Below are 57,671 nucleotides of genomic sequence, written 5' to 3' on the forward strand. Positions count from 1 at the left end.
CGTTTCGACTCTCATATCGGCCCGCCCACCCCGGAGTCCCATGACCTCGCTACGTGACGTGGCCGAGCGCGCCCAGGTCGCCGTGAGCACCGCGTCCGCCGCGCTCAACGGCACCCGCCCCGTGGCCGCGGCCACCAGGCGGCGGGTCGAGCGGGCCGCCGCCGAGCTCGGGTACCGGCCCAATCTGCTGGCCCGCGGCCTGCAGAGCAAGCGCACCCGCATCCTGGCCCTGCTGTTCCCCGCCCCGCGCAGCGGTTTCGGGCTGACCGAGATGCAGTTCGCCACCGGCGCCGCCGAGGCGGCCAGCGAGCTGGGGTATCACCTGCTGCTGTCCCCCGAGAGCGCCGACCCCATCGAGGAACTGCGCCACCTCACCGGCCTGGGGCTGGTGGACGGGGTGCTGCTGATGGAGGTGGGTCTCGACGACGAGCGGACGGCGTTCCTGGCGGAGTCGGGGGTGCCGTTCGCGATGATCGGGCGGACGCGCGAGCCGGACGGGATCGACCACGCCGACATCGACTTCGCCGCCACCGCCAGGGACGCGGTGGCGCACGTGACCGGGCTGGGGCATCGCAAGCTGGCCTTCTTCAACCTCTCCGAGGACACGCACGCCGCCCAGTACGGGCCCGCGATCCGCGCCGGGGCGGAGTTCGAGCGGGCGGCGCGGGAGGCCGGCATCGCGTACGTGGGAGGCCACCGCCCCGGCTCGGCCGAGGACGGCGGCAAGGCGTTCGAGGACCTGATGGACGCCCACCCGGACGTGACCGCGCTGGCCGTGATGGACGACCACGCGGCCGTCGGCGTGATCGCGGCCGTGGCGCGGCACGGGCGGCGCATCCCGGAGGATCTGACGCTGCTGCTGGTGCTGTCGTCGGCGCGGGTGGCCGGGATGTTCCATCCCCGGCTCACGACGCTGGAGCCGCCCAGCGCCGAGCTGGGGCGGCTGGGCGCCCGCATGCTCATCGGCAGGTTGCAGGAGGAGTCGCAGGGCGGGCCGCAGCGGCGGCTGCTGCCCTGCCGTCTGGTGGTCGGGGACAGCTCCGCGCCACCACGTGAAGGGGGCAGATGGTGAGGCCAGGGATGCACACGCTGACCGAGGGCCGCGGGCTGCTGTTCGGCGGGGACTACAACCCGGAGCAGTGGCCGGAGGAGGTATGGCAGCAGGACGCCGAGCTGATGCGGGCCGCCGGGGTCAACCTGGTCACGGTCGGCGTGTTCAGCTGGGCGCGGCTGGAGCCGGAGCCGGGCAGGCACGACTTCGGCTGGCTGGACCGGGTGCTCGACCTGATGGGCGAGCACGGCATCGCGGTGGATCTGGCGATCCCGACGGCCTCGCCGCCGCCGTGGCTGGGCCACCGCTGGCCGGAGACGCTGCCGGTGGACGAGGGCGGCCACCGGCTCTGGTACGGCTCGCGCAACCAGTTCTGCCCTTCTTCGGGCCCGTATCGGGAGCGCTCCCAGTCGATCACGACCGCGCTGGCCGAGCGGTACGCCGCCCACCCGGCGCTGGCGATGTGGCACGTGGGCAACGAGTACGGCGAGGTCTGCCACTGCGACGTGTCCGCCGAGGCGTTCCGCACCTGGTTGCGCGACCGCTACGGCGACCTGGCCACCCTCAACGAGGCCTGGGGCACCACGTTCTGGAGCCAGGGGTACGGCGACTGGGCCGAGGTGGTGCCGCCGCGCCGCGCCCCGTACATCATCAATCCCACCCAGCGCCTCGACTGGTGGCGCTTCTGCTCGGCCGAGCTGCTCGCCCACTTCCGCGAGCAGCGCGACATCCTGCGCGCCCACACCCCTGACCTCCCCGTCACCACGAACTTCATGGGCTTCTTCAAGCGGGTGGACTACTGGTCGTTCGCCGGGGAGCAGGACGTGGTCTCCAACGACTGCTACCCGGAGCCGGGCAACCCGCTCACCCCCGCCAGGACGGCGCTCACCCACGACCTCATGCGCGGCCTGGCCGGAGGGCGGCCGTGGCTGCTGATGGAGCAGTCGACGAGCGCCGTCAACTGGCGCGAGCACAACCTGCCCAAGCCGCCCGGCCAGTTCCGGCTGGAGTCGCTGCAGGCGGTCGCGCGGGGCGCGGACGGGCTGTGCTACTTCCAGTGGCGGGCCTCCCGGTTCGGCGCCGAGCGCTTCCACGCCGCGATGGTGCCGCACGCGGGCGCGGACACCCGGCTGCACGCCGAGGTCCGCGCGCACGGGCAGGAGCTGCGCCGGCTCGCCGAGGTGGCGGGCGAGCCGGTGCCGGCGCGGGTGGCGATGGTGTTCGGCTGGGAGAGCTGGTGGGCGCTGGAGGACCGCGGCAGGCCGAGTGACCGGCTCAACGCCGTGGACCAGCTCCTGAGCTACTACGTGCCGTTCTTCGAGCGCGGGGTGAGCGTGGACGTGGTGCCGCCGGACGCGGACCTGTCGGCGTACGCGCTGGTCGTGGTGCCGAACCTGTTCCTCGTCGGCGACCGGGACGCCGCGGCGCTGACCGCGTACGTGAACGGCGGCGGCGTGCTGGTGGTCGGCCCGTTCTCCGGCGTCGTGGACCCGAACTCGCACGTCAGGACCGGGCGTTTCCCCGTGCCGCTGCGTGAGGTGCTGGGTGCCTCCGGCGAGGAGTGGCTGCCCGCGTCCGGCCCGGTGGCCTGCCGGTGGCACGGCGGGGCGGGTTTCGAGGCGGAGAGCTGGACCGAGCTGCTGCGGTCCGACGGCGCCGAGGTGGTGGCCGAGTTCACCGACGGCGACCTGGCCGGGCGGCCGGCGATCCTGCGGCACCGCTCCGGGCAGGGCGTCGCCTGGTACGTGGGCACGATGCCCGAGCCCGCCGCGCTGGCCGCGCTGGCCGGGCGGGCGCTGGCCGACGCGGGCGTGCGCGGCGTGCTGGCCGATCCGCCGCCGGGCGTCGAGGCGGTGCGCCGGGGCGAGGTGCTGTTCCTGCTCAACCACGGCGGCACCACGGTACGCGTGCCGATCCCCGAACCCGGTGTGGACCTGCTGACCGGCTCCCCCGCCGAAGATCATGTCACGCTGGCGCCCCGCGCCGTCGCCGCCCTGCGCCCGGAGGTCGTCTCGGCATGAAGTTCAAGGACGGCTACTGGCGCATGCGTCCCGGCGTGCGCGGCGACTACGCCACCGCCGCCTACGACGTGACCGCGCGGGACGGCTCGCTGCGGATCCTCGCCCCGACGCGGGAGATCACCCGCCGTGGCAACACCATCGACGGGCCGGTCCTGCGGGTGGACCTGTCGTCGCCGATGCCGGACGTGATCCGCGTCCGCACGGTGCACTTCGCCGGGTCCGTGCCGGACTCCCCCGCCTTCGCCGTACGGGACGACCGGCCCGAGGTGAAGATCGCCGTGGACGCCGAGGAGGCCGCCCTGACCAGCGGCGACCTGACCGTCCGGGTCCGCAGGGACGCGCCCTGGGAGATGACGTTCAGCGCGGGCGGGCGGGAGCTGACCCGCAGCTCCGGCAAGAGCCTGGGCGTCATGCGCGACCCCGCCGACCGGCGCTTCATGATCGAGCAGCTCCGCCTGAGCGCCGGCGAGCTCGTGTACGGCCTCGGCGAGCGCTTCGGCCCCCTCGTCCGCAACGGCCAGTCCGTCGACATCTGGAACGAGGACGGCGGCACCAGCAGCGAGATCGCCTACAAGAACGTGCCCTTCTACCTCACCAACCGGGGTTACGGGGTGTTCGTCAACCATCCTGGCCGGGTGTCGTTCGAGGTCGGCTCGGAGACGGTGTCGCGGGTGCAGTTCAGCACCGAGGGCCACGACCTGGAGTACCTGATCATCCACGGGCCGACGCCGGCCGACATCCTGCGCCGCTACACGGCGCTGACCGGCCGTCCGGCGCTGCCGCCCGCCTGGTCGTTCGGGCTGTGGCTGTCCACCTCGTTCACCACGGACTACGACGAGGCCACGGTGACGTCGTTCGTGGACGGGATGGCCGAGCGGGACCTGCCGCTGAGCGTGTTCCACTTCGACTGCTTCTGGATGCGGCAGTTCCGGTGGTGCGACTTCGAGTGGGACCCGGAGGTGTTCCCCGATCCGGAGGGCATGCTGCGGCGGCTCAAGGAGCGGGGGCTGCGGGTGTGCCTGTGGATCAACCCGTACATCGGGCAGGCGTCCGCGCTGTTCGACGAGGGGGCGGCGGCCGGGCACCTGCTGCGCCGGCCGGACGGCACGGTCTGGCAGGATGATCACTGGCAGGCCGGGCGGGCGCTGGTGGACTTCACCTCCCCCGCCGCCCGCGAGTGGTACGCGGGCAAGCTGCGCGGGCTGCTCGACATGGGGGTGGACGCGTTCAAGACCGACTTCGGCGAGCGCATCCCCACCGACGTGGTCTACGCCGACGGCTCCGACCCGGAGCGGATGCACAACTACTACAGCCTGATCTACAACCAGACCGTCCACGACGTGCTGGCCGAGCGGCGCGGGCCGGGCGAGGCGGTGCTGTTCGCGCGCTCGGCCACGGTCGGCGGGCAGCGGCTGCCGGTGCACTGGGGCGGCGACTGCGAGTCGACGTTCGAGGCCATGGCCGAGTCGCTGCGCGGCGGGCTGTCGCTGGGGCTGGGCGGGTTCGGGTTCTGGAGCCACGACATCGGCGGCTTCGAGGGCCGGCCCGATCCGGCCGTGTTCAAGCGGTGGGTGGCGTTCGGGCTGCTGTCGTCGCACAGCCGGTTGCACGGGAGCGGGTCGTACCGGGTGCCGTGGCTGTTCGACGACGAGTCCGTGGACGTGCTGCGCGCGTTCACGCGGCTCAAGGCGCGGCTGATGCCCTACCTGTACGGCGCCGCCGTGCAGGCCGCGACCGAGGGCCTGCCGATGATGCGGGCCATGCAGCTGGAGTTCCCCGGTGATCGGGCCTGCGACTACCTGGACGCCCAGTACATGCTGGGCCCCGACCTGCTGGTGGCCCCCGTGCTGTCAGCGGATGGGGAAATTTCGTACTACGTCCCTGAGGGGGTGTGGACGCGGCTGCTCGACGGCGAGACCGTCACGGGGCCCGGCTGGCGTACCGAGCGGCACGGCTTCGACAGCCTGCCGCTGCTGGTGCGGCCGGGCACGGTGATCGCGACCGGCGCCCGCGACGACCGGCCCGACTACGACTACGCCGACGGCGTCACCCTCGACGCCTACCGGCTCGAGGACGGCGCCACCCGCACCGTCACCGTCCCAGCGCCCGACGGCGGCCCCGCGGCCGTCTTCGAGGTGTCCCGCCGGGGCGACCGGCTGCGCGCCCGCCGGACCAGCGGCGCACCGGCCCCCTGGAACCTCCGACATGCCGGGGCGCACGCCGCCGCGGCCCCCGAGATCGACCACATCGAGATCACGCTCAGCGTCAAGGAGTGACATGCCTGCCTTCCCCGAGAACTTCCTGTGGGGCACCGCCACCGCCGCCTACCAGGTCGAGGGAGCCTGGAACGAGGACGGCCGCGGCCCATCGATCTGGGACACCTTCTCCCACACGCCCGGACTGGTGGCGGGCGGCGACACCGGTGACGTCGCCTGCGACCACTACCACCGCCTGGAGGAGGACCTCGACATCCTGGCCGAGCTGGGCGTCGGCGCGTACCGCTTCTCCATCTCCTGGCCGCGCGTGCAGCCGGGCGGGCGCGGCGCGCTCAACCGGCCGGGCGCGGACTTCTACAACCGGCTGGTGGACGGGCTGCTGGCCAGGGACATCGCCCCGGTGGCCACGCTGTACCACTGGGACCTGCCGCAGGAGCTGGAGGACGCGGGCGGCTGGCCGGAGCGCGAGACCGCGCTGCGCTTCGCCGACTACGCCCGGCTCATGGGCGAGACGCTCGGCGACCGCGTGCGCACCTGGATCACGCTGAACGAGCCGTGGTGCTCGGCCTACCTGGGCTACGCCTCCGGCGTGCACGCCCCGGCCCGCACCGACCCCGCCGCCGCGCTGGCCGCCGTGCACCACCTGAACCTGGGCCACGGCCTGGCCGTGCAGGCGCTGCGCTCGACCGCCGCCAGGGACGCGCAGATGTCGGTCACGCTCAACCTGCACCACGTGCGCGGCGTGTCCGAGCGTGACGCGGACGCGGTGCGGCGCGCGGACGCGCTGTCCAACCGGGCCTTCCTCGGCCCGATGCTGGAGGCCGCCTACCCGCAGGACCTGATCGCCGACACGGCGTCGGTGACCGACTGGTCGTTCGTGCGCGACGGCGACGAGGCCACCGCCTGCCAGCCGCTGGACGTGCTCGGCGTCAACTACTACAACCCGACCCTGGTGCGCCAGTGGGACGGCGACAGTGCCAAGGAGACCGCCGACGGGCACCAGGACGGGGCCGCCTCGCCCTGGATCGCCTGCGAGGACATCGAGTTCGTCAAGCAGCCGGGACCGTACACGGAGATGGGCTGGAACATCGACGAGACCGGCCTGACCGAGCTGCTGCTGCGCCTGCACCGCGACTACCCCGGCATGCCGACGATGATCACGGAGAACGGCGCAGCGTTCCCCGACCAGGTCTCCGCCGACGGGCTCGTGCACGACGCCGACCGCGTCGACTACCTGCACCGCCACCTGACCGCCGTCAGCGAGGCCATCGCGGGCGGCGCGGACGTGCGCGGCTACTTCGTGTGGTCGCTGATGGACAACTTCGAGTGGGCGCACGGCTACGCCAAGCGGTTCGGCATCGTCCGCGTGGACCGCGAGACGATGCGGCGCACCTGGAAGGACAGCGCCCACTGGTACCGCGAGGTGGTCGCCACCGGCAAGCTGCCGGTGGCCTGACAGGCTGGTCTACGGCTTGCGCGCCACGCCGCCGACGAAGGTGTGGTACGTGATGCCGGGCGCGGCCTGGTGGTCCCCGGTCTCCGGACGCCACTCCGGGAGCGGCACCAGGCCGGGCTCCAGCAGCTCGAGCCCGTCGAAGAAGGCGAGGATCTCCTCGCGGGTGCGCCACCGGCCGGTGCCGAGGTGCTCGTTGAAGAGCTTCTCCGCGGTGAAGGCCTGCTGCGACACCTCGGGGTGGGCCTCCATCGGGTTGTGGAAGTGCGAGATCACCACGTGGCTGCCCGGGGGCAGCGGGCGCAGGAGCCTGGCCGCGACGCCGGCCGGGTCCTCCTCGTCCTTCAGGTGGTGCAGGATGGCGAACAGCAGCAGCCCGACCGGCTCGCCGAAGTCGATGAGGGCGCGGGTGCGCGGGTCGTCGAGGATCTTCTCGGGCTCGCGGAGGTCGGCGTCGAGGATCGTGGTGGTCTCGTCCACGGCCAGCAGGGCCCGGCCGTGGGCGAGCACGATGGGGTCGTGGTCGACGTACACGACGTGCGCGCCGGGGATGACGGCCTGGGCGACCTCGTGCACGTTGCCCTGCGTGGGCAGGCCGGAGCCGACGTCCAGGAACTGCCGGATGCCCGCCTCGGCGGCCAGGTACCGCACCGTGCGGCGCAGGAACTCCCGGTTGGCCTGGGCGGCCTCGGGGGCGTCCGGGGCGATCCGCAACGCCGCCTGCGCCACGTGGCGGTCGATCTCGTAGTTGTCCTTGCCGCCGAGCATGTAGTCGTAGACGCGGGCGACGCTCGGCTTGGTGGTGTCTATCCCGCTGGGCGCGCTCTCCTGCTCGCTTCCTGGCACTCCGGGCTCCTCTGGGATCAGGGGTCAGCGCGATGATCCTAAGGCGGGGCGTCCGGTCCGGGCGGGATATTCATGAGGAATTATCGTGATCCGCCCAGTTCCTCCCGCAGCAGGCGCGCTGCGCCCGCCATGGCCCGCATCTTGCCCTCCGCCGACGGCCTGGGCAGGTACTTCATCCCGCAGTCCGTGGCGATGACGATCCGCTCGGGCGGCACCCGCTCGAACGCCCTGCGTACCCGCCCCGCCACCACCTCGGCGGTCTCCACCTCCGGCGTGGACAGGTCGATCACGCCGAGCACGACCGTCTTGTCCTTCAGGTCGGACAGCACCCCGAGGTCCAGCCCCGACTGCGCGGTCTCGATCGACACCTGCCGCACCGGGCACCCGGCCAGCTCCGGCAGGAACGAGTACGCCTCCGGCCGCTCGTGGATGATCGCCGCGTACCCGAAGCAGAGGTGCACCGCCGTCATGCCGGTGATCCCGTCGAGGGCGGCGTTCAGCGCGGCCAGCCCGTACGCGCGCGCCGCGTCCGGCCTGGCCTGCATGTACGGCTCGTCGAGCTGCACGATGTCCGCCCCGGCGGCGAACAGGTCGCGGACCTCGGCGTTGACGGCCGCCGCGTAGTCCATGGCAGCGGCCTCGGCGTCGGGGTAGTGCTCGTTCTGCGCCTGCTGGCTCATCGTGAACGGCCCCGGCACCGTCACCTTCACCACGCGGCGGGTGTGCGCGCGCAGGAACAGCAGGTCGTCCACCTCGACCGGGCGGGTCCGGCGGATGGGCCCGACGATGCGCGGCACCGGGTTGGGGTGGCCGCTGCGGTCCAGCGCGGTGCCCGGGTTGTCCAGGTCGATGCCCTCCAGGGCGGTCGCGAAGTGGTTGGAGTAACTCTCGCGGCGGATCTCGCCGTCGGTGACGATGTCCAGCCCGGCCCGCTCCTGCGCCCTGATCGCCAGCTCCGTGGCGTCGTCCTGGGCCTGGCCGAGCAGCTCCGGCGGGATCCGCCACAGCTCCCGGGCCCGTACGCGCGGCGGGAACCGCCCGGCCAGCCTGGCGCGGTCGATCAGCCAGTCCGGCTGGGCGTAGCTCCCGACCAGCGACGTCGGCAGCAGCGGCAAGGAGATCACGGGGTCCTCCCTCACGTCGGTCGTGACCTCCACTGTGGGCGCATCCCGCGGGCGTTACCAGCGATCGAGCATTACCGGCGATCCGGCGTTACCAGTGATCGGGCGTTACCAGTGATCGACGTGCAGCACCTCGTCCAGCGGCTGGCGCCTGGCCGGGCGGAAGGTCTCACCGGTGAAGTACGCGGTGGGCAGCAGCACGCCCTGCCGGACGTTCGCCGGCAACCCGAGCAGCTCGGCCACCTCGCTCTCGTAGGCCAGGTGCAGCGTCGTCCACGCCGTGCCCAGCCCCCTGGCGCGGGCGGCCAGCATGAAGCTCCACGCGGCCGGCAGCAGCGAGCCCCACAGCCCGGCCTGGTTGCCCTCGGGCAGCCCGCCGGGCACGGTCGTGCAGCCGATCACGTGCACCGGCACCTCGCCCAGGTGCTCGGCCAGGTACGCGGCGCTGTCGGAGACCCGCTCCTGGGCCGCCGCGCGCACCGGGTCGTCCTTGAACAGCGACCTGGCCGAGGAGCCGGAGCCGTAGTACGCGTTCCACGAGCGCGCGTAGTACTCGCCGATCGCCTTGCGCTTGCCGGGATCGGTGACCACGACCCAGTGCCAGAGCTGCGCGTTGCCGCCGGTGGGCGCCTGGAGGGCGATCTCCAGGCACTCCCGGACCAGCTCCATCGGGACAGGACGGGTGAGGTCGAGTCGCTTGCGTACGCTGCGGGTGGTGGTGAGCAGCTCGTCCGATGAGATCGTCATGCGGCCATCATTCCCTCAGGCGGCACCCAGCCACAGGTCCGGGCCGAACACCTCGTAGTGGATGTCGCGCGGGGCGACCCCGGCCTCGATGAGCTGGGCGCGGGCCGAGCGCATGAACGGCAGGGACCCGCACATGTAGACGACCGCGCCCGGGGGGATCTCGATCCCGTCCAGGTTCAGCCACCCGGCACGGGCGCCGCCGGCGGCGCCGTTCTCGTACCAGAAGACGCGCTCGCCGGCGGGCAGCTCGCCGGTCAGGCGCTCCATGTCCGCGCGCAGCGCGTGGTGGTCGGCGGAGCGGTCGGCGTGCAGGACCAGCACCGGGCGCGGGTCGCCGGCGTCGGCGAGGTGCTGCAGCATCGCGGCGATCGGGGTGCAGCCGATGCCGGCCGAGACCAGCACGAGCGGCTCGTCGCCGTCCTTCAGCGCGATGTCGCCGAACGGGGCCGACAGGGTCAGCTCGTCGCCCTCCTTGACGGTGGCGTGCAGCAGGCTGGAAACCTCGCCCTCGGGCACCCCGTCGCGGCGCTCCCGCTTGACCGTGATGCGGCGCCGGCCGTCCGCGTCGTGCCCGGACAGCGAGTACTGGCGGAGCTGGCGTACGCCGTCGGGCATGGTCACCCTGACGCTGACGTACTGGCCGGGCCTGGCGGCGGGCACCGGCTGGTCGCCGACAGGGCTCAGCACCAGCGACATCACCTCCGCCGTCTCCTCGCGCCGCTCGTCCACCCGCCAGGCCCGCCAGGTCCTGCCGTCGCGCGCGCCCGCCTCGGCGTAGATGCGGGCCTCCATGGCGATCAGCGCGCCGGCCATCAGCCAGTACACCTCGTCCCAGGCCGCCGCGACCTCGGGCGTGACGGCCTCGCCGAGCACGTCGGCGATGGCGGCGAACAGGTACTTGTGCACGATGACGTACTGGTCGTCGGTCACGCCCACGGCGGCGTGCTTGTGCGCGATGCGCGCCAGCAGCGCGTCGGGGCGCTCGCCGGGGTTGTCCAGCAGCGCGACCGCGAAGGCCGCGACGGCGCCCGCCAGCGCCTTGCGCTGCTCGCCGCTGCGCTGGTTGCCGCGGTTGAACAGCCCGTCGAGCAGCTCGGGGTGGTCGGCGAACATGGTGTCGTAGAACCGCGCGGTGATCGTCTCCAGCTCGGCCCCGACGGCGGGGAGGGTGGCGCGGACGAGCTCGGCGGCCTTGGCGGACAGCATGAAAGAACCTCCAGACAGGGGAAAGGTGTCTGGGATCCATCCGGTGGGGACGGCGTCGCGGACGTGCTCCGCGCGCGGCGGGCGGTGTGGATCTCCCCAGACACTTTAAATAAGCATCTGAGATTCATATTATGTTCCCCGGCTGCCGGTCCTCGGATCGGGGTGTCAGCGACAGCAGGACGGGCCCGGTCGGCGCGTCCACCAGCGAGGCGACCGTGACCCCGTCGAGCGAGGCGAAGAACGCCTCCTGCGCCTGGCGCAGCGCCGAGCGCAGCCGGCAGGCCGCCCGCAGCGGGCACGGCGGGTCGTCCTCGCAGCCCACGACGTCGCCGGCGCCCTCGAGCGCGCGCACGAGGGCGCCGACGGTCGTGGCCCTGCCCGCCTCGGTGAGCTGCATCCCGCCGCCCCGCCCGCGCCTGGCCTCCACCACCCCCAGCTCGCTCAGCCGGGCGACGGCCTTGGCCGCGTGGGTGTAGGGGACGGCCAGCATGCCGGCCGCGGCGCGGGTGGTGAGCAGGTCGTCCGGCTGCGCCACGGCCAGGCGCATGACGATGCGCAGCGCGATGTCGGTGAAGGCGGTCAGCCGCATACCTTTACGGTAGGGGCTGGCCGCGGGTCATCAGGTCAGAGGCGGCCGAGCACGGACATCGCGGGCAGCGCCCGGTCGTTGTAGTCGAACAGGGCCTGGTTCTCCCAGCCGTTGCCCGAGGCCGGGTCGGCCGGGTCCCAGCCGTTGCCCCGCACGCCGGTCCAGGTGGCCTCCCAGGTGAACAGGCCGAGGCCCAGGCCGTTCGGCACGGCGCGGACGATGTCGGCCACCCGGGTCAGCATCGCCGACTGCCCCTGCGGGGTCGCCCGGTAGCCCGGGTACGGCTCGGCGGAGGTGATGATGTTCTCCCAGCCGTCGTCGTCGGCCGTGGTGAACGGGTACGCGGTCTCCACCACGACCACGGGCTTGCCGTACCGGGTGGCCACGTCGTTGAGGTTGGCCTGGAAGGCCTCCGGCGTGCCGTGCCAGTAGGAGTAGTACGACAGGCCGATCACGTCGTAGCGGATGCCGTGGGCGCCCGCGTTGTCGAACCACCACCGGTACAGGCCGTTGTCGCCGCCGTTGGCCAGATGCAGCACGACCCTGGTCGAGCCGGAGACCGCCTTGACGGCGTCGTGGCCGGCGTTCAGCAGCGCCGCCGTGCTCGCCCAGTTCGCGTTGGAGCCGTCCGGCCAGAGCAGGCCGCCGTTGATCTCGTTGCCGACCTGCACCATGTCGGCCGTCGTGCCCTGGTCGCGCAGCGCGTCCAGCACGTCGTAGGTGTGGTCGTACACGGCCTGCCGCAACTGCTCGAACGGCAGCGCCTCCCACGCGGCGGGCTTGTACTGCTTGCCCGGGTCGGCCCAGGTGTCGGAGTAGTGGAAGTCGACGAGCAGGCCCATGCCGAGCGCCTTGACCCGCTTGGCCACGGCGAGCACCCGCGCCTTGGTGTTGTAGCCGTCGGCCGGGTTCACCCAGACCTTGAGCCTGATGTAGTTGAGCCCGGCCTGCGACAGGATGGCCAGCGCGTCGCCCCTGCGCCCGCGGGCGTCGCGGTAGACGCCGCCGAACGCCTCCGACTTGGCCAGGCTGGACACGTCCGCGCCCCTGATCTGCAGGCGGCCCGGCCCGGCCTGGGCGTGCGCCGGGGCGGCCAGGGCCGTGAGTAACAGCAGCGCGGTGAGGAGGATGCGTTTCATCGGCTCTCCTAGGGTTGGGGGGTTTCCGCGACTGGTCCTGCGGCTGGTTCCGCGACTGGTTCCGCGGCTGGTTCCGCGACTGGTTCCGCGATGACCGTGACCGCGCCGGCCGGGACGGTGACCGGTCCGTCGTGCCGCACGCCGTCGAACACGCTCACGCCGCTCACCCCCTCGACCGTCACCGGCCGGTCGCCGTGGTTGATCAGGAAGACGTGGCCGCCCCTGCGCACCAGCTCCAGGCTGTCGGGCAGGCCGTGCGGGCGGGACACGCCCGCATGGTCGAGCACCTGCGCGAGCAGCTCGCGCAGGCCGGTGACGGGGGCGGTGGCCAGGTACCAGGCGGTGCCGGCGCCTAGGTCGTGGCGGGTGACGGCGGGGTGGCCGGCGTCCGGCCCCCCGGCGAAGCCCCGGACCGTCACGGCGCCCGCCGGGCGGACCCGCTCCGACCAGACGCGCGCGACCTCACCGCCGGTCAGCGTCACCGTCTCGTGCTCGCGCAGGGGGTGGAACTCCTCGATCGACAGGCCGAGCAGTTCGCGCAGCGCGCCGGGGTGGGCTCCCGGATGGATGGTGTCGTGCTCGTCCACGATGCCGGAGAAGTACGACACGAGCAGGTGACCGCCCGCCTCGACGTAGCGGTGCAGGTTCTTGGCGGACGCCTCGGTCAGCAGGTACGAACTGGGCGCCACCACCACCCGATATCCCGAAATATCAGAAGAAGGGTGGACGAAGTCCACCGTGACGTGCTCCCGCCACAACGCCTCGTAGAAGGCGTCCACCCGCTCCCTGAACGTCAGGTCCACCGACGGCCGCCAGTCCAGCTCCAGCGCCCAGTACGACTCCCAGTCCCACACGACCGCCACCTCGGCCCGCACCCGGCCGCCCCGGACGCCGGCGAGCTTGCGCAGGTCGGCGCCGAGCCGCACCACCTCGCGCCACTGCTCGGAGTCCGTCCCGGCGTGCGGCACCATCCCGGAGTGGAACTTCTCGGCCCCGAACCGCGAGGCCCTGAACTGGAAGAACAGCACGCTGTCGGAGCCGCGGGCGACGTGCGCGAGGCTGTTGCGGCGCATCTCGCCAGGGCGCTTGGCGAGGTTGCGCGGCTGCCAGTTGACCGCGCCCGCCGAGTGCTCCATGAGCATCCACGGCTCGCCGCCCGCCACCGACCGCGCCAGGTCGGCGGACATGGCCAGGTCGATGTGGTTGTCGGGCCGCTCGGCCTGGAGGTAGTGGTCGTTGGCGATCACGTCCAGCTCGCGGGCCCACTGCCACAGGTCGGTGGACTTGCAGTTGACGGTGCCGGCGAAGTTCGTGGTCACCGGGATGCCGGGGGTCAGCTCGCGCAGGATGTCGCGCTGCAGCGCGTAGTGCTCGCGGTGCTGGCCGTCGCTGAAGCGGGCGTAGTCGAGGCGCTGGGCCGGGTTGACGGCCGTGTGGTTGGCGCGGGGGGCGTCGATCTCGGACCAGTCGGTGTAGGTCTGGCCCCAGAACGTGGTGCCCCAGGCGTCGTTCAGCGCGGAGATCTCGCGATAGGTCCGGCGCAGCCACGCGCGCCAGGCGGCCACGCTGTGCTCGCAGTAGCACTCGCCGAGCGGCGCGCCGTACTCGTTGTGGACATGCCACATGACCACGGCCGGATGGCCGCGGTAGTGCTCGCCCAGCGCCCGCACCAGCCGCGCGGTCGCCTCGCGGAAGGCCGGGGCGCTGGAGCAGGCGCTCTGCCTGCCGCCGAACCCGATCCGCACGCCCTCCCTGGTCACCGGCAGCACGTCGGGATGCCGGGCCACGAACCAGGCCGGCGGGGCGGCGGTCGGCGTGGCCAGGTCGACCGCGACGCCGCCCGCGTGCAGCCGGTCGATGATCTCGTCCAGCCAGCCGAACTCGAAACGCCCCTGCGCGGGCTCCAGCAGCGCCCACGAGAACAGGCCCAGGCTGACCAGGTTCACCCCGGCCTCGCGCATGAGGGCCACGTCCTCTTCGAGGACCTCGCGCGGCCACTGCTCCGGGTTGTAGTCGCCGCCATAGGCGATCCCGGCCGGACGCTCCGGATACATCCATCCCCCTTGAAAGCTTCTGTGAACGTGCACAGTAGGACGCTCGACGGCGAGAAGGGAACACCTTTCACCAAATTTCATGCTCTTGCAGGACATTAACGAGAACGTAACGACCCCTTGACGGTCGTTTCGGCGCTGTTCCACTCTGTGCACGTTCACAGAACCCCCCTGGAGGTACGCAATGCGCGCCAACCGCCTTGGAGCAGCCCTGGCCGTCGCACTCACGGCCACCCTCGCGAGCTGCGGCTCCAGCGAGCCCACCGAGAGCCCCGAGGCGGCGCAGAGCCAACCCGCCTCCGCCCAGGGCCCGGTCAAGCTCACGTACTGGACGTGGGCCCCCAACATGGACAAGATCGTCGAAGTCTGGAACAAGGCCCACCCCGACATCCAGGTGACGGTCAGCAAGCAGGCCGGCGGCGACGACGCGGCGGCCAAGTTCCTCACCGCGGCCAAGGCCGGCAACCCGCCGGACCTGGTGCAGGCCGAGTACCAGCACCTTCCCTCGTTCATCGCCGCCGACGCCGTCGCCGACCTCAAGGCCGAGACGGCCTCGATCAAGGGCGAGTTCTCCGAGGGCCTGTGGGGCCTGGTCACGCTGGGCACCGAGGCCGTCTACGGCGTCCCGCAGGACAGCGGCCCGATGATGCTCTTCTACCGCCAGGACCTGTTCGACAAGTACGGTATCGCCGTGCCCAAGACCTGGCAGGAGTACGGAGAGGCGGCCCGCACGGTCAGGAAGAAGGACCCGAAGGCCTACCTCGGCACGTTCTCCAGCAAGGACCCGGGAGCGTTCACAGGGCTGGCCCAGCAGGCGGGCGCGCAGTGGTGGTCGATCAGCGGCGAGTCGTGGAAGGTGAACATCGCCGACGAGCCCACCAGGAAGGTCGCCGACTTCTGGGGCGCGCTGGTCAAGGAGGGCGCCATCGACGACATGCCGTACTTCACCCCCGAGTGGAACAAGGCGCTCAACGACGGCAAGCTGCTGACCTGGCCGTCGGCGGTGTGGGCGCCGGGCGTGCTGTCGAGCAACGCGCCGAAGGCCAAGGGCAAGTGGGCCGTCGCGCCGCTGCCGCAGTGGAACGCCGGGGAGAGCTTCAGCGGCTTCTGGGGCGGCTCGTCCACCGCCGTGTCGGCCAAGACCGCCAACAAGGCCGCCGCCGCGCAGTTCGCCACCTGGCTCAACACCGACCCGGCGGCCATCGAGCTGCTGGTCGAGGAGGCGGCCATCTACCCGGCCGCCACCAAGGCGCAGTCGGCGCTCGGCGAGGCGCCCGAGTACTTCGCCAACCAGCCCGACTTCTGGCAGCAGGCCGCCGCCGTCTCCGCCGGCGCCCGCGGCTTCACCTTCGGCCCGAACGTCGGCGTGACCTACAACGCCTTCAAGGACGGCTTCGACAAGGCGTTGCAGGACGGCACCCCGTTCACCGGCGCCGTGCAGGGCATGCAGGACGCCACGGTCGCCGACATGCGCAAGTCCGGCTTCACGATCGCCTCATGAAGCGGTCGGAGAGGGGGCCCTGGCCCTACCTGTTCCTGACCCCCGCGATCGTGCTGTTCACGCTGTTCCTCGCGGTGCCCATCGGCTACACCGTCTACCTGGCGATGCGCCGTACCAAGGTGTCGGGGCTGGGGCTGGGCAGGGGCGCGCGGCGGGAGGTGTTCGTCGGGTTCGACAACTTCGCCGCCGCCCTGGCCGACGCCGAGCTGTGGAACGGGTGGCTGCGCGTCCTCGGGTACGGCGTGCTGGTGCTGGTCGTCATGCTGGGGCTGGCGCTGCTGTTCGCGCTGCTGCTGGACTCGGCCCGGGTGCGGCTGGCGCGGTTCTCGCGGATCGCGATCTTCCTGCCGTACGCGGTGCCGGGCGTGGCGGCCACCCTGCTGTGGGGCTTCCTCTACCTGCCCTCGCTCAGCCCGATCAGGGACGTCCTGGACGTCGACTTCCTGGGCGCCACCACCGTCACGTACTCGATGGCGAACGTGGCGGTGTGGGGCGGGGTCGGCTTCAACATGCTCGTGCTCTACACCACGCTGCGGGCCATCCCCCGCGACCTGTACGAGGCCGCGCGGCTCGACGGCGCCTCCGAGTTCCAGATCGCCGTCCGGGTCAAGATCCCGATCCTGACCCCGGCGATCGTCCTCACGACCGTGTTCTCCATCATCGCGACGATCCAGGTGTTCACCGAGCCGACCACGCTGCGCCCGCTGACCAACACGATCAGCTCCACGTGGAGCCCGCTGATGAAGGTCTACCGCGACGCGTTCGTCACCGGTGACCTGTACTCGGCCGCCGCCACCTCGATCGTCATCGCGGCGATCTCGCTCGTCCTGTCGTTCGGTTTCCTGCGCGTGGTCCGCAGCCACGCCTTCAGGGAGGGCTGATGGCCGCGACCACCTCGCACCGCCGCACCCGGGCGGGTTTCGGCCGCCCGATCGGCGCCGTGCCGACCGCGCTGCTGCTGATCGGCGCGATCTACTGCCTGTTCCCGGTCTTCTGGGTGCTGATCGCGGCCACCAAGTCGCCGGGCGAGCTGTTCAGCACCGCCACCCTCTCCTTCGGCACGGGCTTCTTCGACAACGTGGCCGAGCTGTTCGCCTACCGCGACGGCGTGTTCTGGCTGTGGGCCGGCAACACGCTCCTCTACGCCGGCGGCGGGGCGCTGCTGTCCACCGCCGTCTCCGCGGTCTCCGGGTACGCGCTGGCGAAGTACCGCTTCCCCGGCCGCGACGCCATCTTCAACCTGCTCATCGGCGGCATCCTGGTGCCGGCCGTGGTGCTGGCCATCCCGCAGTACCTGCTGTTCTCCAAGATCGGCCTGGCCGACACCCACTGGGCCGTGCTGCTGCCGCAGATCCTGCACCCGTACAGCATCTACCTGGCCCGCATCTACGCCGCCGCGGCGATCCCCGACTCGCTGCTGGAGGCGGGCCGCATCGACGGGGCCGGCGAGTGGCGGCTGATGTCGCGGGTGGCGATGCCGCTGATGGTGCCGGGCATGGTGACGATCTTCCTGTTCCAGTTCGTGGCGATCTGGAACAACTTCCTGCTGCCGTTCATCATGCTGGGCGACGACGGCAAGTTCCCGCTCACGGTCGGCCTCTACACGCTGCTGATGGCGGGCGCGAACCAGCCCTCCCTCTACAACCTGATCCTGACCGGCGCCTTCCTGTCGATCGTGCCCTTGATCGCGCTCTTCCTCACCATGCAGCGATACTGGAAGACCGATCTGTCCTCGGGAGCCGTGAAGTGAAACGCCCTACGATCCACGACGTCGCCGCCGCCGCGGGGGTCTCCCGCGGCACGGTCTCCCGCCTGCTCAACGGCGACAAGTACGTGAGCCCGGCGGCGCGCGTGGCCATCGAGAGGGCCATCTCGGAAACCGGCTACGTGGTCAACCGCGCCGCCCGCAGCCTGGTCACGCAGCGTACGGGGTCGGTCGTCATGGTGCTGTCGGAGCCGCACGAGAAGCTGTTCGAGGACCCCAACTACAGCACGCTCATCCGGGTGGCCATCAGGATGCTGGCCGAGCGGGACCTGTCGCTGGTGATGATGCTGGCGGGCGACGAGGGCGACAGGGAGCGGGTGGTGCGCTACGTCCGCGGCGGCCACGCCGACGGGGTGCTGCTGGTCTCGACGCACGCGGGCGACCCCCTGCTCGACGCGCTGGGCGGCGGCCCGCCCGCCGTCTCCTGCGGCCCGGTCATCGGGCGCGAGACCGTCATCCCGTACGCCGCCGCCGACGACCGGCTCGGCGCCCGCCAGATGACCGAGTACTTCGTGAGCCTCGGCCGCAGGCGCATCGCGATGATCACCGGTCCCATGGACACGCCGGGCGGCATCCAGCGCCTGGAGGGCTTCGCCGACGTGCTCGGCCGCAAGGCCACCAAGCGGCTGATCGCGCACGGCGACTGGACGCAGGCCAGCGGCGAGCGGGCGATGACGGAGCTGCTGGAGCGCGCGCCCGACATCGACGCCGTCTTCGTCGCCTCCGACCTCATGGCGGCCGGCGCCCTGGCGGCGCTGCGCGCGGCGGGGCGGCGGGTGCCCGACGACGTGGCGGTGGGCGGGTTCGACGACTCGTCGGTGGCCGTCTCGACGCATCCGCCGCTGACGACCATCCGCCAGCCGCTGGCCGAGATGGCGCAGCAGACGCTGCGCCTGCTGCTGGCGCTCATCGACGGGGCGGAGCACGTGGAACCGGTGATACTCCCCACGGAGCTGGTGATCCGCGAGTCGGCCTGACCCCGTCGGCGGGCGCAATCGCACGCCTTTCCCGACATATCAGCAATTCGGCAGTACGATCCCCTGAGTTGACGCACCCGAAGGAGCCCACAGTGGCCGACGGCGAGCGGGAGCAGGCACCCCAGGGGATCGACACCACCAAGCCCAACGTCTCCCGCGTCTACGACTTCATGCTCGGCGGCAAGGACAACTACGAGGCCGACCGGTGGATGGCGCACCTGGCGCTGGAGGTCGCCCCGGACGCCCCGGAGGCCGCGCGCGCCAACCGGGAGTTCCTCGGCCGGGTGGTCCGGTTCCTGGCCGCGGAGGCGGGCGTCCGGCAGTTCCTGGACATCGGCTCCGGCCTGCCCACCCAGGGCAACGTGCACGAGATCGCGCAGTCGGCCGCCCCCGGCACCCGCGTCGTCTACGTCGACAACGACCCCATCGTCCTGGTGCACGGCCGGGCCCTGCTCGCCGTGGACGAGGGCAGCACGACGGTGGTGGAGGCCGACCTGCGCGACCCCGACGCGATCATCGGCGATCCCGAGGTGCGGCGGCTGATCGACTTCGACCGGCCGGTGGGGCTGCTGATGTTCGCCATCCTGCACCATCTGACCGACGAGGAGGACCCGGCCGGGATCGCCGCGCGCCTGGTGGACCACCTGGCGCCGGGCAGCTACCTGGCCGTCTCCCACTTCCACAACCCGGGGATGGCGTACCCGGAGGTGTCCAGGCAGGCGTTCGCGGCCGAAAAGATCTTCAACGAGACGCTGGGCACGGGGCGCTGGCGTACGCGCGAGGAGATCCTGGCCTGCTTCGACGGCCTGGACCTGCTGGAGCCCGGCCTCGTCCCGCTGCCCGAATGGCGCCCCGGCTCCGGCGACCGGGCCGAGCCCGGCATCACGTACCACACGTTCGTCGGAGCCGTCGCCCGCAAGCCCTGACCGGCGGCGGCCGACATTCAAACAGGGGTTTAGCGCCGTCCGTTTACGGCCTATTTCTCAGCTGAATGGTGATAACCGCGGCGGGTGTCTGACGGGGCATGGCACGATGGGCCCGATTCTTGATCGGATATTCCGGTGCGTGTTGCCTGCCATGGAGGCTCGCTCGTGAATGGGTCATATCACGTCGATCGAAAAGCACCGCGGCGCTTCCGGCAGCGGCCCGGCGTGGCCGTGCTGGTGGCGGGCGTCCTGGCCGGAGGGCTCGTGATCGTCAACCCCGCCGCGGCGCTGCCGGGGACGGGCACGACGCAGGAGAGCTTCTGGTCCGCCTCCAGCCCGCTGTCCCCGCGGCTGTCGAACGGGCGGCGCCCCGTGGAGCTGGGCATGCGCTTCACCACCTCCCGGGCGGGCTCCGTGACGGCGCTGCGCTTCTACAAGCACCCCAGGAGCTCGGACGGCCACACCGCCAGCCTCTGGGACGACCGGGGCAACCGCCTGGCCAAGGCGGCGTCCACGGTGGAGAGCGGCCAGGGCTGGCAGGAGGTGCGCCTGCCCAAGGGGGTGGCGCTCGCGCCCGGCAGGACCTACACGGTGTCGTATTTCAGCGCGGACGGCCGCTATGCCGTCGTACCGCGTTACTTCACGCGGAATTCACCGCGCACCGATTCCCTGCGCGCGCAGGCGCGCAATGGCGTGTACCGCTACGATTCCAGCGCATTTCCGCGGAGAACGAGCGCCGGGCACAACTATCTGGTGGACGTGGCCTTCCAACCGGCCACCACTTCCCCCTCGCCGTCACCATCACCGACGGTCACCCCGACTCCGACCGTCACCCCGACTCGGTCGGTCACCCCCACTCCGACCGTCACCCCCACTCGGTCGGTCACCCCCACTCCGACCGTCACCCCCACTCGGTCGGTCACCCCCACTCCGACCGTCACCCCCACTCCGACCGTGACACCCACCGGCACGCCCACGCCCTCGACACCGGGCAGGCCCGACTGCGACCTGCCGAGACACCCCCGCCCGTCCTGCACCGGCGTGCCACCCGGCACCAGGCTCACCACCGTCAAGGGCAACGTCACCGCCGCAAGGAACGGCCAGGTCATCGACGGGCAGCACATCACCGGCGACCTCGTCATCACCGCGAACGACGTGGTCATCAGGAACAGCCGGATCGACGGCCTGATCACCAACTGGGAGACGGGCGGCTCGTTCACCATCACCGACTCCACGGTCGGCCCGCCCAGCGGCTGCGTCATCAACCAGGGCGTCGGCGAGAAGAACTTCAAGGCCGAGCGCATCAGCGTGCGCGGGTTCGACGACGGCTTCCGCATGTCGGGCAGGAACATCGTCGTCCGCGACTCCTACGTGAAGCTGTGCGGCCCGCCGACCAGCCACTCCGACGGCATCCAGGCGTACTGCCCCGGCAAGATCGTCTGCAGCGGGCTGGTGTTCGACCACAACACGATCGACCAGCGGCAGGCTCCCCAGCATTCCGACCCCATCAACCTGGTGGACAAGAACCTCAGCGCGGTGACCGTCACCGACAACCTCGTGGCCGGCGGCAACTACAGCCTCCTGCTGAAATGGCACTCGGGGCCGAAGTGGAAGGTCTCCGGGAACAAGATCGTCCAGGGGGCGTGGGACTTCGGCGCCGTCAGCTCCGAGGACACCTGCGAGAACATCGACTGGGGCCCTGGCAACGCCATCGTCACCATCGACCACGACTACCGGATCACCAAGACGGTGCAGACGCTGACGCGCTGCATCGAGTGACGGCCCGTTAGCCGTTCAGGGCGCCCGCGTAGACCCAGCGGCCGTCGAGGCGCACGAACCTGCTGTGCTCCTCCATCTCGCCCGGCTTCCCGCGCTCCAGGTAGTGGGCGCGGAAGCGGACGGTGCCCTCGGTGTGCACGACGCTGCCGCCGGTGCTCCCCAGCACCTCCAGCCGCACCCACCTGACCCGCTTGTCCAGGTCGAGCCGGGGCGGGCGGGCGGAGGGATGCCAGGTGCGCAGCAGGTACGCCTCGTCCCCCACGCCGAACGCGCTGAACCGGGAGCGCATGAGCTGCTCGGCGGTGGCCGGCGCGGCCTCGCCCCGGTGGAAGCGGCCGCAGCAGTCGTGGTAGGGGGCGGGCAGGCCGCACAGGCACGTACGAGGAGGCATGCGCCCCATTCTGCCGCGCCCGCGACGGTGCCGCCGCCCAGAGACCGCCGCCCGGCAGGCCGCGTTCAGCAGGCCGACTCCAGCCGGGCGGCGAGGTCGGTCAGCGTGGTCCCGAGCGGGGCGTTCAGGGTGAGGGTGGCGTCGGCGTCGCCACCGGTCGGGCCCTGGTTGACGATGGCGATGGGGATGCCGAGCGCCGCCGCCTTCGTCACGAACCGCAGCCCCGACCTGATCGCCAGCGACGACCCGAGCACGAGCAGCGCCCGGGCCCCGCCCACGACGGCGAAGCACTCGTCCACGCGCGGCCTGGGCACGTTCTCGCCGAAGAACACCACGTCGGGTTTGAGCACGCCGCCGCAGCCGGCGCAGCCGACCACGCGGAACCCGGCCACCTGCTCGTCGGTGAGCACGGCGTCGCCGTCGGGGTTGATCCGGCCGCTGGCCTCCCAGCCCGGGTTGGCCTCGCGCAGGCGGCGCTCCAGCTCCGCGCGCGGGGTGCGCTCCCTGCACGACAGGCAGACGACGCGGTCGAGCCCGCCGTGCAGCTCGATCACCCGCCGGGCGCCGGCCGCCTGGTGCAGGCCGTCCACGTTCTGGGTGACGATGCCGGCCAGCAGCCCGCGCCGCTCCAGCTCGGCCACGGCCCGGTGGCCGGCGTTGGGCCTGGCGGTGCCGATCTGCCGCCAGCCGACGTGGCTGCGCGCCCAGTAACGTTGCCGGGCCTCGGCGCTGCCGACGAACCGCTGGTACGTCATCGGCTCGGCGCGCCTGGCCCGGCCGGTCGGCCCCCGGTAGTCGGGGATGCCCGACTCGGTCGACAGGCCGGCCCCGCTGAGCACGGCCACTCGCCCCGGAGCGACCAGCTCGACCAGCTCCGCCACGCTCGTGGTGCTTGGTGTCACCCCTCCATGGTGCCTCAACCGCCGGTCTGCTCCTCCGCCTCCGCGATCAGCTCCGCGTGCCACAGCCGCCGCATCTCGGGGCAGCTCTCCAGCAGCTCCTCCAGCCGCCCGCGACCGGCGACGCGGCCCCGGTCGAGGACGATCACCTGGTCGGCGCGTTCGAGCGCGGCCTGCCGGTGGGAGACGACCAGCACGGTCCCGGGGCCGCGCCCGGCGATCCGCTCCCACAGGAGCTGCTCGGTCTCGACGTCCAGCGCGGACGACAGGTCGTCCACCACCAGCAGGTCGGGCTCGCGGACGAGGGCGCGGGCGGCGGTGGCGCGCTGCACCTGCCCGCCGGACAGCCGCACCCCGCGCGGCCCGACGACCGTGCCGAGCCCGTCCGGCATCCCGGCCAGGTCCTGCTCGAACGCCGCCAGCTCCAGCGCCCGCCGCGCGTCGTCGTCGCCGGCGGGCAGGCCGAGCAGCAGGTTCTCCCGCAGCGTCGCCGAGAACAGGCGCGGCACCTGGCCCGCGTACGCCGTGCGGCCGGGGACGAGGAACGTGCCCGGGTCCGCCACCGGGGCGCCGTTCCACGAGATCGTGCCCCCGTCCAGCGGCAGGAGGCCGAGCAGGGCGCGTACCAGCGTGGTCTTGCCCGCCCCCACGGCCCCCGTGATCACCGTGAACGTGCCGCGTTCGAGGCGCAGGTCGACGCCGTGCAGCGCGCCGCGCACGGTGAGCCCGCGCGCTTCGAGCACCCGCAGCGGATCGGCGTGCCGGGGCGGCGGCGCGGCGGGCGGCGGGTCGCGGTGCAGCCAGACGTCGGCGCCCCGCGACAGGGTGCCGGCGTCCTCGTGCGGCGCCATGAGCCCGGTGAGCCGCTCGGTGGCGACCGCCGCCTGGGGCAGCCGGTAGAGGATCGTGCCGATCGAGCGGGGCAGCGCGGTGAGCCAGCCGATGTAGCTGGTGAAGAGCGCCAGGTCCCCGACGGTGAAGTCGCCGCCGCGCATGGCGGGCGCGGCCAGGAGCAGCACGAGCCCGGTGCTGAGCTCGATCGTCGTGGTGGTCGCGGCGCTCAGCAGGTCGGTCGCCATGCGGTCCCTGACGGCCGCGTCGCGCCGCCGCCGGTTGTGCTCGCGCAGCCGTTCCAGGGCCGCCGCCTCGGCCCCCGCCGTCTTGAGCGCGAGCGCGCCGCCGAACACCTCGCCCACGTACGCCGTCACAGCCGCGCCGAGCCGCCTGGCCCTCCGGTGCAGCCGCGCCACCGCCCGCCGCATCGTCCTGCTCAGCACCCCGATCGCGATCATCGGCAGGGCCAGCACCAGCGTGATCACGGGATCGACGGACGCCATGATCGGCAGGGCCGCGGCGGCGAACAGCGTCGTGCCGGCCAGGCTGACGCTCTCGTCGGTGAAGTCCACCGCGTCGGCCACGTCGTCCCGCAGCCGGGCGACGGCCTCGCCCGAGGAGTGCGGCAGCCGCGCGGCGGCCGGCCCGCGCGCGGTCAGCACGGAGCGCAGCACGTTGGCGCGCAGCAGGGTCGCCGCCGCGCTCCACCAGTACACGCCGTACGTCCACGCGACGACGATCACCACCCCGCGGACGAGCTCGACCCCCACGAACGCCGCGCACCACCACAGCGTGGCCCGCAGGGCGGCCGGCTGGTGCCCGCTGATCTGGTCGAAGACCTGCTGCAGGATGAGCCCGCCGGCCAGCGGGATGACGTGGACGGGCAGCCACAGCAGCGCCCCGACCAGATACCGGCGCAGGTCGAACGTGGCCAGCCGGGTGGCCACCAGCATCACCGGCCTCACCGGCCCACCCCCGCCAGGTCGAGCAGCCGGCCGAACCTGCTGCCCGGGTCCGCGGCGAGCTCGGCGCGGCGACCGTACTCGACGATCTTGCCGCGGTGGAGCACCGCGATCTTGTCCACCCGGGACAGGGACGACAGGCGGTGCGCGATGATCACGCCGGTCCTGCCTTCGAGCAGCCGGCCGACGCTGTCCTCGATGCGACGCTCGGTGGCCGGGTCGAGGCGGCTGGACGCCTCGTCGAGGACGACGAGCCCGGGATCGGCCAGGAACGCCCGCGCGAACGCCAGGAGCTGCGCCTGCCCCGCCGACACGCCGCGCAGCTCGGTGTCGAGCCCGTCGGGCAGCCCGGCCGCCCACTCGCCGAGCCCGACCCCGTGCAGCACCTCCATCAGCCGCTCGTCACCCGGCGACGGCCTGAACAGCGTCAGGTTGTCCCGCACGCTCGCCGCGAAGAGCTGCACGTCCTGGGTGACCACGCCGATCCTGGCGCGCAGCGAGCGCGGGTCGGCCTCGCGCAGGTCCACGCCGCCCACGCGCACGGTGCCCTCGACGGGGTCGTGCAGCCGCAGCACGAGCCTGGCCAGGGTGGTCTTGCCGCTGCCGGTGCGCCCGACCAGGCCCAGCGTCTCGCCGGGCGCCAGCGTGAGGTCGATGCCGGACAGCACCTGCTCGTCGTCGTCCGGGTAGGAGAACGCGACCCCTTCGACGCTCAGTCCGAGCGGCCCGCCGCCCGGCAGCGGGCGCGTGCCCGGGGTGAGCGCGGGCCGCTCGGCGAGCAGCGCCGCGATGCGGGCCAGGCCGGCCAGGGCCGCCTGGTACTGCCTGATCTGGTCGATCAGCCGCTCGAACGGCGTCCGCACCATGAGCGTGTACTGGAAGAGCAGCACGGCCGCGCCCACCGTGAGCGCGCCCGTCTCGATGGTCCATGCGGCCAGCCCCAGCATGATGGCCGTGCCGGCGGCGAAGGCCACGGAGGTGCCGGCGAGCAGCACGGTGCCGATGCGGGCGTCGCGGTGCTCGGCGCGGAAGAGGGCGGCCGCGACCTGGTGGAAGCGTCGCACGGTGTGCTCGCCAGCGCCGTTGGCCCTGAGGTCCTCGACGCCGGCCAGGCGCTCCTCGAGGGTGCCGAACAGCGTGGCGCTCGCGGCGCGGGAACGGGCCGCCGACGGCACGGCCAGCCGCTGGGCGCGGGCCATGCCGTACCCGATGAGCAGGCAGTACGCCAGCAGCGCGGCCCCGATGCGCCAGTCGACGGCGAACACGACGACGACCACGCCGGCCAGGAGCAGCACGCTGGCCACGACGTCCAGCAGGAACGCCACGACGAAGTCGGCGACCGCCACGACGTCGCCGTCCACCCGCTCGATCAGCTCGCCGGGCGTGTGGCGGCCGTGGAAGGCCAGGTCGAGGCCGAGCGCGTGGCCGGTGAGGCGCTCGCGCAGGCGGTTGGTGCCGTCCCAGGCGAGCCTGCTGGCCAGCCACGCGGTCACCATCCTGGCGGCCTGGCCCGCCACGGCGAGCGCGAGGTAGCCGAGGGCGACCAGCGTCAGGTGCCGGATGCTCGCGCCGCCGATGGCGTCGTCGACGAACCGCCGGGTCACCTGCGGCGCGGCCAGCGGGAGCGCGGTCGCGGCGGCGATCGCGGCGGCCAGGGCCGCGGTGGCGCCCGGTCCTGGGCGGAGCAGCCGGAGGACGGCGGAACTAGGTGATGATGAGGTCTCCGGATCGAACGATCTCAAGAAGCGTCATGCCCTTTGCGTCGGAGGATTCACTGAGCTGAGGGATCATGAACGCTGCAGCCATCGTGGGCCTCCTCGCGGTGGTAGGGCGGTCTTCCGTCGGGGAGTACACCAGGCCCGGGTGCGGCCCGGCAACCGAATTACCGGGGCGCGGGTCGTACGACGCAGCCCAGCCGCAGCTCCGCGCACTGCTCGCGGCCGTCCACCCGCCACCAGAGCTGCCCGGGGGCGGGCAGCATCTCGGTGATCAGCACCTCGGCCGGGTCGTGCCTGGCCAGCTCCTCGACCGCGAACGGATCGCAGAAGTCGACGTAGCAGGGGCGGGGGTCGGCGGGGTGGTGGACGAAGACGTGGCGGGGCAGGGATCGTTCGCGGCGCAGGCGGTGGAGGGCGAGCCAGCGGTCGAAGGCGTCGGCGCCGCGTTCCTGCGGGAGGTGGACGCGCCAGCGGGCCCGCTGGTAGATCACGTCGTCGATCAGGATGCGGGGGGTGTGGGCGCCGAGGTCGATCTCGGGCGGCCGGCTGCGTCCCGGCCGCGCGCGGGCGACCACCGGCCCGGCCTCGGGCGCGGGCGCGGAATCGGGCGCAGGGGCGGGCTCGGGAAGGCCGTCGCGGAGCGTGTGAGGTGCGGAGTGCAGCCTGGCGTGGAGGCCTTCGTACAGGGGACGGCAGTCGTCCCGGACGCCGCACAGCAGCCACGTCGCCTCGTCCAGGTGCGGGCCGACGGCCATCAGCTCCGGGCCGGGGAGGCGGGGGGCGGGGCCGTCCGGCGCGAGGTCCCACAGGCGGGCGGTGGCGCGGGCCACGTCCTGGGCGGTCAGCCGGACGACGTCCTGCCCGGCGCGGCCGAGCGCCTCAGCCGCCAGCCTGGCGAGGGCGGCCGTGAGCGCGCTCGTGCGGGCGGGGTCACCGGCGAGCAGCGTGGCCAGGTGCCACAGCGGCAGCACCGCCGTGAGCGCTTCCCGCAGTCCGGCCAGTGCCTCGCCGCCGATCGTGAGGCGCTCGCTGTACGGGCTGGACCGCTCCTCGCGGAAGACCTCGTGACGCTGCGGTCCCCGCGCCCCGCCACTCCCCGGCCGCCCGCCCCACCCGTGCGGATGGGGCCGCCCCGCCACCCCGGCCCGACGGCCGGGCGCCAACGCCTCACCGATGCCAAGCGGCCCATCCACGTCGGTACCAGGCCGCTCACCCGAGCCGACCCGATCACCAGAACGGGGCCGACCACCCGAGCCGGCCCGATCACCCCAGCCGGGCCCATCACCCCAGCCGGGCCCATCACCAGAGCCGGGCCCATCACCAGAACGGGGTCGATCGGCCGAGTCAGGCCGATCGACGGGGCCGAGTGCTGCGAGGCGGGCGGCTTCGTGGTGCTGGGCGCGCTGGGGCCAGGGCGTGCTCGCGTACCGGGCGCGGAGCTCCTCCGCCCGGCTCGCGTCCCCGAGGTGCCGGGTCAGCCAGTCGCCCACCTCGACGATCACCCGCTCGGGGCCCGGCTCACCCACGCGCAGCGCCGCGCCGCCGCTGCCGGGCGCGAACCGCGCGTACAGGACAGGCCCGCCACCCCCACCACCCACCGTTAAGCGCCGCAGTTGCCGGTGAGCGGTCGCGCTGAGCAGTCGGGAACGCCTCGCCGTGCCGTCTCCCGGCCTCCGGGCCAGCGGATGCCGCACGATCGCCTGGTAGAAGGCGGGGTCGGCGAGGAAGGCGGCCTGCCGTACGGACTCGTCGTCGTACGCCTCGGCGACCTTGCGCCGGGTCACGAGCCGGGCGGCGGCGTAGGCGCTCCTGGCCGCCGCCCTGGCCGCGCCCGCCACGACCACGGCGGACTGCCAGCGCCGCGCCCACTCCCTCAGCCCGAGCGACTCCACCAGCCCCAGCTCCTCCCCGGTCAGCGGCATCCCGGCGCGTACGCTCTTGATGCAGCGCCTGGCCTGGGCCCGCCGCTCGGGGTTGAGCCGCAGAACGCTGCCGCGCATGGGAGTGGCGAGCCGCTCGAAGCACTGCCGCTCGGCGGCCAGCCGGCGTTCGGCGGCGAGCAGCCGTTCGCTGAGTCGCCGCAGGCCGGGATGGCCGAGCCCGTCGAGCAACGACACCGGCAACCCGGTGGTCCGCAGCAGGAACCACGGACGCAACTCCACCACCAGCTCCCCACGCCCAGCAGGAACCGCCCAGGACATCACCGGCGCCCCACTGCCGGGTGGCCCGCCCGGCCCAGCATCACCCCCACCGCCGCTCCCAGCGGCACGGCCCACCACCGACTCGCCACCACCGCCGCTCCCAGCGGCACGGCCCACCACCGACTCGCCACCACCGACGCTGCCGGGTGGCCGGCCCAACCCCGTCCCGTGACTCCGGTCCAAAGCCTGCTCAGCGGCCCGCGGGCGGCCCTCCGCGTCGGCCCGCGGGTGCCCTCCGGGCCGCCGCGGGCCGCTCACCCGCGCCCCCTCGGCGCCCCGGGCCCGCACGGATCCCCCATGGTCGCCGGCGTCTCCGCGGCGACGGTGCAGGCGGCGAGCCGTCCGGGCGGGAGGCCGTGCAGCCGGTCGCGCCAGGTCCTGATCGTCCTCGCCACCTCCCACTCGCGCATGGTCTCGGGCGCGTCGAACTCGATCCAGCGGGTCAGGTCGTGCCCCGCGCGTGGCGGGAAGCGCACGCTGTGCCCGGCCCAGACCGTACGGATGCCCATCCGGTACGGCCGCAGCCCGCCGAGCCGCACCCCGCCGGGCCCGTCGGCCAGCAGCTCCAGCGACTCCCCCACGACGCCCGCGTCGATCCCCGGCGCCCCCACCGCCAGCTCGCACGTCACCGGCGCCGCCACCGGGATCGCGGCCAGCAGGCGGCGCAGGTTGACGGTCATGCCGTTGAGCCCGGTCACGGCGGCCAGGAAGTCGATGCGCGTCACGATGATCGTCAGCCCACGGCAGCGGGCCAGCGCGCCGAGGGGGAACGCCGCCACCCGCACCGCGTCCAGCCGCCCTGCCCACGGCCCGCTCACGGGCGGCACGTCCACCCCGGTCACCCAGCGCACCGGGGCCTGCGACCCGTCCACCCGGTGCGCGCGGGCGCCCGCACCATCCGTCCAGCGCAGGCTGGCGTCCGCCTCGCCCGCCCACCGTGCCGGGGCGTCCGGGTCGCCCGCCCAGCGCGCAGGGGCGTCCGGCTCGCCCGCCCACCGCGCAGGGACGTCCGCCTCGCTCGTCCACCCAGGGACGTCCGGCTCGCCCGCCCCGTGCGCGGGGGTGCGGGAGCCGCCCGCGTACCAGCTCTGCCGGATCACCCGCTCGGGCGACCAGTTCAGCCATTCGGCCCCGGCCAGCTCCGGGACCCGCCGCAGCGCCCCGACCTGCTCGGCCACGAGCCGCCCGCACAGCGTCACCCGCTCCGCCCCCAGCGCCCGCACCAGCGCGAACGCGGCGGGAAGCTGCCGCTCGCCGTCCACCACGACGTGCACGCGCCGCTCCTTGGCCGCCTCCACGGCCTGCTCGACCTCGGGCCGGAACAGCTCGCACCTGGCGGCGGCGGCGAGCACGTCGCGGCTGCTCTGCGTGCTGCCCTCGGCGAGTTCGAGGCCGTCGATGCTGAGCCGGAGCGCGGGGTCGCCCGCCAGGCGCAGCGCCGTGCCGACGGCTCGCAGGTGCGCGTCGTCGTACGCCGCCCGCTCGATGACGGCCGCCGCCCGCCCGGTCAGCGCGGTGTGCGGCCCGTCGCGGCGGCGCCCGGCGGCGGCGCGCAGGCGGTCGGGGTCGGCGAGGCGCTCGACGATGCCGGCTCCCAGGTCGAGCACCTCGGCCCCGGGCGGCGCGACGATCTCGGTGGTGAAGTCGGTGAAGGGGGGAATGACGAGAAGTTCCATCAACCGCTCTCTCCGGGCCAGGGGTAGGGGTGCGACTGCTGAACGGGCCCCATGGGCTCCTGAACGGGCCCGTGCGGCTGGTGGATCGGCCCGTGAAGCTGCTGAACGGGCCCCTGCGGCTGCTGGGCCAGGCCGTGAAACTGCTGAACGGGCCCATGGGCCGGCTGGACCGGGTCGTGAAGCTGCTGGAGTGGACCGTAGAACTGCTGGACGACGCGGTTCGGTTGCCGGGCAACCCGGTTCGCCTGCTGCCCGGTACCGCTACGGGACACCACACCCGGTCGCGAACCGGCCCCACCGGACCGCGCGCCCCCCGCCTGCGCGCCTCCGGACCGCACGGCCTCCGCCTGCGCGGCTCCGGACCGTGCGATGTGGCCACCCGGCGCCGAAGAGCCCGCCGGCCGCAGGTAGACGCAGCGCAGCTCGGCCGCGAACCGCCGTTCCCCCTCCCGCAGCCAGCAGGCCTCCGGCCCCGGCAGCACCTCCGTCACCGTGACCCGATCGGCGGAGGCGGCCAGCCGGGCCAGCGCTTCGAGCAGCGCGGGCGAGCGCGTGTCCACGTACAGGGAGCGGCGCTCCCGGGGCGTCGAGGCGAAGAACGCGACCGGCAGTTCGTGGACCTCCCGCAGGCGCGCCATCGCCACCAGCAGCTCGCGGTCGCCCCCGGCCTGCCCGAGCGCCTCGAACGAGGCCCGCGCCAGCCGCCACCTCCGCCGCGAGATGACCACGTTGTCCCAGGTCAGCCGGGGCACCCGGACCAGGTCGCCGAGCCGCGGCGGCCGGATCCTGGGCAGCGCGAACGCCGTGTGCAGCGCCGTGTCGTGCTCGCCGTTGTGCAGCAGCAGCGGCTCCTCCATCCCCTTGGCGTGCAGGACGGCACGCTGCCCGTCGCTGTGCACGTACAGCTCGTCGAGCCCGATCCGCCGCCGCCGCGGGTCGGCCGCCACGCCGCCGAGCTCCAGCACGGGCCCGGGCAGCTCCAGCGGCGGCACGCCGTCGGTGCGGCGGGAGATGACGTTCAGCACGGTGAACCCGGACAGCACCCGCCTGATCTCGGTGTCCCGCTCGGCCAGGCAGGCGGCGGCTTCCTCGTGGAACTGCAGCGCCCACGGGGTGAGCAGCACCGTGTCGTGCAGCCGGCTGAGGACCAGCGGGGTCACGCCCGTCTCGTACGCCTCCAGCTCGGGCGCGGCCACCATGACGTCGGCCGAGCAGAGGACCGGGGTGGCGGGCGGGGCGGGCTCGCCGAGCAGGCCGGCGAGGTTCAGCTCGGGGACGTCGGCGGGGGCCTCGCGGACGAGGGCGGCGATGCGCGCGGCCAGCCGGTCGCCGTGCTCGATCTCCAGGTCGCCGGTCGAGCGCAGGACCTCGGCCAGCTCGTACGTGCCGGGCCCGAGCCGCCCGGCCAGCAGCCGGTTGGTGCGCTGCCTGGTCAGCTCGGCCTCCTCGGCGAGCAGGTCGAGCACCCTGGGCACGCGGCCCCGCAGGTCGGCGGCGAGCGTGTCGCCGACCGTGACGTGCAGCGTGCCGGCGGCGGCCTCGTGCACGATCGCCCGGTCGTCGCGGCCCCCGCCTCCGGCCAGCGCCTCGATCCGCCGCTGCACGGCCAGTTTCACGTCGGGCGAGGCGCCGGGGTACTGCGCGAGCAGCTCGCTGATCTCGCCGACGCGCCGGCCGAGCGGCAGGTCGGCGTCCTGGGGCGGCCGCGAGCCGATGATCGCCCGCGAGCGCTGGGCCGGCACGCCGGTACGGGCCGCGAACGCCCGCCCGGGCACCTCCGGCGCCAGCAGCCTGCGTGCCCGCGCGCCACAGCCCTCCTCATCTCCGGCGCCGCCCCGCCCGGTATGCCCCTCCACCTCGGCGCACCCGCACCCGCAGCTCCCCGAGGCGGCGGCCCGCCCGTGCCCGGCAGGGCTCGGTCCGGCGGCGTCCCCCGCTGTCACCCGCACCCCCCTGGCGGCCAGCCGCTCACGCAGCCAGCCGAGGGTGTCGCAGACGGTGGCGGGCGGGCACAGGTCGTGGGTGAGCAGCCCGCGCCGCACGGCCACGGCCAGCGCCGCCGCGGCCCGTTCGATGCCCGCCCCGGTAGCGGCGGCGATCTCGGCCAGCGTGCGCGCTCCGTCGCAGTGCCCCACGAAGGCGGCGCCGTCGAGCACCTCGCCCGTCCACGTCTTGCGCCGCGGCACCAGCCCGGCGACGAGCGCGGGCTCGGCGAGCACGCGCTGCTGCAGCGCCTCGCCCACCCGCGCGGCCGGGAACGCCGCCCGCCGCGCGCACCCGCAGGCCCCCGCCCACGTGTAGCCTCCGCGTTGCCCGGCGGCGACGGCCCCGTAGTTGACGGGCCCGTAGCAGCCCGCCGTCTCGCACGACGCCGACAGCCGCTGCACCTGTTCGGCGAGCTCGCGGCGGGTCTTGCCGCCCTTGGCCCCGTGCCGCAGGTCGCGGTAGAGGGCGGGCGAGGAGCACACGAGCGCGTCGAGGAACCGTTCGTCGGCCACGATCCCGGCCACGGCGGCCCTGCCGAGCGCGGCGTCTCCCGAGACCAGGCCGGCCAGCGTGAGCCTGGCCTCCTCCAGCCGCCCGGTCACGTCGTTCCACGACGTCAGCCAGCCTGCCGGGCCGGGCGTGCCGTCCGGCAGGGGCCGCAGATCGCGCAGGCGGCTGCGCAGGCCACGCCGCAGCCGCCCGCTTCCCGCCCGCCCGTTGGGCGCTCCGGACGGGCGGGCGTCGGTCTCGCGGCCGGGCGCCTCGGCGAGCAGGTCGAGTGCCCGCCGCTCCAGCCGCACGACCGCCGCGGCGGCCTCCGCCGCCCTGGGGTGGACGAGGGACAGGACGAGCTCCCAGGGGAACCCGGCGCTCCGGACGACCACGGCCGGCAGCAGGGTCCAGTCGTGCTCGATGTCCATATGAGCCTCTCCCTTTCCCAGGCATGAATTCGCCGTTCGCGTCTTGACTCAGATATTTACAAGATCATTTTCTTGTGTCAATGAGTTTGCGGATTAGAAGAAAATGAGAACCCGGCACCTCGCCGGCAAACCCCAAGGATAATTGTCGACCAACGCCGGCAAACCCCACCATACAGGGCAGCACTGTTTACTTTCCGTAGCCGTGCGGCCTATCCTCGCAGTACAGAGCGTCAATGCCGCACTTCTGACGCCCAGTTGAAATGACAACGAACTCGAATTTCGACATGCCTGCCCGGGCGCCGGTTTATCCGCCATTCAAAACACGGTGACAACCCGCCGGATAATCGCGCCGGCACGCCCGGGAGGCGTTCTCATTTGCACGCCAGGGCAAGGGGCGGTCAAGCGCGCGTGCCAGCGCGCCGGAGAGGAGAAACAGACTGATAGAAGGTGACATGGGGGTGAAGGGGACCAGTGACGGACGACGGGAGACAGGTGCACCGCGACGGGCCGCGGCTGAGCACACCGGCGATGTTGCTGGCGGGCATCCTGGTCACGGTCGTGGTGGTCGCGCTGGACATGGCCACGAGCACGGCGGTGCGGCTGTACCCGCTGCTGATCTTCCTGCCGGCGATCGTCTCGGCCCTCGGCGAGGTGTGGCAGACGGTGCTGGCCTCGGCGTGGGTGGTCGTGGTGGAGATCGGCGTCGGGCTCTACATCGGCGCGGAGACCGATGACATCCTGCTGGCGACCGGGTTCATGGTGGTGTTCGGGACGCTGAGCGCGATCGGCTGCCGCTACCGGGTGCGGCGCGAGGAGGAGGTGTCCCGGCTGCGCTCGGCCGCGGCGGCGCTGCAGCGGCTGATCGTGCGCCCGCTGCCCCTGCGCACGGCCGACGTGGTCGTCAACGGCCTCTACCAGCCGGTGGAGGAGGACGCGATGGTGGGCGGCGACATGTACGAGGTGGCCGCCTCCCGCCACGGCACCCGCGTGCTGATCGCGGACGTCCAGGGCAAGGGCCTGCCCGCGATCGGCACGGCGCTGGCGGTGCTGGGCTCGTTCAGGGAGGCCGCCTACCGCGAGCCCACGCTCACCGGCGTCGTGGCCGCCCTGGAGAACTCCGTGGTCAGGCAGAACGCCTTCGCCGCGCACACCGGCGAGCCCGAACGGCTGGTCACCGCCCTCGTGCTCGACATCGGCAGGCAGCCCGTGGTCGAGGCCGTCAACTGCGGCCACATCGCCCCGTTCGTCATCCACGACGGTGACGCGACCCAGGCGGACCTGGGCGAGCCCGCCGTGCCGCTCGGCCTGGCGGCGCTGTCGTCGGCGCCCAGGAAGAGCGCGCGCTTCACGTTCCCGGCCGGCGCGACGATGCTGCTGTGCACCGACGGGGTCACCGAGGCCCGCGATCCCCGCGGCGCCTTCTACCCGCTGGAGGCGCGGCTGCGCGCCTACGCCCGCGCCCCGTCCGGCGGGCTGGCCGCCAGGCTGGAAGCCGACCTGCGCGGCTTCACCCGCGCCGCCCCGCGCGACGACATCGCGATCCTCGCACTCCGCAGAACCGAACCGTCACCATGAACCACTGACGACACCCGCGCGTACCTACACACATCGGACACGTGGTCCATGGAGGTGTCGTGGAGCTCAGTCTCTTGCGGGCACAGGCGCACAGCCCGTCGTACTTCTCACTCCTGCGCAGCTCGTCGGGAGAGCGCGCCCCGGTGGACTTCTGCATCCCCTGCAACCCCTACTTCCCCACACCGGAGATCTTCGAGCACCTCGGGAGAAATCTGGAGACGATACTCAAGTTCTATCCGAGCGACGCGGGCACGATCACCGAGGAGCTCTGCTCCACGCTCGGGCTCCACCCCAAGACGGTCGCGATGGGCAACGGCTCCACGGAGCTGATCACCTGGATCGACCACCTGCTGGTGCGCGAGAGCCTCGCGGTGCCGATCCCGACCTTCGGCCGCTGGACCGACCAGCCGCTGGAGACGGGCAAGCGGGTGGACATGTACCCGCTGCTGGAGAGCCGCAACTTCGCGCTCGACGTGAACGACTACGTCTCGTTCGTCCGTACGCGCGGCTCGCGGGTGGCGGTGATCTGCAACCCCAACAACCCCGACGGGGGTTACCTGCCCAAGCACGAGGTGCTGCGCCTGCTCGACCAGCTCATCGACCTCGATCTGGTGATCGTGGACGAGTCGTTCGGCGACTTCGTGGACGCCGAGCCGTACCCGGGGATCGCGGCGGAGGCGGCGGTGCGGCCGAACGTGATCGTGCTGCGCAGCCTCGGCAAGAACTTCGGCCTGCACGGCATCCGCTTCGGCTACATGGTGGCCAACCCGGCGCTGGCCGGGCGGATCAGGGACGCGCTGCCCAAGTGGAACCTCAACTCGTTCGCCGAGGTCGTGGTGTTCATGATGCGGCAGTTCATGCCCGAGTACCAGGACAGCCTCAAGCGGCTGGGCAACGACAGGAGGGCGATGTTCCAGCAGCTCAGCACGATGCCGGGGCTGTCGGTGTTCGCCTCGCAGGGCAACTTCCTGCTGGTGAAGCTGCCGCCGGGCCAGGACGGGGTGCCGCTGCGCGACCACCTGCTCACCGAGCACGGCGTGTACGTGCGCGAGTGCGGCAACAAGCTCGGCACGACGAGCCAGTTCCTGCGGCTCGTCGTACGCCCTCAGGAGGACGTACGACGGCTGCTGATCGGCATGACGCAGTTCCTGTACTCGGGCAGCCTGCACGAGATCCCGGTGATCGGCCTGCACCACAGGGCCGTCAACTCGATCTCGGCATGAGGCCGGCGCGTTACCGCTCGCCGCCGCCCTGCCCGCGCGGGTGGTAGCGCTTGGGCAGCTTGAGCCCGCGCGCGTCCATGACCTGGCGCAGCCGGTCGGGGTAGTCGGTGATGAGGCCGTCGACGCCGTCGTCGATGAGCTTGTTCATGGTCGCCTCGTCGTCCACCGTCCACGGGATCACCTTGATCCCGAGGGCGTGGGCCTGGTCCACCATGTCCTTGGTGACGTACGGCTGGTAGTTCGCGTCGGTGATCTTGCCGTTCTGCGGGAACCCGTGGACCGGCGAGAACGCCTGCGCGCCGAACGACTTCACCGCCTTGAGCGGGTCGCCGCCGAAGTCGTCGATGTCGAGGCCGCCCAGCCAGGGCGACGCGCCGGGCTGCCCGGTCTGCAGGAAGTCGCGGTTGGTCAGGGCGACGAGCGGCAGGCGCGGCTCCAGCTCGCGCATCCGCATGAGCGCGCCCCAGTCGAAGCTCTGGACGGTCACCTGCCGCAGCAGCCCGGCCCGGCGGATCTCGCCCAGCGTCACCCGCACGAACTGCTCCCTGGGCGCCGTCTCGCTGGGCGCCCCGGCCTCCACCTTGGTCTCGACGTTCAGCTTGACACCGCGCGCCCGGTAGCGGCGCACCAGGTCGAACACCTCCCGCAGCGTGGCCATCGGCGCCCCGGGCACGGCCCGCTGCCCGGGGAACTCCGCGAGCGTCCACGACCCGCAGTCCATGGTCCTGACCTGCTGGAGGGTGAGCGTGTTGAGGTACTTGCCCACGTAGGGGAACTCGGGGTCGCCCGCGACGGCGGGCGCGGTGTCGCGGCACTTCCTGTCGCTGATCCTGCGGTCGTGCGTCACGACGGCCTGGCCGTCCTCGGTGATCTGCACGTCCAGCTCCAGCGTGCTCACGCCGAGCTCCAGCGCGTTCGCGAACGCGGGCAGCGAGCTCTCCACCACGAGCCCGAGCCCGCCCCGGTGCGCCTGCAGGTCGAAGTCCCGGTGCCGCCCGGCGTCGGCGGCGGCCGTCCCGGGCAGGGCCGCGAGCGCCAGGGCCGCCGAGGCAGCGAGCGCGTGCCATCTCTTCATGTGTTCGTCCGTCCCCGTAGAGGTGCTGGTCTCGCGACAAGATCGGGCATGCCGGGGACGGGCGGGCGTACGCGGGGTGAGCAGCGGGCGAAGCCTGCGCGATCAGCTGAGTGAGGGCCGGCGGCGCCGCGCGTCCCCGGCCCGTCAGGACGGGAAGCCGTCCGCCGTGGCGTCGTCGCAGGCCGGGAGGCCGTCCGCGGTCCACGGCGGCGAGGGCCCGGGTCAGGACGGGAGGTCGTCCGCCGTGACGGCGTCGAGGGCCCGCTGGCCGGCCCGCCGCAGCACCGGCGCCGGCGCGCCGCCCGCCGCCAGCGTCTCGGCCAGCGCGGCCGCGATCAGGCCGTACTGCAGCAGCGTGACGCCCTTGCGGGCGAGCACGAGGCCCGCGGCGGCCTTCAGCCCGAGCCCCGCGACCCGGGCGTCCGCGCCGGGCCGCTCGTCGTGGTCGTCGCCCAGCCGCACCAGGGCGTCCTCGTCCCCGTCGGGGAACGGCCGGCCGAGGAACGCCTCGACGGCCGCCAGCGCGGCGGGCAGCTCCAGGCTCACGACATCACACCGCCTCCGGCACGTCGCCCCCGACCGCGTCGGCCGACCTGACCTCGTCCATCATCGCCGCCATGTCCCGCGCGTACGCCCGCATCCGCAGCACGCCGAGCTGCCGCAGCTCCTCCACCCTGGCCATGATCTGCTCGGTGCCCGCACCGGCCTCGGCGCGCCGCCGCAGCAGCCCGTGCCGCAGGTCGTCCAGGGCGGTGTTGACCCCGTCCACCACCCGCTCCCCCAGCGCCCGCGGGCCACCGTACAGGGCGCGCGGCGCCACGCTCAGCGCGACCAGCCGGGGCCCCGGCGCGCACACGGCGCTCACCGGGCCCTCCGACGTGCCGCGCACGTCCCCGTCGGGCACGCCGCCGATCGTCTCGAGCATCGCGATCAGCCGGTCGAACAGCTCGCCGAAGTCCATCAGCGGCACCCCGGCCTCGGCCCGCAGCGCCGCCGCGCTCACCTCGATCGATGCGGTCACCCGCGCCATCCGCGCGTCCAGGTCGGCCCGCACGGCGCGCAGCTCCCGCGCCAGGGCCAGCGGCTCGACGAACGGGACGGCGGCGTCGACCGGCGACTCCCTGGCGAAGGCGGCGTCCACCGCCTCGGCCACCAAGGCGGCCACGGTCTCCGGGTGCTCGCGCATCAGCCAGGAGTCGATCCCGACCGAGACGAGCCTTCCCCCCGCAAGGACGGCGCGCACGCCGGGCTCCCGATGATTCCTGCGCAACTCGACGTACTCCGACGGATCTTCACTGGTGGCCTCTGCCACGCTAATCCCCTGCAGCACGCCCTGAGCGGGGCGTCGCTCCGAGTTCACGACATGTTCGCCCGCCCGCAGACGTGCTCCGCCCGCTCCTGGGCCGGGGTAAGCTGTCCCGGCTAATCTCTTTACACCATAAATAGTCAGCCGACGATGGAAGGGTTCCGTGCTCTCCAGTCACCAGGCAAGCACCGTCCAGACCCGTGACCACACCGCCGCGGACAGCCACGACAACATCCAGGTCCGCGGCGCCAGGGAGAACAATCTCAAGGGCGTCTCCCTCGACATCCCCAAGCGGCGCCTCACGGTCTTCACCGGGGTGTCCGGCTCCGGCAAGTCCTCGCTCGTGTTCGACACGATCGCCGCGGAGTCGCGGCGGCTGATCGACGAGACGTACACGGCGTTCATCCAGGCGTTCATGCCGAGCCTGTCCCGTCCCGACGTGGACGCGCTGCACAACCTGAGCGCGGCGATCATCGTGGACCAGGAGCGGATGGGAGCCAACGCCCGATCCACCGTGGGCACCGCCACCGACGCGCACACCATGTTGCGGATCATCTTCAGCCGTATCGCCGAGCCGCACGTCGGCTCCGCCTCCGCCTTCAGCTTCAACATGGCCGAGGGCATGTGCCCGGAGTGCGAGGGGCTGGGCAAGGCGACCGACATCGATCTGGACGAGGTGGTCGACAGGGAGCTGTCGCTGAACGAGGGCGCGATCAAGGCCCCCGGGTACGCGGTGGACAGCTGGCCCTGGCAGATCGTGGCCGGCTCCGGCCTGTTCGACCCCGACGCCAAGCTGAAGGACTTCACCGAGCAGCAGTGGGCGGACCTGCTCCACAAGCCCGCCACGAAGCTCAAGTACGGCAACAACAACTTCACCTACGAGGGCCTGCTCGTCCGGGTCAGGCGCAGCTTCCTGGGCAAGGACCGGGAGTCGATGCAGCCGGCCGCGCGGGCGTTCGCCGACCGGGCGATCAAGCTGGCCCCCTGCCCCGCCTGCGACGGCACCCGGCTGAACGAGGCCGCCCGCTCGGCGCGGATCCACGGCAGGAACATCGCCGACTGCTCGGCCATGCAGGTCAACGACCTGGCCGACTTCATCCGCGGCATCGACGACCCGCGGATCGGGCCGGTGCTGGAGGGGCTGCGCTCGACGCTCGACTCGCTGGTCGAGATCGGCCTGGGCTATCTGAGCCTGAACCGGGAGTCGTCCACGCTGTCGGGCGGCGAGGCGCAGCGGGTGAAGATGGTGCGCCACCTCAACTCCAGCCTCACCGACGTCACCTACGTCTTCGACGAGCCCACCGCCGGGCTGCACCCGCACGACATCCAGCGCATGAACCGCCTGCTGCTGGCCCTGTGCGACAAGGGCAACACGGTGCTCGTGGTCGAGCACAAGCCGGAGACCATCGCCATCGCCGACCACGTCGTGGACCTCGGCCCCGGCGCGGGCACGGCGGGCGGCCAGATCTGCTACTCCGGCCACCTGTCCGGGCTGCGCGCCTCCGGCACGCTGACCGGCCGCTACCTCGACCACCGCGTACGGCTGCGCGAGAGCTTCCGCAAGCCTGCCGGGCAGCTCCCGATCAGGAACGCCACCCTGCACAACCTGCGTGACGTGAGCGTGGACATCCCGCTCGGCGTGCTGACCGTGGTCACCGGCGTGGCGGGCTCCGGCAAGAGCTCCCTGATCCACGGGCACGTGTCGGGCAGGGACGGCGTGGTGGTGGCCGACCAGTCGCCGATCCGCGGCTCGCGCCGGAGCAACCCGGCCACGTACACGGGGGTGCTCGACCCGATCCGCACCGCCTTCGCCAAGGCCAACGGGGTCAAGGCGGGGCTGTTCAGCGCCAACTCCGAGGGCGCCTGCCCGGCCTGCAAGGGCATCGGCCTCATCTACACCGATCTGGCGATGATGGCCGAGGTGGCGTCGGTGTGCGAGACCTGCGAGGGCAAGCGGTTCACGCCGGAGGTGCTGACGTACCGGCTGCGCGGCAAGAACATCAGCGAGGTGCTGGAGATGCCGATCTCCGAGGCCCGCGACTTCTTCCCCACCGGCCAGGCGGGCACCATCCTCGACCGCCTCGTCGCCGTCGGGCTCGGCTACCTCGGCCTCGGCCAGCCCCTCACCACCCTGTCGGGCGGCGAGCGCCAGCGGCTCAAGCTCGCCATCAACATGGCCAAGAACGGCACCACGTACGTGCTGGACGAGCCCACGACGGGCCTCCACCTCGCGGACGTGGACCAGCTCCTGGCCCTCCTCGACCGCCTCGTGGACGACGGCAACACGGTCGTCGTCATCGAGCACCACCAGGCCGTCATGGCCCACGCCGACTGGATCATCGACCTCGGCCCGGGCGCCGGCCACGACGGCGGCCAGGTCGTCTTCTCCGGCACCCCGGCCGACCTGGTGGCGAACGGCACCTCCCTGACGGCCATCCACCTGCGCGACTACGTCAACCGCCCCTGACCCTGGCCTCCGGTCCCCGCCCTCACGCCACACTCCGGCGAGCCTTTCCCGGAGGTGAGGGCGGCCCGGCCACCCCCACAACCGCCGACGGCGGACAACCCCGGAAGGCGACGGACCGTCAGACCGCCAGACGGGCCAGGACGCGGGCGAAGTCCGGCGGCGGCGCCACCACGAGCCTGGTCTGCCCGTCCCTGGTCACGATGTCGGCCCTGATCAACGTCAGCCGCCCCGCATGCCACCAGTGAACCTGCGAGCTGAGCCCATCCGTACGGGCGGCATGCACCCGCAGCCGCTCGATGGCCCGCACCACCCCGATCCCGTCCACCGGATGCACCAGCAGCGTGTACGGATCCGGCAGCACCACGAGCACCCCGTCGCCCGGCACCGCCAGGTAGTCGCCCAGCCACCGCAGGTGCGTGGCGGCCGACGGGCTGGAGGCGGTCAGCCGGGTGACGGGCGTGCCCGACAGCTCGATGTACTCCACCCGCAGCCGCTCCTGCCCCCGCACGTTGGCCACGGCCAGGTCGAGGGCCTGGCCGGTGGGCACGGGCCAGCATCCGGACTCCTCCGGGCGTACCGGACGTGTCCCGACGGTCAGCAGTTCGACGAGGTCGGCGTTGAGGTGGCGGCCGACGACGCGGGTCAGGTCGGGGATCTCGTCCACGGCCTCCACGCGGGTGCGCATCAGCGGCCGTACCTGGTCGAGGTCGCACACGTCCAGCCGCTCGCCCGCGGTGGCCACGGCGTGCGCGAGGTGCTCGGAGACCAGCATGGGCCAGTCCTCCCTGGCCCTGCGCCCGGCCTCGCGCCGCAGGCCCGTGAGCCGGACGACGAGCGCCCCCGAGTCTCCGCTGAGCGTCACGGCGGAGCCGTCCTGGGCGAACGCGAAGGAGTATCCGAGGGACTCCGCGACGAGCGCGAGCAGCGAGTCGAGATCGACGTCCTCGACCGGCCGGCGAGAGGGCTCACGCCTGAACAAGTTCACGCGTCGTGTCCCTTTCTGTCGGATTCGTCCCTCCTACCTTGCCTGCTCCTCATTCCGCATCATGCCAGTTAGGGAGCACGATTCGGTATCGATACCACCAAGCGCGCCAAGCCAGACACTGTGCTGCGGAGACCCGTGCCCGACCGGCAATCCGGCCACGATCGGCACCCCGAGCGGCCCCAGCCGGTCCTCCAGGACGGGGTACGGATCGCCGCACTGCACCCACGACCCCAGCGCGATCCCGCGCACCCCGTCGAACACGCCGGCCTGCAGGAGCTGGGTGAGCATGCGGTCGATCCGGTACGGCTCCTCGCCCACGTCCTCCAGGAACGCGATCGCCCCGGCGAAGGACGGCTGCCACCGCGTGCCGCACATCGAGGCGATCAGCGACAGGTTCCCGCCGCGCAGCACGCCCTCGGCCCGCCCCGGCGCCAGGACCCGGTCGCCCGCCACCGTGGTGGTGGCCGTGCCGAAGAGCGCCTCGCGCAGGCTCTCCCACGTACGCGGCTCGGGCCCGCTCTCGTCGCCCGCGATGACGTCGCAGGCGGCCATCGGCCCGTGCAGGGTGGGCACCCCCAGCTCGGCGGCGAAGGCGTTGTGCAGCGCCGTGATGTCGCTCGACCCGAGCAGCACCTTGGGCCCGGACTGCTGAACAGCCTCGCGCATCAAATCCCAGTCGAGCAGACCGAGCAGCCGCCCGGCGCCGTACCCGCCCCGGCAGCAGAACACCCCGGAGACGGCCGGGTCGCACCAGGCCGACTGCAGGTCGGCGGCCCTGGCGGCGTCCTCGCCCGCCAGGTAGTCGAGGCCCTGGCGGGCGAGCACGTGCTCGCCCACGACCACCTTGAGCCCGAGTGACTCCAGCCGCCGGACGCCGCGTTTGAGCAGCACGGCGCTGGGCGGTCCTGAGGGGGCAACAATGGCGACGGTGTCACCTGGCCGCATCGATCAGCTCCTTGACGAGCGCGGGTAGTGCCTGGCCGATCGGCTCGTTGATGACTTGATCGGCGAACGGATCATACGGCGTGGGTTGCGCGTTCACGATCACGAGCCGGGCGCCGGCGTCCAGCGCCTCGCCGCACAGCCCGGCCGCGGGATGCACGGTCAGCGAGGTGCCGATCGCCACGAACAGGTCGCACGAGCGGGCCGCGTCGAGCGCCGCGTCGACCACCTCGGGCTTGAGGTGCTGCCCGAACGAGATCGTGTTCGACTTCTGGATGCCGCCGCAGCGGAGGCAGGGCGGGTCCGCCTCGCCCGCGGCCACCCTGGCGAGCACTTCCTCCATGGGCGTGATCAGGTCGCAGGACAGGCACTCGGCACGGCGCATGGTGCCGTGCAGCTCGATGACCTTCCCGGGCGACGAGCCGGCGCGCTGGTGCAGCTCGTCGATGTTCTGCGTGATCAGGGCGCGCAGCAGGCCGGCGTGCTCCAGCTCGACCAGCGCGTGGTGGGCCGGATTCGGCTGGGCCTGCCAGGCCGGGGACTCCAGCCTCGCCTGCCACGTGGCGCGCCTGACGTCGGGGTCCGCCAGGTAACGGTCGATCGTGGCGTTGGCCTCGGCCTGCGGATTCTTCGTCCAGACCCCCTGCGGCCCCCGGAAGTCGGGGATCCCCGAGTCGGTGGAGATGCCCGCACCGGTGAGCACCGACACTGACGTTGGCTCGTTCACCTGGCAAACGGTGTCACACTTGCTTTCCGTATGCGACTTCCGCCCCACATCCTCGTGGTCAACGGCATCAAGGTCCGCCGGCCGGTCTTCCTGCTCGGAGCTCCGCATTCCGGCGTGGACCTGCTGGCCCGCGCCCTGAAACGCTCGCCGGGCTTCCACGTGACGATGGGCCGCGCGAGCGTGGCGCACGTGGTGTACGCCTTCGCCCGCAAGCCGTCCATCGCCCGCACGTCCGGCGCCGTGCGCGTCATGCGTGACGCCCTCGCCGAGTCGTGGCAGGTGCTGCCCCGTTCCTGCGGCGAGTGCGCCGAGCCGTGCCGCGAGGCCGGCGGCGTCACGGGCCTCGGCCCCTGCGTGTCGGCGGACGACGTCACCCGCTTCGGCGACGGCAGCCCCGACCTGCTCTACAGCGCGCCCGTGCTGCTGCAGGCCTTCCCCGACGCCCGGTTCGTCCAGCTCATCCGCGACGGCCGCGACGTCGTGGCCGGCATGCTGGGCGACCCGGCCTGCCTGGCCTGGTTCAAGCCGGCGATGCTGACCGAGCAGACCGAGTTCCCCAACGCGTTCCTGGGCGTCAACAAGGACGAGCACCTGGAGCGCTGGAAGACCATGCCGGCGGCGGGCAAGAGCGCGCTGCGCTGGCGCAGCGCGGTGCGGATGAGCGCCGAGCTGCGCCGCACGCTGCCCGGGCCGCAACTGCTCACCCTGCGCTACGAGGACCTGATCGACAGGCCGCCGCAGTCGGTGGCCACGCTGTCGGAGTTCCTGGAGACGCGGGTGTCCAAGGTCGTCCTGTACGACACCGCGGTGCCCAAGGTCGGCGCCTGGCGCACCCGGCTGCGCCGCGACGACCTGGAGCTGGTGGAGAAGGTCGCCAGGCAGGAGCTCAAGCGGCTGGGCTACCAGCAGAGCTGAGCCACGCGGCTTCAGGCGGCCGGGCTGCCCGCGGAGCTGAACTGGGTGCGGTAGAGCTCGGCGTACAACCCGCCGCGCGCCAGCAGTTCCTCGTGCCCGCCGCGCTCGGCAACCCGGCCGTCGTGGATGACGAGGATCTCGTCGGCCTCCCTGATCGTCGAGAGCCGGTGCGCGATGACCAGCGACGTCCGGCCCTCCAGCGCGGTCTTCAGCGCCACCTGCACGGCGGCCTCCGACTCGGAGTCGAGGTGGGCGGTGGCCTCGTCGAGCACGACCACGCGCGGCGCCTTCAGCAGCAGCCTGGCCAGCGCCAGCCGCTGCTTCTCCCCGCCGGACAGGCGGTAGCCGCGGTCGCCCACCACGGTGTCCAGCCCGTCGGGCAGGCTCTCGACCAGCTCGCCGATCTGCGCGGCGCGCAGCGCCTCCCAGATCTGCTCGTCGCTCGCCTCCGGCCTGGCGTAGCGGAGGTTGGCGCCGATCGTGTCGTGGAACAGGTGGGCGTCCTGCATGACCACGCCCACGGTGTCGCGCAGCGAGTCGAGCGTGGCGTCGCGCACGTCGATCCCGTTGATCCGCACCGTGCCCTCGTTGACGTCGTACAACCGCGACACCAGCGAGGTGATCGTGGTCTTGCCCGCCCCGCTGTGGCCGACGAGCGCGATGAGCTGCCCCGGCGCGGCCGTGAACGACACGCCCTTCAGCACCGGGTAGGACGGGCCGGTGTCCTGCCTGGCCACCGACTCCAGCGAGGCCAGCGAGACCTCCTCGGCGGCCGGGTAGCGGAAGCGCACGTCGTCGAACTCGATCGTCACGGGGCCCTCGGGCACCGGCACGGCGTCCGGCTTCTGCGCCACCATGGGCTTGAGGTCGAGGATCTCGAAGACCCGGTCGAAGCTGACGAGCGCGGTCATCACGTCCACGTGCACGTTCGACAGGGACGTCAGGGGGCCGTACAGGCGCATGAGCAGGGCGGCCAGGGCCACCAGAGTGCCGAGCTCGAAGGCGCCGGAGACGGACAGCACGCCGCCGATGCCGTAGACGAGGGCGGTGGCCAGCGCCGCGATCAGGCCGAGCGCGACCCGGAACACGGTGCCGTACATGCCGACGGTCACGCCCACGTCCCGCACCCTGGCCGCGCGCCTGCCGAACACCTCGGCGTCGTCCTCGGGCCTGCCGTACAGCTTGGCGACCATGGCGCCGGCCACGTTGAAGCGCTCGGTGGTGACGGAGCTCATCTCGGCGTCGAGCTCCATCTGCTCGCGGGTCAGGGCCGACATGCGGCGGCCGACGTACTTGGCGGGCACGATGAAGATCGGCAGCAGCACCAGCGCGACCAGCGTCACCTGCCACGAGAGCACCAGCATCGCGCCCAGCACCAGGACCAGGCTGACCACGTTGGACACGACGGAGGACAGGGTGCTGGTCAGGGCGCGCTGGGCGCCGATCACGTCGGTGTTGAGCCTGCTGACCAGCGCGCCGGTCTGCGCGCGCATGAAGAACGCGACCGGCATGCGCTGCACGTGGTCGAACACCTCGGTGCGCAGGTCGTAGATCAGGCCCTCGCCGATGCGCGCGGAGAACCACCGCTGCGCCAGCGTCAGCCCCGCGTCCACCACCGCGAGCGCGGCGATCGCCACCGCCAGCCCGATCACCACGCCGGTCTGCTTGAGCAGGATGCCGTCGTCGATGATCGCCTTCATCAGCAGCGGGTTGGCGACCACGATCACCGCGCCCGCCACGACGAGCAGCAGGAACGCCGTGATCTGCCGCGTGTACGGCCGGGCGTAGCGCGCGATGCGCCGGACCGTGCCGGGACGCAGCCGCTGCTTGGTGACCGAGCCGTCGCGCCGCAGGGACATCATCATGCCGGGGCCGAAGCCCCCACCCATCATCGCCATCCGGGGGATCCCTCCTCCTCCGCCGGAGACAGCGCCGTCGGAGCGCCTGGGGATTCCCGTCTCAGCTCACCGCGAAACTCCGCACCCGCGTGCCGTCACCCCGCCGCGCGCGGCGGCCGGACGCCCCATGCCCCTTCAGCGTCCCTCGAAGGGCCCTCTGGGCGCCACGGAGGCCCCTCTGCGCATTTCGCTCCCGATCACCTCCAAGCGGACGCCACGGCCCCCTCACGGCCCGGCGGCGGGCGACAGGCGCTCACCGCCGACGCACGTCAACCGCGGATTGCTTGACCGTTCAATCAGCCGAACAACGCCTTGATCCGCGCCGCCTGCTCGATCCCCTCGGCCACACTCTGCTCCTCCAGGGTGCGTGCCTGCGCCCCCTGGAGGAGTCGCTTGGTCGCCACGGCCGCGTCCCGGTTGGTGGACAGCAACTGCGCGGCCTTCTCACGTACCGCTTGATCCAGGTCGCCCCCGGCGACCACTCTCTCGGCGAGGCCGATGCGCATGGCCTCGTCGGCGTGCACGGTCCTGGCGGTCAGGCAGATGTCGATCGCCTTGGCCAGGCCCACCAGCTCGACCAGGGGCTTGGTCCCCGTCAGGTCGGGCACCAGGCCCAGTGCGGGCTCTTTCATGCAGAACGAGACGTCGTCGGCCACGATCCGCAGGTCACAGGCGAGCGCGAGCTGGAACCCCGCCCCGATCGCGTGCCCCTGCACTGCGGCGATGGAGACGATCTCCGGGCGGCGCAGCCACAGGAACCCCGCTTGGGCCTGCCTGATGCGCTGCTCGAAACCGGCGCCGTCGCTTCTGGCCGCCGAGCTGAAGGAGCCCTGTCCGGGCACCCCCTCAGGTGTGAACATTCGCAGGTCGATGCCTGCCGAGAAGGACGGTCCCTCACCTTTCACGACGACGACGCGCACCTGCTCGGGCAGGCTCTCGCCGATGCGAGCCAGTGCCGACCATGTCGCGAACGTCTGTGCGTTGCGCTTTTCCGGCCGGGCCAGCGTGATCGTCGCTATCTCACCGTCCACCTCGAAGCGGACTCCGCCCTCTGCCGTGGCAGGGCCGTCGTCCGTATACCCCCCGCGCTGTTGCGCCTGCGCTTCCGCCATCGCCCGCTCCTTGTCGTCGGACTGCTGCTGACCGTCGCGCCCGAGCCTACAGAATATCGTTCTGGCTCGGGCGCGACGGCGGCTGACTAGGGACGGGCGGCTGCGGTCGCACGTTCCGAGGCGGCCGTCAGCGCTTGGACTTGCCTCGGGTCGCCCCGCCGCGCCCGCGCAGAGTCACACCGGACTCGCTGAGGATGCGGTGGATGAACCCGTAAGACCGACCGGTCGAAGCGGCCAGGGCGCGAATGCTTTCGCCCGCGGCGTAGCGCTTCTTGAGATCGCCGGCCAGTTTTTCCCGGTCGGCCCCGGTGACCCGGGTGCCCTTCTTCAGTGTCTCGGCCACGAGTACCTCCTGTAGTGCCGGACTTCCGCAGCGTTACTCCGCCATGATCAGTCATTTCAGCGGGATCGGCTACCTACTCCACGGGAAAAGATCCGTACCCACTCAAATTAAGATCAGGCAAGTGCCACAAGATCGGAAAATTCGTCGCTCCACGCGTCTTCAGTTCCGTCAGGTAGCAAGATCACCCTATCCGGTGACAGGGCGTCAACGGCACCCTCGTCATGTGTGACTAGGACGATTGCTCCTGAATACGACCTCAGAGCGTTGAGAACCTGCTCGCGGCTGACCGGATCGAGGTTGTTCGTGGGCTCGTCGAGAAGGAGGACATTGGCACTGGAGAGCACCAAGATCGCAAGTGCGAGCCTGGTCTTCTCGCCACCGGACAGAACGCCGGCGGGCTTGTCGACGTCGTCACCGGTGAACAGGAACGAGCCGAGCACCTTGCGCAACTCGGTGTCGGTGAATTGGCCCCCGGCCGAGCGCATGTTCTCCAGAAGCGTACGATCGGCGTCGAGCGTCTCGTGCTCCTGGGCGTAGTAACCGACCTTGAGGCCGTGGCCCGGCTTCAGCTCTCCGGTGTCGGGCTCCTCCATGCCGCCGAGTATGCGCAGCAGCGTCGTCTTGCCCGCGCCGTTCAGGCCGAGGATGACGACCCGGTGACCTCGGTCGATGGCCACGTTGACGTCGGTGAAGACCTCCAGCGACCCGTACGACTTCGACAGCCCCTCGGCCATGAGCGGCGTGCGCCCGCACGGCTGCGGCTCGGGGAAGCGCAGCCGCGCCACCTTGTCGCTCTGCCGCTCCTCCTCGGTACCGGCCAGCAGGCGGTGCGCCCGGCGCATCATGTCCTGGGCGGCCTTGGCCTTGGTGGCCTTGGCGCGCATCTTGTCGGCCTGCGCCAGCAGCGCGCCGGCCTGTTTCTCGGCGTTGGCCCGCTCGCGCTTCCTGCGCTTCTCGTCGGTCTCCCGCTGGGCCAGGTACGCCTTCCAGCCGACGTTGTAGTGATCGATCACCGACCGGTTGGCGTCCAGGTGCAGGACCTTGTTGACCGTCGCTTCAAGAAGGCCGACGTCGTGGCTGATGATCACCAAGCCACCTTGATGACTGCGCAAAAAATCACGAAGCCACCCGATTGAGTCCGCATCTAGGTGGTTTGTGGGCTCGTCGAGAAGGAGAGTTTCCGCCCCGCTGAAAAGAATTCGCGCCAATTCCACGCGCCTGCGCTGGCCGCCGGAAAGCGTTTGCAACGGCTGCCCCAGCACCCGGTCGGGCAGGCCCAGGCTGGAGGCGATGGAGGCGGCCTCCGACTCGGCGGCGTACCCGCCCAGGACGTGCATCTGATCCTCGAGCCGCCCGTACCGCCTGACGGCCTTCTCCCTGGTGCGGTCGTCGGCGGAGGACATGCCGAGCTCCGCCTCGCGCAGCTTGCGGATGACCTCGTCGAGCCCGCGCGCCGACAGGATGCGGTCGCGGGCGAGGACCTGCAGGTCGCCGGTGCGCGGATCCTGGGGCAGGTAGCCGACGCTGCCGGTGGTGGTGACGGTGCCGGCGGCGGGTATGCCCTCACCCGCCAGCACCTTGGTCAGCGTCGTCTTGCCCGCGCCGTTGCGGCCGACGAGCCCGATTTTGTCGCCGGGATTGACCCGGAACGAGGCTTTCTCGATGAGCAGGCGCGCGCCCGCGCGCAGCTCGATATCATTAGCGATGATCATGGTGACCGGACAACTCCCGAGCTAGGAAACGAGGATTGGGCGTGCGCCGCCGGTCAATCGGGAGTATGCATACCGATCAGTGTAGGGCTCCCAGCGGGAGCCCCACCTCTTGTTGACGGCCGTCGTCAGGGCTTCGCCAGGTGCTCGCCGATCAGCACCAGGTTGTGGATGGCCGCCAGGCCGTACTGCGCGGCGCTGTTGGTGCTGACGAACGGCGCCTCGTGCACCGGGTGCGGCACCTCGGGCCCGTCCACCAGGGTCAGCTCCCACTTCTCCTGGTGCTGCAACGGATTGCGGTTGAGCTGGTCGCCCTCCCCCAGTCGGAACTTGCGCCACGCCCAGGCGGCCAGTTCGGCGTCCCCGGTGCGGGCCGCCGCGTACGCCGTGAGCCGGCTGTGCGCCTGGATCAGCGAGATCCCGCTCAGCCGCTGTCCCACCTCGGCCTCCTGCTGCTCCGGCGGCGCCAGGTAGAGCCGGCAGTACTCCAGCCACGCCTCCTCGAACCCGGGCACGCCCAGGTCGAGCGCGATCAGCTCCGCGCACATCTCCGGCAGCCCGAACAGCGACGACAGGTGCGAGATGGAGATCTGGTCACGGGAGGTGTCGAAGCGCCCGGTCTCCAGGTCCAGCCGGCCCTCGCCCGTCAGGAAGCGGCGCGGCATCGCGCCGATGTCGGCCATCGTGCCGAGCAGCCGGTCCCTGGCGCGCTCGTCGCCGTGCCGCTCCCACCTGGTCAGCCAGGCCGCCGCCAGCGAGCCCCAGTCGGTGCCGAGCCCGACCGACAGCGCGGACGGGTCGGGGGTGTAGACGTCCTCGCGGACCTTGCGCAGCGGGTCGATCGCCAGGAACGTCTCCTCGGGCACGCTGAGCTCGTCCATGAGGTCGCCGGTGCGCTCGTCGGCCGTCAGGTAGTAGTAGAAGCGCCGGTAGGCGGCGTTGGAGATGCGCAACTGCTTGCAGCTGCAGCCCCAGTGCTGCACGTTGTGGCGGCTGCCCAGGCCCTTCCACCTGCCGAGGTGGTAGACGTCCACCTCGCCGGTGTGGCGGGTCATCGACTCGGCGAAGCGGAAGACGTCGGCGCGGCCGGTGCGCAGGAACTGCAGCCACAGCCACAGGTCGGGCGACAGCTCCGAGTTGTCCCAGGCGTAGCCGCCGATGTCGTAGCGCCAGGTGTGCCGGTCCTCGTCGTAGGTGTGCATGACGTCGCCGTAGTCCCAGAACCCGTACCAGCGGCGCTGCTCGCGCTCGCGCACGTACAGGTCGAAGAGGAAGTCGAGGCGGTCCTCGATCTCGGCGTGCGCGGGGGTGGCGCGGTCGGGCAGGCCCCAGACGCCGAACACGCCCGCCTCGCGCACCCGCTCGGGGCTCGCGACCAGCAGCCCGGGCTCGTTCATGGCGGCGGCGTGCGCGGCCAGCTCGTGCGCGGCGGGCGTGGCGTCGTGGACGCGCAGGCTCAGCTCGTGCGTACGGGCGATGCCGCGCGGATCGCCGAAGCCGGGCTCGTAGTCCTCGTAGGTGATCTCCAGGCCTTCGAGCTGCTCCTCGAAGGTGTCCTGGCCCATGCCGTCGTGGTAGAAGCGCAGGTCCATGGCCGGGGCGGACGGCGACCACAGCCAGATGGTGGCGGTGGCGACGTCGGTGGCCGCGTTCCTGACGTCGAGGCGGGTGGGGTGCAGGCGCCAGAAGTCGCGCAGCCCGAAGCCGAGCCCGCCGCTGACGCCGCCGACGTAACCGTAGCCGTTCGAGCGGGCGCCGGCCGGGATCGTCACCCAGGCGTGGCCGTCCTTGGTGCGCTTGCGCAGCGTGTAGCCGTCGGCGGAGCTCTGGTCGAGGGTGTAGTCGTTCCAGGCGGGGATGAGGTGCAGGCGGCTCGCCACCTCGGGGGCGAGCTCGCCGGCCGGGCGGCCCTCGACCTGGGCGCGGCGGGCGGCCTCGCCGGGGTCGAGGCGCAGGCCGGTCAGCCCGCGCACGGCCTCGGTGAGGAAGCCGTCGCCGCCGGCCAGCCGCACGTGCCGGTCGTGCAGCTCGTCCCGCATGACCACGTCGGCGCGCAGGCCGAGCCCGGCCAGGAAGTCGCGCTCGGGGTCGCCGTCCCAGATGAAGGTGTGCAGGACGCGCACGTGCTCGGCGCCCGCGTGGAAGTACAGGCGCACGGTGAACGGCAGCCGGCCGCCGTGCCTGCCCTCCAGCCGGACGACCGCGCGCAGGGGTCCTTCCTGCTCGACCGTGACGCTCTCGACGACGCCCTCGGCCTGCTCGCGGGCCACGTGGCCGCCCTCGTCGGGGGTGGGCCCGTCCTGGTGGAGGCTGATCAGGCGCACGTCCCTGGCGATCTCGCGGCTCCCGCGCGAGATCGACCGCGCCACCGCGCCGCCGCCGATGCGCCAGGTGACGACGCCCGTGCTCACCACCAGGTCGCGGCCCTCGCGGGTGACGGTGACGGCGGTGCCGGGGGCGGCGGGCTGGCTCCCCGGTTCGAGCCGGTATCCCCTGGCGGCCGGTTGCGCGCCGATGGCGTGGGCGGTCCACTTGACGGAACCGTCCGGCCAGGTGGCGGTCACCCAGCTCTGCACCGGCACCTCGTGGCCGTCGCCGTCGGCCAGCGCGAACGGCGTGCCGCGCTCGACCGTGCCGCGTGGCCACGGGACTCCCCAGGTCACCCCCTGCTCTCCCGGTCGGTCCAGCCAGCGCAGCTCTGTCATGCGATCTCCTTCAGTCGCTCGGCGACGATGGCGGCCACCTCGTCGGCGCCGCGGAAGCAGAAGTGGGTGTCGTCGGCCACGCCGTCCGGGTAGAGGGGGTGCGTGCCGGGCGGGAAGTGGGTGAACAGGGCCTTCGAGCCCTCGGGGCCGAGGCGCTCGTACAGCTCGGTGGTGGCTCGCGTGAGGTCGATCAGCGGCACGTCCTCGGCGGCGGCCAGGTCGCGCACGCGGTCGGGGTAGTCGCCGTGCGTGGGCACCAGCCGCCCGCCGTCGAACCTGCGCCGCTGCACCGGCGTGCACAGCACCGCGAGCGCGCCCGCCCCGCGCGCCTCCTCGACGAAGGCGCGCAGGTTGTCGCGGTACGGCAGGCCGGGCTCCTTCTGGTCGTTGTGCCCGAACTGGATCACCACGACGTCGCCCGGCGAGGTCTCGCGCAGCAGCGCCGCCCACAGGCCCTCGGCGCGGTGGCTGGCCGTGGTGGCGCCGCCCTTGGCGAGGTTGCGCACCGGGCCGCCGACGTACGATCCGAGCTGCGCCCCCCATCCGGACATCGGCGCTTCGAAGGCCGGGCAGGAGGCGACCGTCGAGTCCCCCGCCAGCAGCACGGTGCGGCCGGTCACTCCTTGACGCCCCCGATCAGCACGCCCTTGGCGAAGTGCTTCTGCAGGAACGGGTAGAAGAACAGGATCGGCAGCGTCGCGATCACGATGATCGCGAACTTCACACCCTGCTCCGGCGGCACCCAGGTGCGGTCCATCTGCGACAGGGCGGCCGCGGGATCGGTGGCCACGAGCTGGCGGACGAGGATCTGCAGCGTCCACTTGTCCGGATCGGTGATGTACAACAGCGGCGACATGTAGTCGTTCCAGATCGCCACCGCGTAGAACAGCGCGAACGTCGCGATGATCGGCTTGGACAGCGGAAGGACGATCTTGAAGAAGACGCCCATCTCGTTGCAGCCGTCGATCCTGGCCGCCTCCTCCAGCGCCTGCGGCAGCTCCTGGAAGAAGCTCTTGACGATGATCAGATAGAACGGGTTGATCGCCAGTGGCAGGATCAGCGCCCAGTAGCTGTCGAGCATCCCCAGGTCGCGCACCACCAGATAGGTGGGGATCATGCCGCCGGTGAAGACCATCGTGAAGATGACCAGGTTCAGCACCAGGGTGCGGCCCGGCAGGTACCGCTTGGCCAGCGGGTAGGCCATGGTGAAGGTCAGCATCACCTGCACCACCATGCCGACCGCGGTCACGATGACGGTCGTGAGCAGGGAGCGGATGAAGGTGGGGGTGGCGAAGATGTACTCGTACGCCTCGGTGACGATCTTCTCCGGCCACAGGAAGAACGGCCTGGAGGCGATCTCCGGCTCGGTGGCGAACGACGCGGCCAGCACGTAGAGCAGCGGCAGCACCGTGATCAGCGCCAGGCCGACGAGCGCGACGACGTTGAGGGTGTCGAAGACGCGGCTGCCGGCGGAGCTGTTGTTGTTGACCGCGAGCTTCTTGGGCTTGGTCTCAGTCATAGTGGTCATGCCCGGGGCCCCCTAGAACAGTCCCCGCTGGCCCATGCGCTTGGCCAGCCAGTTGGAGCCGAAGATCAGGATGACGCCGGCCACGCCCTTGAACAGGCCGACGGCGGTGGAGTAGCTGAAGTTCCCGTTCTGGACGCCTGCGTAGTAGACGTAGGTGTCGAACACCTCGGCGACCCCGCGGTTCAGCGAGGTGGTCATCAGCCAGATCTGCTCGAAGCCGGAGTCCAGCAGGTTGCCGGAGGCGAGGATGGCCATGACGACGACCGTCGGGCGGATCGCGGGCAGCGTGACATGCCAGAGCTGGCGGAAGCGGCCGGCGCCGTCCATGCGGGCGGCCTCGTACAGGTTGGGATCCACGCCGGCCAGCGCGGCCAGGTAGATGATCGTGCCCCAGCCCGTCATCTTCCAGAGCTGCTGCAGGATGACGATCTCGCGGAACCACTGCTCCTGCGCCATGTAGTCGATCTTGGTGGTGTCGCCCAGCAGATCGCGCATCCAGGCGGCGATCACGCCGAAGTCGGCCGCGAACAGCACGTACGTCAGCGCCGCGACGATGGTCCACGACAGGAAGTGCGGAATGTAGATGAGCGACTGGATCGAGCGCTTGAGGATGTTGACCCTCAGCTCGTTCAGCATCAGCGCGACGATGACCGGCGCGGTGAAGACGAACAGGATGTGCAGCGCCGCCAGGATCAGCGTGTTGGCCAGCAGCCGGGCGAAGTCGGGCCCGGAGAAGAGCTGCTCGAAATGCTTGAAGCCGACCCAGGGGCTGCCCGAGTAGCCGAGGAACGGCAGGTAGTCCTGGAACGCGATCGTCACGCCGTACATCGGCAGGTACTTGAAGATCACGAAGTAGGCGACGCCCGGAAGGAGCATCAGGTAGAGCCAGCGATAACGCAGCACCGCCGTGCTGAGCGGCACCTTGTCCGCCCTCTTCGGCTTCTTCGCCTTGGGCGCCGCCTTCGGAGGCGTCGCCAGGTCGGTGGCCACAGCGGCCTCCTTTCGATGTGAGGGGCCCGGAAGGAGCCGGGCCCCTCACGCGGGGGGTCGTCCTACTTGGGGAGCTTGGCGAGCAGGTCGTTGACCTCGGTGATGATCTGGTCGCCGCCGCCGTCGTGCCACTTCTTGATCTCGGCCTTCAGGCCCGCCTCGTCGATCGCGCCCGAGAGGAACTTGACCCGCGCGTCACCGATGATCTTGTCGATCTGCGGGCCCTTCTCGATCTGCGCGGGAGCCACGACGGGCAGCGCGACGTTGTGCACCGCCGTCTTGAGGTCCTCCTCCACCAGCTGCTTCTGCTTGGCGATGATGTCCCGGTACGGCTGGCCGGGCGGGATGCGCTGGTAGGCGATGCCGCCGATGTCCATCGTGCCCTTGGTGCTGAGCTGCGTGAACGCGTCGTCCACGTTGTCCTGGACGGTCCTGACGGCGGGGTCGTCCACGTTGATCAGCGTGGCGGTGTCACCGTTCTCGACCTTGAAGTTGCGGCCCTCGATGCCGTTCTGCAGCAGGACCTGGCCTTCCTTGGTGGCCAGCTTGTCCAGCGTCTTCAGCACGTTGTCCAGCTCGGCCTCGGTCCGCACGCTCTGCTTGGAGATGGCCAGGGAGTCGGCGTAGCCGCTGAACGGGTAGGAGAACTTCTTGCCGTCGGAGCGCGCCAGGTTGCCGACCAAGGTGACCTTGTCACCGTAGTTCTTGTCGCCGTCCTCCCTGAACAGGTCGAGGACCTGGCGAGAGCGGATGTTGACGTCGATGATCATGCCGCCCCTGCCGAAGAAGAACGGCTCGTTCCATTTGGCGGTGTCGAGGGTGGCGAAGTCGGGGTTGACCAGGCCCTCGTCGACCATCTTCTTGAGGAACTTGTTGGCCTCGATGAACTCCGGCGTGTCGAAGCCGGGCACGACCTTGCCGTCGCGCTCGCCCCAGCCGGTCGGGGCGCCGAACCAGGTCTCGACCACGTCGTACGGGCTGGCGCTGGCGTAGGAGCTGGACGGCCACTTCGGGATGATGAGGCCGTAGGTGTCCTTCTTGCCGTTGCCGTCGGGGTCCTTCTCGGTGAACGCCTTGGCGACCTCGTAGAAGTCGTCGATCGTCTTCGGCTCCTCCAGGCCGACCTTCTCCAGCCAGTCCTTGCGGATCACGATCGCCGAGCGCAGCAGGGGCCGCATCCGGTAGAGGCCGTAGGTCTTGCCGTTGACGGAGGCGTTGAGCGCGGTCCGCTCGTCCGCCGGCTTGAGGTTCGGATACTTGTCCAGCTTGTCGGTCAAGTCCCAGAACGCCCCGGCCTGGGCGGACTTGACGAACGCCGGCATCTTCGGGTCCACGACCACGACCTGCGGAATGCTGTCCGAGGCCAGCGTGACGTTCATCTTCTCGGTGTACTCGGCGTTGGGGACCCAGGTGACCTTGATCTTCTTGCCGAGGAACTTCTCGATGGCCTGATGCAGCTCGCCGGTGGGCTCGGGCGCGGTGCCGAACAGCTTCGCCATGAAGGTGATCGTGTTCGGGTCGGACTGAGCCGCGTCGCCACCACCGGAGCAGGCCGAGGCGGTGAGAGCAGCCGTTAGCGTTAACACACCGGCGAGAAGCCGCCGACGACGGGATGCGCTCATGAGTTCCCTTTCGAATGCAAGCGCGCCTCGTTCTCCTGGAAGAAGCGCTGGCAGAGCCACGTGTTGAGATAGATCCACGCGCCGAAGCTGATCATCGGCGCCAGGAGCGGCGCCACCGAGGTCGCGTAGGCGATGGCTGAGAGCGCTAGCAGCAAGATCACGGACGACGCCGGACGCAGCAGCGCTAGTTGTGCCGCCTTGAGCCAGTAGGCCCACAGCGGCAGGTCGTAGTGCGCGTAAAGCGGCCCTACATGTGCCCCCACACCCGCCAGCACGATGAGTGCCACGAAACTGGCGATTCGCGGCGCTCCGTGGTCGGGACCCAGTGCGGAGAGGTAGAGGTAGTTGCCGACCAGCACGATGGCGGCGAGCACCGCCGGCAGGACCAGCAACGAGGCCCGGACGAACTCCCGTCGGTAGACGGTCCAGAATTCGCTCCAAGCCTGAAACGTTTCATTCCGGGCACGCCTCCGAGCCAGGGTGTAGGCGGCTACGGTAGCGGGCCCGAGCCCGAGAATCACGCCTCCCGCGAGGGTGAACACGAGCCAGATCAGGTTCAGGCGAGCCGCCCAGATGACCTCTGAGCAGGCAGCTTGAATCCTGATCGACATGGCGGGATGGTTCATCCGGCACCACCTTCTCGTGGCATGTGCACGGATACGGGGGTGGAGTATTGCACCGTGGTTCCTGCCCAGTTACAAGCGAGTGAACGGCGGTTGGTGCGAAATTAGTGTTGAATCGACTCAAAGTCAATGACGAGATACCCGGAGATTTGCGTACTCTCCGATCAGCGGAGCCATCTGCCGGAACCCGACCTTGCCTCCTGCCAGGGCCGGACCGCCGATCGACCCGTCGTCCTCCCAGCGGAACGAGACCAAATCGTTGATTGAGAACGCCACCGCTCCCCCCTTGACGTCGATCCGGATCGCGTAGGGACCGTCGGCGTCCAGCACGGCCGGCAGCGGGTCCGCACCCTGGGCGACCAGGTGGAAGCCATGGCTCTTGCGCAGGTTGCAGGTGTGCAGGGCGCGCTCCGAGGGCCACATGCGGCGGAAATAGGAGACGTGGTAGGCGTCGAGGTCGCCGTGGTGGTACTGGTCGTAGGGGCCGTTACGGGGCGCCAGGGCCGGGTCGAACAGGTCCTCGCCGTTCCTTCCGCGCGCGTGGAAGAACATGATCGCCAGCCCTGGCTCCCTGACCGGCCAGAAGTCCCACTCGATGCGGATGTCCTGCGGAAAGTCCTCCGGGCACCAGAGGACCAGATTGGCCGCCTGCCCGTCGGACGGGGGTCTGAGACTCTCCAGCCTGAGCCTGCCCTGGGGGAAGGACATGGCGCCGTCGCCTTCCATGCGGAAGCCGGCCAGGTCTTGAGGTGAGGACAGGCGGTTGGCGTAGAGAACTTCCATGAAGTACCCCTTCTGAGCTGCGGAAACTGTGACAGCCCACCGTCGGGCGCGCAGGCATGGCCGAACGTGCGCATGACAGGGCCGCCGACGCACCATCGCGGGAACGCGCCGCGTCGCGCCCGCGCGTTCGATCTCCGAAGGGGCATGCGGCACAGAACCCCTCGGGCG

Annotated in this window: 45 protein-coding genes; 14 read left to right on the plus strand and 31 right to left on the minus strand. The window is 71.8% G+C overall.

What is annotated here, in order from left to right:
* Positions 1-40 precede the first annotated feature (40 nt).
* Genes AB0I79_RS29405 through AB0I79_RS29420 form a run of 4 tightly spaced genes read left to right on the plus strand, consistent with a single transcriptional unit; the run spans position 41 to position 6,744 of the window.
* Positions 41-1,072: a LacI family DNA-binding transcriptional regulator gene (locus AB0I79_RS29405; RefSeq protein WP_357879338.1), complete on the plus strand. Its 1,032-nt coding sequence runs from the start codon at positions 41-43 to the stop codon at positions 1,070-1,072.
* Between the two features lie 8 nt (positions 1,073-1,080).
* Complete coding sequence (locus AB0I79_RS29410; RefSeq protein ID WP_357879341.1) at positions 1,081-3,072, plus strand: beta-galactosidase; 1,992 nt, start codon at positions 1,081-1,083, stop codon at positions 3,070-3,072.
* Positions 3,069-5,348 (plus strand): alpha-xylosidase, encoded by a 2,280-nt coding sequence (yicI, locus tag AB0I79_RS29415; RefSeq protein WP_357879344.1) that lies wholly within the window; start codon positions 3,069-3,071, stop codon positions 5,346-5,348. Before AB0I79_RS29410 ends, yicI begins: the two co-directional genes overlap by 4 nt.
* A gap of 1 nt (position 5,349) precedes the next feature.
* Positions 5,350-6,744 (plus strand): GH1 family beta-glucosidase, encoded by a 1,395-nt coding sequence (locus AB0I79_RS29420; RefSeq protein WP_357879347.1) that lies wholly within the window; start codon positions 5,350-5,352, stop codon positions 6,742-6,744.
* Between the two features lie 9 nt (positions 6,745-6,753).
* Here AB0I79_RS29420 and AB0I79_RS29425 read toward each other — a convergent pair whose 3' ends face one another.
* The 7 genes from AB0I79_RS29425 to AB0I79_RS29455 all read right to left on the minus strand — a co-directional run bounded on the left by AB0I79_RS29425 (position 6,754) and on the right by AB0I79_RS29455 (position 14,443).
* Entirely contained in the window at positions 6,754-7,587 is an 834-nt protein-coding gene (locus tag AB0I79_RS29425; RefSeq protein ID WP_357879350.1) for an SAM-dependent methyltransferase, read from the minus strand.
* 80 nt (positions 7,588-7,667) lie between these two features.
* On the minus strand, positions 7,668-8,711 hold the full coding sequence (locus AB0I79_RS29430) for a uroporphyrinogen decarboxylase family protein (RefSeq protein WP_357879353.1): 1,044 nt from the start codon (positions 8,709-8,711) through the stop codon (positions 7,668-7,670).
* 105 nt (positions 8,712-8,816) lie between these two features.
* Entirely contained in the window at positions 8,817-9,455 is a 639-nt protein-coding gene (locus AB0I79_RS29435; protein WP_357879356.1) for a nitroreductase family protein, read from the minus strand.
* Positions 9,456-9,470: 15 nt separating this feature from the next.
* Entirely contained in the window at positions 9,471-10,661 is a 1,191-nt protein-coding gene (locus tag AB0I79_RS29440) for a globin domain-containing protein (RefSeq protein ID WP_357879360.1), read from the minus strand.
* Between the two features lie 124 nt (positions 10,662-10,785).
* A complete protein-coding gene (locus AB0I79_RS29445; RefSeq protein WP_357879363.1) occupies positions 10,786-11,250 on the minus strand; it encodes an Rrf2 family transcriptional regulator in 465 nt (154 codons plus the stop codon).
* A 35-nt stretch (positions 11,251-11,285) separates the two neighbouring features.
* On the minus strand, positions 11,286-12,389 hold the full coding sequence (locus AB0I79_RS29450; protein ID WP_357879366.1) for an arabinogalactan endo-1,4-beta-galactosidase: 1,104 nt from the start codon (positions 12,387-12,389) through the stop codon (positions 11,286-11,288).
* Positions 12,390-12,397: 8 nt separating this feature from the next.
* A complete protein-coding gene (locus AB0I79_RS29455) occupies positions 12,398-14,443 on the minus strand; it encodes a beta-galactosidase (protein ID WP_357879368.1) in 2,046 nt (681 codons plus the stop codon).
* A gap of 181 nt (positions 14,444-14,624) precedes the next feature.
* Here AB0I79_RS29455 and AB0I79_RS29460 point away from each other — a divergent pair, with 181 nt between their 5' ends.
* From AB0I79_RS29460 to AB0I79_RS29485, 6 genes are all read left to right on the plus strand, one after another.
* Entirely contained in the window at positions 14,625-15,941 is a 1,317-nt protein-coding gene (locus AB0I79_RS29460; RefSeq protein WP_357879371.1) for an extracellular solute-binding protein, read from the plus strand.
* Positions 15,938-16,822, plus strand: a complete 885-nt coding sequence (locus AB0I79_RS29465; protein WP_357879375.1) for a sugar ABC transporter permease — start codon at positions 15,938-15,940, stop codon at positions 16,820-16,822. The genes AB0I79_RS29460 and AB0I79_RS29465 overlap by 4 nt, the downstream gene beginning before the upstream one ends.
* Entirely contained in the window at positions 16,822-17,691 is an 870-nt protein-coding gene (locus AB0I79_RS29470; RefSeq protein ID WP_357879378.1) for a carbohydrate ABC transporter permease, read from the plus strand. The genes AB0I79_RS29465 and AB0I79_RS29470 overlap by 1 nt, the downstream gene beginning before the upstream one ends.
* A complete protein-coding gene (locus AB0I79_RS29475) occupies positions 17,688-18,683 on the plus strand; it encodes a LacI family DNA-binding transcriptional regulator (protein WP_357879381.1) in 996 nt (331 codons plus the stop codon). Before AB0I79_RS29470 ends, AB0I79_RS29475 begins: the two co-directional genes overlap by 4 nt.
* 68 nt (positions 18,684-18,751) lie before the next feature.
* The gene (locus AB0I79_RS29480) at positions 18,752-19,609 is read left to right on the plus strand and encodes an SAM-dependent methyltransferase (protein ID WP_357879384.1); all 858 of its coding nucleotides are present in this window, start codon (positions 18,752-18,754) and stop codon (positions 19,607-19,609) included.
* A 165-nt stretch (positions 19,610-19,774) separates the two neighbouring features.
* Complete coding sequence (locus AB0I79_RS29485; RefSeq protein ID WP_357879388.1) at positions 19,775-21,388, plus strand: DUF4082 domain-containing protein; 1,614 nt, start codon at positions 19,775-19,777, stop codon at positions 21,386-21,388.
* Between the two features lie 7 nt (positions 21,389-21,395).
* Here AB0I79_RS29485 and AB0I79_RS29490 read toward each other — a convergent pair whose 3' ends face one another.
* The 7 genes from AB0I79_RS29490 to AB0I79_RS29520 form a co-directional block, all read right to left on the minus strand.
* Complete coding sequence (locus AB0I79_RS29490; protein WP_357879391.1) at positions 21,396-21,779, minus strand: YchJ family metal-binding protein; 384 nt, start codon at positions 21,777-21,779, stop codon at positions 21,396-21,398.
* A gap of 65 nt (positions 21,780-21,844) precedes the next feature.
* On the minus strand, positions 21,845-22,681 hold the full coding sequence (locus tag AB0I79_RS29495) for an NAD-dependent protein deacetylase (RefSeq protein ID WP_357879395.1): 837 nt from the start codon (positions 22,679-22,681) through the stop codon (positions 21,845-21,847).
* 14 nt (positions 22,682-22,695) lie between these two features.
* A complete protein-coding gene (locus AB0I79_RS29500) occupies positions 22,696-24,477 on the minus strand; it encodes an ABC transporter ATP-binding protein (protein WP_357879398.1) in 1,782 nt (593 codons plus the stop codon).
* Complete coding sequence (locus AB0I79_RS29505) at positions 24,474-26,216, minus strand: ABC transporter ATP-binding protein (RefSeq protein ID WP_357879401.1); 1,743 nt, start codon at positions 26,214-26,216, stop codon at positions 24,474-24,476. The genes AB0I79_RS29500 and AB0I79_RS29505 overlap by 4 nt, the downstream gene beginning before the upstream one ends.
* A gap of 140 nt (positions 26,217-26,356) precedes the next feature.
* The gene (locus AB0I79_RS29510) at positions 26,357-28,354 is read right to left on the minus strand and encodes a hypothetical protein (RefSeq protein WP_357879404.1); all 1,998 of its coding nucleotides are present in this window, start codon (positions 28,352-28,354) and stop codon (positions 26,357-26,359) included.
* A 293-nt stretch (positions 28,355-28,647) separates the two neighbouring features.
* Positions 28,648-30,069: a hypothetical protein gene (locus tag AB0I79_RS29515; protein ID WP_357879407.1), complete on the minus strand. Its 1,422-nt coding sequence runs from the start codon at positions 30,067-30,069 to the stop codon at positions 28,648-28,650.
* The gene (locus tag AB0I79_RS29520) at positions 30,069-32,975 is read right to left on the minus strand and encodes a hypothetical protein (RefSeq protein WP_357879410.1); all 2,907 of its coding nucleotides are present in this window, start codon (positions 32,973-32,975) and stop codon (positions 30,069-30,071) included. The genes AB0I79_RS29515 and AB0I79_RS29520 overlap by 1 nt, the downstream gene beginning before the upstream one ends.
* A 471-nt stretch (positions 32,976-33,446) precedes the next feature.
* Between AB0I79_RS29520 and AB0I79_RS29525 the strand changes: the two genes are divergently transcribed.
* Both AB0I79_RS29525 and AB0I79_RS29530 read left to right on the plus strand, forming a co-directional pair.
* Positions 33,447-34,550 carry a PP2C family protein-serine/threonine phosphatase gene (locus AB0I79_RS29525; protein ID WP_357879413.1) on the plus strand — a complete coding sequence of 368 codons (1,104 nt, stop codon included), beginning with the start codon at positions 33,447-33,449 and terminating at the stop codon, positions 34,548-34,550.
* 59 nt (positions 34,551-34,609) lie between these two features.
* On the plus strand, positions 34,610-35,773 hold the full coding sequence (locus AB0I79_RS29530; RefSeq protein WP_357879416.1) for a histidinol-phosphate transaminase: 1,164 nt from the start codon (positions 34,610-34,612) through the stop codon (positions 35,771-35,773).
* Positions 35,774-35,783: 10 nt separating this feature from the next.
* Here AB0I79_RS29530 and AB0I79_RS29535 read toward each other — a convergent pair whose 3' ends face one another.
* The 3 genes from AB0I79_RS29535 to AB0I79_RS29545 form a co-directional block, all read right to left on the minus strand.
* Complete coding sequence (locus AB0I79_RS29535; RefSeq protein ID WP_357879419.1) at positions 35,784-36,848, minus strand: glycerophosphodiester phosphodiesterase; 1,065 nt, start codon at positions 36,846-36,848, stop codon at positions 35,784-35,786.
* Between the two features lie 222 nt (positions 36,849-37,070).
* Positions 37,071-37,394: a hypothetical protein gene (locus AB0I79_RS29540; protein ID WP_357879422.1), complete on the minus strand. Its 324-nt coding sequence runs from the start codon at positions 37,392-37,394 to the stop codon at positions 37,071-37,073.
* Between the two features lie 4 nt (positions 37,395-37,398).
* The gene (locus AB0I79_RS29545) at positions 37,399-38,160 is read right to left on the minus strand and encodes a hypothetical protein (RefSeq protein ID WP_357879425.1); all 762 of its coding nucleotides are present in this window, start codon (positions 38,158-38,160) and stop codon (positions 37,399-37,401) included.
* Between the two features lie 157 nt (positions 38,161-38,317).
* On the opposite strand from AB0I79_RS29545, the gene AB0I79_RS29550 reads away from it, so the two are divergent.
* Positions 38,318-40,621 (plus strand): excinuclease ABC subunit UvrA, encoded by a 2,304-nt coding sequence (locus AB0I79_RS29550; protein ID WP_357879428.1) that lies wholly within the window; start codon positions 38,318-38,320, stop codon positions 40,619-40,621.
* A gap of 118 nt (positions 40,622-40,739) precedes the next feature.
* Here AB0I79_RS29550 and AB0I79_RS29555 read toward each other — a convergent pair whose 3' ends face one another.
* From AB0I79_RS29555 to AB0I79_RS29565, 3 genes are read right to left on the minus strand one after another with little or no spacing between them, the layout of a single operon-like run.
* On the minus strand, positions 40,740-41,606 hold the full coding sequence (locus AB0I79_RS29555; protein ID WP_357879431.1) for a hypothetical protein: 867 nt from the start codon (positions 41,604-41,606) through the stop codon (positions 40,740-40,742).
* A gap of 33 nt (positions 41,607-41,639) precedes the next feature.
* On the minus strand, positions 41,640-42,551 hold the full coding sequence (locus AB0I79_RS29560) for an LD-carboxypeptidase (protein ID WP_357879434.1): 912 nt from the start codon (positions 42,549-42,551) through the stop codon (positions 41,640-41,642).
* The gene (locus tag AB0I79_RS29565; RefSeq protein ID WP_357879437.1) at positions 42,538-43,275 is read right to left on the minus strand and encodes a Sir2 family NAD-dependent protein deacetylase; all 738 of its coding nucleotides are present in this window, start codon (positions 43,273-43,275) and stop codon (positions 42,538-42,540) included. Before AB0I79_RS29565 ends, AB0I79_RS29560 begins: the two co-directional genes overlap by 14 nt.
* A gap of 30 nt (positions 43,276-43,305) precedes the next feature.
* Between AB0I79_RS29565 and AB0I79_RS29570 the strand changes: the two genes are divergently transcribed.
* Positions 43,306-44,190, plus strand: coding sequence for a sulfotransferase (locus tag AB0I79_RS29570; protein ID WP_357879440.1), 885 nt, complete (start codon positions 43,306-43,308; stop codon positions 44,188-44,190).
* Positions 44,191-44,201: 11 nt separating this feature from the next.
* Here AB0I79_RS29570 and AB0I79_RS29575 read toward each other — a convergent pair whose 3' ends face one another.
* The 11 genes from AB0I79_RS29575 to AB0I79_RS29625 all read right to left on the minus strand — a co-directional run bounded on the left by AB0I79_RS29575 (position 44,202) and on the right by AB0I79_RS29625 (position 57,503).
* Positions 44,202-46,088: an ABC transporter ATP-binding protein gene (locus AB0I79_RS29575; RefSeq protein ID WP_357879443.1), complete on the minus strand. Its 1,887-nt coding sequence runs from the start codon at positions 46,086-46,088 to the stop codon at positions 44,202-44,204.
* A gap of 296 nt (positions 46,089-46,384) precedes the next feature.
* The gene (locus AB0I79_RS29580; RefSeq protein ID WP_357879446.1) at positions 46,385-47,200 is read right to left on the minus strand and encodes an enoyl-CoA hydratase/isomerase family protein; all 816 of its coding nucleotides are present in this window, start codon (positions 47,198-47,200) and stop codon (positions 46,385-46,387) included.
* A 127-nt stretch (positions 47,201-47,327) separates the two neighbouring features.
* Complete coding sequence (locus tag AB0I79_RS29585) at positions 47,328-47,543, minus strand: helix-turn-helix domain-containing protein (RefSeq protein WP_020547488.1); 216 nt, start codon at positions 47,541-47,543, stop codon at positions 47,328-47,330.
* Between the two features lie 113 nt (positions 47,544-47,656).
* On the minus strand, positions 47,657-49,255 hold the full coding sequence (locus AB0I79_RS29590; RefSeq protein WP_357879449.1) for an ABC-F family ATP-binding cassette domain-containing protein: 1,599 nt from the start codon (positions 49,253-49,255) through the stop codon (positions 47,657-47,659).
* A gap of 125 nt (positions 49,256-49,380) precedes the next feature.
* Positions 49,381-51,957, minus strand: a complete 2,577-nt coding sequence (locus tag AB0I79_RS29595; RefSeq protein WP_357879452.1) for a Tat pathway signal sequence domain protein — start codon at positions 51,955-51,957, stop codon at positions 49,381-49,383.
* Entirely contained in the window at positions 51,954-52,577 is a 624-nt protein-coding gene (locus AB0I79_RS29600) for a rhamnogalacturonan acetylesterase (RefSeq protein ID WP_357879455.1), read from the minus strand. Before AB0I79_RS29600 ends, AB0I79_RS29595 begins: the two co-directional genes overlap by 4 nt.
* Positions 52,574-53,485: a carbohydrate ABC transporter permease gene (locus AB0I79_RS29605; RefSeq protein ID WP_357879458.1), complete on the minus strand. Its 912-nt coding sequence runs from the start codon at positions 53,483-53,485 to the stop codon at positions 52,574-52,576. The genes AB0I79_RS29600 and AB0I79_RS29605 overlap by 4 nt, the downstream gene beginning before the upstream one ends.
* 12 nt (positions 53,486-53,497) lie before the next feature.
* Positions 53,498-54,475 carry an ABC transporter permease subunit gene (locus AB0I79_RS29610; RefSeq protein WP_357879461.1) on the minus strand — a complete coding sequence of 326 codons (978 nt, stop codon included), beginning with the start codon at positions 54,473-54,475 and terminating at the stop codon, positions 53,498-53,500.
* Between the two features lie 62 nt (positions 54,476-54,537).
* The gene (locus AB0I79_RS29615; RefSeq protein WP_357879464.1) at positions 54,538-55,974 is read right to left on the minus strand and encodes an extracellular solute-binding protein; all 1,437 of its coding nucleotides are present in this window, start codon (positions 55,972-55,974) and stop codon (positions 54,538-54,540) included.
* A gap of 119 nt (positions 55,975-56,093) precedes the next feature.
* Positions 56,094-56,723, minus strand: a complete 630-nt coding sequence (locus AB0I79_RS29620) for a DUF624 domain-containing protein (protein ID WP_357879467.1) — start codon at positions 56,721-56,723, stop codon at positions 56,094-56,096.
* A 123-nt stretch (positions 56,724-56,846) separates the two neighbouring features.
* Positions 56,847-57,503 (minus strand): DUF1961 family protein, encoded by a 657-nt coding sequence (locus AB0I79_RS29625; RefSeq protein ID WP_357879470.1) that lies wholly within the window; start codon positions 57,501-57,503, stop codon positions 56,847-56,849.
* Positions 57,504-57,671: the final 168 nt, after the last annotated feature.

The organism is Nonomuraea sp. NPDC050202, from assembly GCF_040656115.1.
GTDB lineage: Bacteria > Actinomycetota > Actinomycetes > Streptosporangiales > Streptosporangiaceae > Nonomuraea.

Bases quoted from the DNA above. Each gene is read 5' to 3' on its own strand.
- AB0I79_RS29405 (WP_357879338.1), top strand. From the start codon at position 41: ATGACCTCGCTACGTGACGTGGCCGAGCGCGCCCAGGTCGCCGTGAGC.
- AB0I79_RS29410 (WP_357879341.1), top strand. From the start codon at position 1,081: ATGCACACGCTGACCGAGGGCCGCGGGCTGCTGTTCGGCGGGGACTAC.
- yicI (WP_357879344.1), top strand. From the start codon at position 3,069: ATGAAGTTCAAGGACGGCTACTGGCGCATGCGTCCCGGCGTGCGCGGC.
- AB0I79_RS29420 (WP_357879347.1), top strand. From the start codon at position 5,350: ATGCCTGCCTTCCCCGAGAACTTCCTGTGGGGCACCGCCACCGCCGCC.
- AB0I79_RS29435 (WP_357879356.1), bottom strand. From the start codon at position 9,455: ATGACGATCTCATCGGACGAGCTGCTCACCACCACCCGCAGCGTACGC.
- AB0I79_RS29440 (WP_357879360.1), bottom strand. From the start codon at position 10,661: ATGCTGTCCGCCAAGGCCGCCGAGCTCGTCCGCGCCACCCTCCCCGCC.
- AB0I79_RS29445 (WP_357879363.1), bottom strand. From the start codon at position 11,250: ATGCGGCTGACCGCCTTCACCGACATCGCGCTGCGCATCGTCATGCGC.
- AB0I79_RS29450 (WP_357879366.1), bottom strand. From the start codon at position 12,389: ATGAAACGCATCCTCCTCACCGCGCTGCTGTTACTCACGGCCCTGGCC.
- AB0I79_RS29455 (WP_357879368.1), bottom strand. From the start codon at position 14,443: ATGTATCCGGAGCGTCCGGCCGGGATCGCCTATGGCGGCGACTACAAC.
- AB0I79_RS29460 (WP_357879371.1), top strand. From the start codon at position 14,625: ATGCGCGCCAACCGCCTTGGAGCAGCCCTGGCCGTCGCACTCACGGCC.
- AB0I79_RS29465 (WP_357879375.1), top strand. From the start codon at position 15,938: ATGAAGCGGTCGGAGAGGGGGCCCTGGCCCTACCTGTTCCTGACCCCC.
- AB0I79_RS29470 (WP_357879378.1), top strand. From the start codon at position 16,822: ATGGCCGCGACCACCTCGCACCGCCGCACCCGGGCGGGTTTCGGCCGC.
- AB0I79_RS29490 (WP_357879391.1), bottom strand. From the start codon at position 21,779: ATGCCTCCTCGTACGTGCCTGTGCGGCCTGCCCGCCCCCTACCACGAC.
- AB0I79_RS29515 (WP_357879407.1), bottom strand. From the start codon at position 30,069: ATGGAACTTCTCGTCATTCCCCCCTTCACCGACTTCACCACCGAGATC.
- AB0I79_RS29520 (WP_357879410.1), bottom strand. From the start codon at position 32,975: ATGGACATCGAGCACGACTGGACCCTGCTGCCGGCCGTGGTCGTCCGG.
- AB0I79_RS29535 (WP_357879419.1), bottom strand. From the start codon at position 36,848: ATGAAGAGATGGCACGCGCTCGCTGCCTCGGCGGCCCTGGCGCTCGCG.
- AB0I79_RS29560 (WP_357879434.1), bottom strand. From the start codon at position 42,551: ATGCGGCCAGGTGACACCGTCGCCATTGTTGCCCCCTCAGGACCGCCC.
- AB0I79_RS29570 (WP_357879440.1), top strand. From the start codon at position 43,306: ATGCGACTTCCGCCCCACATCCTCGTGGTCAACGGCATCAAGGTCCGC.
- AB0I79_RS29575 (WP_357879443.1), bottom strand. From the start codon at position 46,088: ATGGCGATGATGGGTGGGGGCTTCGGCCCCGGCATGATGATGTCCCTG.
- AB0I79_RS29580 (WP_357879446.1), bottom strand. From the start codon at position 47,200: ATGGCGGAAGCGCAGGCGCAACAGCGCGGGGGGTATACGGACGACGGC.
- AB0I79_RS29590 (WP_357879449.1), bottom strand. From the start codon at position 49,255: ATGATCATCGCTAATGATATCGAGCTGCGCGCGGGCGCGCGCCTGCTC.
- AB0I79_RS29595 (WP_357879452.1), bottom strand. From the start codon at position 51,957: ATGACAGAGCTGCGCTGGCTGGACCGACCGGGAGAGCAGGGGGTGACC.
- AB0I79_RS29605 (WP_357879458.1), bottom strand. From the start codon at position 53,485: ATGACCACTATGACTGAGACCAAGCCCAAGAAGCTCGCGGTCAACAAC.
- AB0I79_RS29615 (WP_357879464.1), bottom strand. From the start codon at position 55,974: ATGGCGAAGCTGTTCGGCACCGCGCCCGAGCCCACCGGCGAGCTGCAT.
- AB0I79_RS29620 (WP_357879467.1), bottom strand. From the start codon at position 56,723: ATGAACCATCCCGCCATGTCGATCAGGATTCAAGCTGCCTGCTCAGAG.
- AB0I79_RS29625 (WP_357879470.1), bottom strand. From the start codon at position 57,503: ATGGAAGTTCTCTACGCCAACCGCCTGTCCTCACCTCAAGACCTGGCC.